Source organism: Microvirga tunisiensis (genome assembly GCF_009296175.1).
Classification (GTDB): Bacteria; Pseudomonadota; Alphaproteobacteria; order Rhizobiales; family Beijerinckiaceae; genus Microvirga; species Microvirga tunisiensis.
This window is the reverse complement of sequence record NZ_VOSK01000032.1, coordinates 1-44,706: the sequence shown is the minus strand read 5'-3', so window position 1 is coordinate 44,706 and position 44,706 is coordinate 1. Positions and strand designations below refer to the sequence as shown.

The window sequence follows — 44,706 nt, the reverse complement described above, 5'->3', positions numbered from 1 at the left end:
GCGCATCCGATCTTCGAGGCCGATCGGCATGCCAAGAAGGAACTCAAAAAGCAGGTGCGCGGCATCCGTCGGATCGAACGCACCGTGGAGGAGCGGGATGATGCCGAGGCAGTGCTCGTCCAGGGCTATTGTGCGGCGGTGCGCAGCGCGATCACCGATGATGGCCGGGCGCCGCTGGCCGCCTCAGGCCTCAAACTGAAGCAGCGACTGGAGAAGGTGGCCGGCAGCCTGGACCGGGTGCCGCAAAAGGGGGCTTCGCGCCGGCGCTCACGCGCTTGCACCAGATGATCGCTCGTGCGCTGGAGCGCACGGCCGCCTTGTGGCCGGATGTGGAGTACGCCTACCGGTTTGTTCACGCCGTGGCGCATGGGCTCGGCAACCCGCAAGAGGAGAGTGCCGTCATGGTGCGGCGGCGGGTGAACGGGGTGCTGGGCGCGATGCAGCGGCATCGCCTCAAAGCTGGGTCGCTGGCCGGTGCACTTGATCATTTCCAGAAGGTCACGCGCAGCTATCGCCCCGGCTTGTTCCACACCTACGCGGTGCCAGACCTGCCGCGCACCAACAACGATCTTGAACAGCTCTTCGGCTCGCAGCGCTATCACGAGCGGCGTGCCACCGGCCGCAAGACAGCGGCCCCTGGTGCGGTTCTGCGCGGCTCGGTCCGGCTGCTCGCCGCCACTGCGACCCGCGTGCAGGCGCCCACGGCGCGAGATCTGGGCGCCGCGAACCGGGAGCACTGGAGGAGTTTGCGCCAGCGTCTGGAGAGAGGCCGCCGCGCGCGAACCCTGCGCACCCGCTTCCGGCATGATCCCGCCGCCTATCTGGCAGCTCTCGAGCAGCAGTCCCGCCAGCTAGCTTTGCCGTCCTAGTTTTTTTGGATCAACATCTCCACTGCCATTCGGGGGCGGCTCGTTAGAGCCGGGCCCGGAATGACAGTGGTAGGACGCCCACGATGACGAAGCCGGCAAAATCTGCTTTAACGCGAGCCCCGATGCGCTTTGCCCGGACCCTGTCATGTCGCCGATTACTCTTCGCACCGCCCTTCCTACCAACCGGGATGCCGTCATCGAGCTGATCCACCAGCTCAACGTCTTCGAGGCCGATCTGATCGGCGACCGACGGCGCGATTATGGTGCGGCGACTGAGTATTACGACGAGCTGATGCAGCGCCTGTCCCGGCGCAACGGCCGCATCATTCTTGCGGAGGCAGACGGGATCGCTGTCGGCGCCATGGGCTTTTCGCTCGATCAGGATGCGGCCTATGTGGCCGACGGGTTTCGCAATCATGGCACGGTGACGGATCTGATCGTCCACAACGACTGGCGTGGTCGGGGCATCGGCCAGATGCTCCTGAAGGAGGCCGAGCGTTTGACCAAGGAGGCCGGCCTGAAGCGCCTCTTTATCGGCGTTCTCGTCGCCAATGAACGGGCTGAGCGCACCTACCGCGCCTTCGGCTTTGAGCCTTACGTCTCGATCCTGTCGAAGGAACTGTGAGGGGCCGGATAAGCCTCGCCCCATGTCATGAGCAACGTCAGTTTCGGCCAGCGAGCCGACCAATGCTTGCTCAGAACTCGTTCGCGATAGACTGCCATCTTTCGTTCGAAGGCCGGTGCCGGCCGTACGATCAGGTTCAGAAGATCCTTCACCCCATGGGGAGCCACCACGTCGATCTTCCCGCGGAGTGATCGCGCCGCGATTGCGGTGGCGGTTTCCGCCCAGTGAGCGACGGCCTCGAACGTGTCGCGATACGGCGCATCACCATTGCGACGATGCATGCGCGCCTGGTTCTTGACCGACCAGATCACGCCGGGAGCGGTTTCGCGGAGTCGGTCTTCAAGGTCGCTTTCCCGCTCCCTTCGAGTGTCGCTCGCATCGAAGAGGATCACGTCCACGTCGTTGAGACGGGACACATCGATCTCCCGTTCGTGCAGCACGTCCCAGACGGTATTGCGGATGAAACCGGCCCCAATCCAGCAATCGGGAAGCCCAAGGCTCTCCACATGCAGAAGAAGCGCATGCAGGTCCGCATGCGCTTCCAGAAGTCTTTCGATATCGGCGATGGTCCGCAGGGGAGGGGCGGGGTTCATGTCCCTTCCTCCAACAGCTCTCTTACGAGCGGAACAGGCCTGCGACGCCGCCCTGGAGCCTGGAGCTGCCCTGGCGGGCGACGCTGTTGCCGTTGTCGAGGGCCAGAGCGCGGGAATAGCTTTCGAGGGCTTGGCTCCGGTCGCCCTTGCGCTCGAGGGCCACGCCACGCCACGCCCAGGAATCGGCATCCTTGTTGTTGACGTTCAGCGCCGCGTTGAAATCCTCGATGGCCTTGTCGAACTGGTTTGTCGCCACGAAGCTCTGGCCGCGGGCGGCGTAGGGAGCGCCGACGAAGGGGTTGCGGTCGATGGTGGCGTCGAAGTCGAGGATCGCCTGCGGATGCATCCCTTGGCGCTGATAGAGCAAGCCGCGCGAGTGAAGCGCCTCGGCCGATTCGGGCAGGAGGCGGGTCGCCATGTTCAAGTCGCTGAGGGCTTCCTGGTACTGGTTCTGGGCGCGATAGAGATTGGCGCGGCCGATATAGGCCGGACCGTAATTCGGATCCGCCTGGATCGAGCGGGTGAAGTCGGCGAGCGCCTGGTCGTTGCGGTTCGTCTGCCGCAGCGCCAGTGCGCGGTTGGTATAGGCCGGCGCGTAGTTCGGATCGAGCTGCACCGCCTTGGTGAAGTCCGAGATCGCGCTGCTGTAGTTCCCCACGCGGGCATAGGCCGCTCCGCGGGTGTTATAGGCGCTCGGATCGTTCGGATTGCGCTGGATCACGTCCGACAGGGAAGAGATGTTGACCGTGCTCGTGCCCTGCGTGTCTTCTTCCACAACGGCGATGCGCTGGGCGGGGCCGCCGCCGGTGGTGCTGCAGGCGGCGAGGCCGAGGGCAACGAGGGTTAGGCTCAAGGGGGCCAAATGGCGAATCGATGGGGCGAACACCTTCGTCTCCAGCTTATTTACTCACGGATACCAGGGAGCGGCACTGTGGCGGGAAATCCTTAACAGCCGTGAAACAAGGCATCAAAAAGGCATCGGCGCAATAGAAATTGCAACTTAGTTACCTAATTGATTAGAGAAGTGAGACCCCAGACATGCAAACAGCGCCCCGCTTGCGCGACGGGCGCTGGTTCACAACCGAGAGGCTAGCCTTTTCAGGCCTGCTCAGAAGAGCTTAGCGGGTCGGACGGGGCTTCGAAGGCAGCAGGCCTTCGCGCTGCATGCGCTTGCGGATCAGCTTGCGGGCGCGGCGAACGGCCTCAGCCTTCTCGCGGGCCTTCTTCTCGGACGGCTTCTCGTAGTGGCCGCGAAGCTTCATTTCGCGGAAGATGCCTTCACGCTGCATCTTCTTCTTGAGAGCGCGGAGCGCCTGATCGACGTTGTTATCCCGGACAAGAACCTGCACGCGAATTCCTCGTATTTGAACCGTTTCGATTGTGATAAAAAACAACGAGGCGCGCCATGCGCACCTCTATCTGGGCGGCGTCGATATCAGAAGAAGCCTGGCCTGTCCAGGGTTGCTTCTCAAGAAATGCGTCGGCCCAGGGAGACAACGGCTCCGGTTTTAAAAGGTTCAGCTCGCCTCCGGGAAAACACGCGTGACGTGTCCCATCTTGCGGCCCGCCCGCGCTTCCGTTTTGCCGTAGAGGTGCAGGTGCGCGCCCGGCTCGGCCAGGATCTCCTCCCAGGCATCGGCATCGTGCCCGATCAGGTTCTTCATCTCGACCCGGCCGAGACGAGCGGTGTCGCCCAATGGCCAGCCGCAGACTGCCCTCACATGCTGCTCGAATTGCGAGGTCGTGGCGCCGCCGAGCGTCCAATGGCCGGAATTGTGTACCCGAGGGGCGATCTCGTTGACCACGAGACGCTCGGTGCCGTCCTCGGTGACCAGAAACAGCTCGACCGCGATCACGCCCACATAATCCAAAGCCTCGGCGATGGAGCGGGCGATCCGGAAGGCCTGCTCCTCCGTTTCGGGGGAGACGCCGGCTGGAACCCGGGTGGTATCCAGGATGTGATAGCGGTGCTCGTTGGCGCACAGATCAAAGGCCGCGAAGGCTCCCGCGGCGGTGCGGGCGGCGACCACCGAGACCTCCCGCTCGAAGGGCACGAAGCCCTCCAGGATGGAGGCGGCGCGTCCGATCTCCTCCCAGGCCGCGGCGGGATCGGTCTCGGGCGTGATCTTCACCTGCCCCTTGCCGTCATAGCCGAAGCGGCGGGTCTTGAGCACGGCGGGCCTGCCGATGCGCTCGAGAGCCTCGGCCAGTTCGGCCTCGGTGGAAACGGGCGCGAAGGGCGCGACCGCGATGCCCAGGCCCGCGATGAAGCTCTTTTCGAGGAAGCGGTCCTGCGACACAGCCAGCGCCTGCGCATTGGGAGCCAGCAGCGCATGGGCGCTCAAGGTGGCGGCCGTCTCGCTCGGCACGTTCTCGAACTCGTAGGTCACCACATCCACGGCCTTGGCGAAACGCACCAGGTTCGCTTCGTCCTCGTAAGCCGCGATGGTAAATTCGGTCGCCACTTCGAAGGCCGGGCTGTTCTCGTCGGGCGCGTAGATATGCGTCCTCAGGCCCAGCTGCGCCGCCGCCATGGCGATCATGCGGCCAAGCTGGCCGCCGCCGAGGATACCGAGGGTGCAGCCGGGACGGATCATGAGGTTCTCTAGCTTTCGTTGGAGGGGCGCTCGGCCACGCTTTCGCTCTGGCGCTGGCGCCATGCGTCGAGGCGATCGCTCAAGGCAGGATCGTGCAGGGCCAGCACGGCGGCCGCGAGCAGGGCCGCATTCACCGCGCCTGGACGGCCGATGGCAAGCGTGCCCACCGGAATGCCGGCTGGCATCTGGACGATGGAGAGCAGGCTGTCCTGGCCCGACAGTGCCTTGGATTCCACCGGTACGCCGAAAACGGGCAGGGGAGTCATGGCGGCGGTCATGCCGGGCAGGTGGGCGGCCCCGCCGGCACCGGCGATGATGACCTGAAAGCCTTCCGCCTTGGCGCCCTTGGCGAAGGCCACCAGCCGGTCCGGAGTGCGGTGGGCCGAGACGATGCGGGAGTCATACGCAACGCCCAGCGCGTCGAGCGTCTCGGCGGCATGACGCATGGTGGCCCAGTCGGACTGGCTGCCCATGATGATGGCAATAGGGGGACGCGCCATGGCGTGGCTCCGGCTTGAAGGCCTTAACTGTCCAGCGGGAATAACGAAGCTGTCCTAAGCAGGCAAGGCCGTTCCCGAAAAAGCCAAGCTTTCTCAGGCAATAATGTCGGGAGTCAGCTGATCTTCGAGCCGGATGATCTGGTCCTTGAGAAAAAGCTTGCGCTTCTTCAGGCGCTGGACCTGCAACTGGTCCCCGGCGACCATGCTTTCCAGGGCATCGATGGCCATGTCGAGATCACGGTGTTCCTGCTTGAGACGGGCCAATTCCGTTTCCAGTTCAGCCAATTCGTTCATTGAAAATACCTAAGATGCCAAGCTGCCTTCGGCCGCCGGGCCAAGAGGGGCGGAAGTATGCTCTTAGGCCCTGTGGAGAGCAAGATCGCTCAAGCATCTTCTACTCTCGATTCTTTGAATTTGGCCTTCGACTCGCCACACTCTGTCTGCCACAATCGGCCGGTCAGTAGATCGAATAGGAGGAACTGACATGCCGCTGCAGAATCACCTGACGGAACTGGAACGGAAGCATCGGGCTCTCGAGCGCGAAATCCAGGATACCCTCAATAGACCGTCGGCAGATGACATGAGGCTGGCAGAACTCAAGCGAAGGAAGCTTCAACTCAAGGACGAGATCACACGGCTGAGAAGCTCCGAAACGGCGGTGCACTAGCCGCTCGGCTCGTCAACATTCCCCACCTGAAGAAGCCGTCGCTTCATCCAAGGAGCGGCGGCTTTTTCTTGGACGTTTCAGAAAAGCGCAGTCACGCCGTCATAGATGAGCTTGGCGCCGACGAGGACCAGCAGGATATAGACCGCCGTATAAAATCTCTGGCCCGAGACGCGCCGCACGAGCAGGACGCCGGCCCAGGTGGAGGCGATCGCCACCGGGAACAGGGCTCCCGCCGTGGCCATGTTCTCGGAGGTCATCTGGCCGAGCGCCAGATAGGGCGGAACCTTGATCCAGTTGATGAGTGCGAAGAGCACGGCGCCCGTGCCGACGAAGATATCCCGCGGCAGCCGCTGGGGCATGACATAGATCTGGAAGGGCGGGCCGCCGGCATGGGCGACCATGCTGGTGAAGCCGGTCACCCAGCCCCAGAAGATGCCGCGCGGCACGTCGGCCGGCGCAGGCTTCGGCTGCCGCCCGCCGCGTTCCACCACCATGCGGCGAAGCGCGAAGGCCACGGAAATGATCCCGACCGCCAGCTTGACGGCCGCATCGGAGACCTGAGCCGCGAGGAGATAGCCCGTCACGATACCGGAGACGGCTCCCAGGAGCAGGATGACCACGTTGCGGCGGTCCCAGGCATGCCGGTAGGCCCAGACCGACACCACATCCTGGACGATCAGGATCGGCAGCGTGATGGCGGCCGCCTGCACGGGCGAGACCACCAGCGCCATCATGGGCAGCGAGAGCATGCCGAGCCCCGAGAAGCCGCCCTTGGCAAGCCCCAGAAGGATCACGGCGGGAATGGCGACGGCATAGAAGACAGGATCGGTAATCACGAAAACACTCGCCGAAAGTCGACTCGCCGAAAGTCGCCCCTGACCACGGCTTGGTGGCCTGCTACCACAGCAGGCGCTTGAAGTCTCATGCAGAGAACGCAACGGGGAACACCATGCCATCCGCTCAGAGCCGCTATCATGAGGTCTATGCTGGCTGGCAATCCGATCCTGTGCGCTTTTGGGAAGAGGCGGCGCGGGAGATCGACTGGATCAAGCCTGCCGAGAAGGTGTTCGATCCGCAGGCCGGCATCTACGGTCGCTGGTTCGTCGGCGCGGAATGCAACACCTGCTACAACGTCGTCGACCGGCACGTCGCCACGCGCGGCGATCAGGCGGCGATCATCTACGACAGCCCCGTCACGAACACGAAACGCAGCATCACCTATGCGGAACTGCAGGACGAGGTGGCGACGCTCGCCGCCGTGCTCCAGGACATGGGCGTCGCCAAGGGGGACCGCGTCGTCATCTACATGCCGATGATCCCGGAGACGAGTTTCGCGATGCTGGCCTGCGCCCGGATCGGGGCAATCCATTCCGTGGTCTTCGGCGGCTTCGCGGCGAAGGAACTGGCGACGCGCATCGACGATGCCAAACCGAAGATCATCCTCTCCGCCTCCTGCGGCATCGAAGGCGCCCGCGTCATTCCCTACAAGCCGCTTCTGGACGAGGCGATTGCACTCTCCTCATCCAAGCCGGAAGCCTGCCTCGTCTTCCAGCGGCCGCAACTTGCCTGCGCTCTTAACGAAGGCTGCGACCGGGATTGGACGAGCGCGGTCGAGGCAGCGAGAGCCGAGGGCCGCAAGGCCGAATGCGTGCCGGTTGCGGCGACCGATCCGCTCTACGTGCTCTACACGTCGGGCACCACCGGCATCCCCAAGGGCGTGGTGCGCGACAATGGCGGCCATATGGTCGCGCTCAAATGGTCCATAGGCCATTTCTTCGGCGTGAAGCCGGGCGAGGTGTTCTGGGCCGCGTCCGACGTGGGCTGGGTCGTCGGCCATTCCTACATCGTCTACGGGCTGCTGCTTCACGGCTGCACCGCCATTCTCTACGAGGGCAAGCCGGTGGGAACACCGGACGCTGGCGTCTATTGGCGGGTGATTTCGGACCACGGGGTCGTGACCCTCTTCACCGCGCCGACCGCCTTCCGCGCTATCAAGAAGGAGGATCCGAAGGCGGAACTCCTGAAGAAATACGATCTCTCGTCATTCCGCGCCCTGTTCCTGGCGGGCGAGAGGGCCGACCCCGATACGGTCAAATGGGCCGAGGACATTCTGCAGGTGCCCGTCATCGACCATTGGTGGCAGACGGAGACCGGCTGGCCCGTGGCCGGCAACCCGCTCGGGCTCGGAGCCCTGCCGGTGAAGCACGGGTCGCCCACGGTGCCGATGCCGGGCTATACCCTCGACGTGCTGGACGAGGGTGGCAGATCGGTCGGGCCCAACACCATGGGCGCCATCGTCATCAAGCTGCCTCTGCCGCCCGGCGCCCTGCCGACCCTGTGGCAGGCGGACCAGCGGTTCAGGCAATCCTATCTCTCGGTCTATCCCGGCTATTACAACACCTCGGATGCGGGCTATCTCGACGAGGACGGCTATATCTGGGTCATGGGCCGCACCGACGACATCATCAACGTTGCGGGCCATCGCCTCTCGACGGGCGGCATGGAGGAGGTGCTGGCCTCCCATCCCGCGGTGGCGGAATGCGCCGTGATCGGTGTGAAGGATGCGCTCAAAGGCGAGGTGCCGTGCGGCTTCGTGGTGCTCAAATCCGGCATCGACCGGTTGCCGGAGGAGATCGAGGCGGAACTCGTGGGCCTGGTGCGCGAGAAGATCGGGCCCGTCGCCGCCTTCAAGCTGGCGATCACCGTCGCTCGCCTGCCCAAGACCCGCTCGGGCAAGATTCTGCGCGGGACCATGAAGAAGATCGCCGATGGCGACGCATGGTCGACGCCCGCAACCATCGACGATCCCATGATCCTGACCGAGATCGGGGACGCGCTGAAGGCGAGGGGGCTTGCCGGTTGAAAAGGTTCACGGATGACAAAGCCGACCGGGGATGAGCAGGCGCTCTTCGAAGCTTTGCTAACGCAAGCCCTCGGAGATGATGAAAAGGCATTGGTCCATCAGGCTGCCAAGGATCTGCACAACGCGGCTCGGCTTGACGCCGTCGGAGCGAAGATACGCTTTGAGCGGAGCCGTGACAGACCATCAAAGCCGCGCCGGCGGCAGCCCAGGCGCCAAGGGCAGGCGGACGGGACCAAATAAAAAGGCCCGGATCGCTCCGGGCCTTTCGCGTAAACCTTATTCCTCGTCTTCGTCGTCGCGCTTGAGCTGCTTGAGCTTGGCGAAGACCGAGTTGACGTCGATGTGCTCTTCCGGGGCCGGCTTCGGACGGCTCATGTCCGCGAAGGGATCGACCCGCTCGGGAGCCGTGGAGATTTCCGCCGGCATCAGGGTGCCGCCCTGCTCCTGGGGCTCGACCTGCGGACGGTCCTTGGCGGCACGCTGCACCTCGAAATCGAGATCGATCTGCGAGCACAGGCCCAGCGTCACAGGGTCCATCGGCGAAAGGCTCGCCGAGTTCCAGTGGGTGCGCTCGCGGACCTGCTGGATCGTGGTCTTGGTGGTGCCCACCAGACGCATGATCTGCGCGTCCTTCAACTCGGGATGGTTGCGCACGAGCCAGAGGATCGCGTTCGGGCGGTCGTGACGGCGGGACACGGGGGTGTAGCGCGGTCCCTTCTTGACCCGCTTCTGCTCCGGCAGCTTCACCCGCGACTCGGCGAGCCGGAGGCGATGGTTCGGATCCTTCTGGGCCTTCTCGATCTCGTCACGGGTCAGCTGGCCCGTGGTGATGGGATCCGAGCCCTTGATGCCGGCCGCGACTTCGCCATCGGCAATGCCCTTCACCTCGAGCGGGTGCAGCTTGCAGAAATCGGCGATCTGGTCGAACGACAGCGATGTATTTTCGACGAGCCAAACGGCTGTCGCCTTCGGCATCAACGGTCCCTGGGACATGGATGTGAACCTCCTTCAGGCCGGGCGCCGGATGTCGGCGCCGCACGGCAAAACTCTCTCGCGCTCCGAACCGGTCCGGACCGGAGCATCTCGTCTCACGATGTGAGGGAAACGAGATGATTATAGGGATCGTGCCGGGATGTTGCAAATTTTAAAGCCGCAACACGATCTTGCCGATATGCTCGCCTCCGTCCATGCGGGCATGGGCCCTGGCCACATCCTCAATGGCAAAGGTTGAGTCCATCACCGGCCTGCACCGGCCCTGCGCCAAAAGCGGCCAGACCTTGTCCTCGAGCGCCTGTGCAATGCCGGCCTTTTCTGCCGGCGAGCGAGGGCGCAGGGTCGAACCCGTATGGGTGAGCCGCTTGACCATCAGGCGGCGGAAGTCGACCTCGGCTTTAGGGCTCTGGAGGAAGGCAATCTGCACGATCCGGCCATCCTGCGCCGCAGCCTCGTAATTGCGGGGGATGTAGTCGCCGCCGACCATGTCGAGGATCACGTCCGCGCCCCGGCCGCCTGTCGCCTCCTTGGTGGCCGTCACGAAGTCCCGATCCCGGTAATTGACCGCGACATCGGCGCCGAGCCGCAGGCAGGCGTCGCATTTTTCCTGCGATCCCGCGGTCGCGATGACCGTGGCGCCGAAGGCCTTCGCGAGCTGAATCGCTGTGGTGCCGATGCCTGAGGTCCCGCCATGCACGAGGAGCGTCTCGCCCGGTTGCAGGCGTCCCCGATCGAACACGTTGGTCCAGACGGTGAAATAGGTTTCCGGGACGGCGCCTGCTTCCTCGAAGGACAGGCTGGCGGGAATGGGAAGGGCGTTGCTCTCATGGACGACGGCGTAATCCGCATAGCCTCCGCCGGGCACCAGGGCCATGACCGGGGTGCCGACGGCAAAGCGAGCGGCGTTGGGGCCGGTGGCCGCCACCTCGCCTGCGATCTCGAGCCCGAGGATATCCGGCGCTCCGGGAGGAGGGGGATAGCCGCCCTGCCGCTGGATCACGTCCGGGCGGTTCACGCCTGCCGCCTTCACCTTGACCAGGATCTCGCTCTCCCTGGGCTTGGGAACCGGGCGCTGGACCACCTTGAGAACCTCCGGCCCGCCGCTCCCTTCGGCGATGACGGCGCGCATCATGTCCGGGGTCTGCCGCATTTTTCCCTCCTTTGGTCAACAAGCTCACGGGATATAGGCCCCGTTGGCAAGGAATACATGCCGGACTACGTTGATGACCAACCGTTGAAGAGGAGAATGCCATGGCCCTCGATCCCTTCGCCGATGAACCGCGCCAGATCATGAGCGGGCACGAGATCGGCCAGGATCTCTCGATGCTCTCCATCGACGAGCTCGACGAGCGCGTCGAGATGCTCGAGCAGGAGATCGCGCGCATCAAGGAGGCGAGGGCCCGAAAGGAAAATTCCCGCGCCGCCGCGAGCGCCTTCTTCAAGCTCGGCCAGGGTTGAGGCGGCTGTAACGAAGAAACGTCCTTAACGGTGCATTAACCATTCCCGGATAGGAGTGAAGGCATCCGGGTCTCTCCCTGGATGCCGAGTGGCTTCATAGCCCACTCTGTTCGACGCTTCCCTGTTAGACTTGAAGAGCCGCCTTGAGCGGCTCTATTTTTATGGGCTTTCAGAGCATCGGCCCAAAAATTCATTCCACTTTCGGAGGCGATCCGGTCGTCATCTTCTGAGCTGGCGCATCGGTGAAGGCGGAGAACCGGTGCGACTTTTCGCTGACGCGGACCTTCGGTTCCGCACGATTCCCCGGCTTAACCTTAAGAAGAGGTTACCGAGGCAAGCCCGGCCAGTCCGTCCTATAATCAGCCCATGAATTGCAGAACCTCCGCCCTTCGAGGCGACGGATAGGCTTTTGGGAGATGTGCGTGAACGAACCCGACGTGATCCAGCTCGACGTCGATCCTGTCCGATTCGGGCAGAGCTTCGTGGGTTCCGAGGCCTTCAAGTCCCTCTTCCAGGAGGGCATGGAGCTCATCGAGGAAACGGCCGCCTATCTCGACGGGCCGGGCCGTGAGGAATCCCGCAACCTGCCGCGCCAGGCAAGCCTTGTCTATGCCAGCGAGAGCATGCGGCTCACCACCCGCCTGATGCAGGTCGCCTCCTGGCTGCTGCTGCAGCGGGCCGTGGCGGAAGGGGAGATCTCGTCCGATCAGGCCCAGACCGAGAAGAACCGCGTCCGCCTGAACGCGCACGACACAGCCACGACCATGGCCGAATACGAGGCGCTGCCCGTCCGCCTGCGGGAGCTGATAGGCCTCGCAACAAGACTCCACGCCCGGATCCTCCATCTCGAGCGCCTCATCTCGGAGGGGGGATCGGCCCCCCGGCTCTCGGCTCCCAACCCGGTCGCTACCCAGCTCGGCATGCTGCAGCGGGCCTTCGGGGCGACGGAGTAAGGGCCATCCCTTGGCACCCCCTGCTTCTGAGAGGCTGGGGCATCCGCCTCTGACCTCCTCAGGATGACGGCTTGGGGATGTGTCAGTTGAGGACCAAATCGGCGGTGGAGAATTGAGCAACAAAAAAGCCCCGCCGAAGCGGGGCTTTTTGCATTCCGGTCTGAAACAATCCGAGCAGGGCGCCGGATTACTTCTTGCCGCCGAGGCCCAGGCCGCCGAACCTCGAGTTGAAGCGCGACACACGGCCGCCGCGGTCGAGCAGCTGCTGCGAACCGCCGGTCCAGGCCGGGTGGGTGTTCGGGTCGATGTCGAGGTTGAGGGTGTCGCCCTCTTTGCCGTAGGTCGAGCGGGTGGTGTACTCGGTGCCGTTGGTCATGACCACTTTGATGAAGTGGTAGTCGGGATGATCGGTTTCTTTGCGCGCCATTGCCATAGTCCTTCTTGCGGCCAGCCGGATCTGGTCAGCCCGCAACGTAAGATCGAGCCTGAATTGATGAATGCGCGCCTATACCTCACTTAAGACCTTGAAACAAGCCGGGGCAAAGGTGCTAAACCGCCCGATGTCGCGATTCCGGAAAAACGAAGGTGTCATGGCCGACCATTTCCAAGGGCAGAATCGCCCCAAGGCTGCGCTCAGCGCTCTGAAGCCGCTCATTCCCTACGGCCTGGCTTACAGGGGACGGATTGCGGCGGCGCTGGTCGCCTTGGCCATGGCCTCTGCGGCTACGCTCGTCGTGCCCATCGCCGTACGTCGGGTCATCGATTTCGGCTTTTCGGAGCAGGGCCGCGCCTACATCAATGCGTATTTCGTCCTCCTGATCGTGGTGGTGGGCGTGTTGGCCCTGGCCAGTGCGCTACGCTACTATTGCGTCATCACGCTCGGCGAGCGGGTGGTGGCGGATCTGCGGTCCGCCGTGTTTCGGCACCTGACATCCCTCGATCCGGCCTTCTTCGACCAGACCAAGAGCGGCGAGATCGTCTCGCGACTCACGGCCGACACCACCCAGGTCAAGGCGGCCTTCGGGGTCAGCATCTCGATTGCGCTGCGCAATCTCTTCCTCTTCCTGGGCGCGACCGTGCTCATGATCATCACGAGCCCGAAGCTCTCGGCGCTCGTGCTTCTCGCCATCCCGGTCATCGTCTTGCCCCTGGTCTTTTCCGGCCGTGCCGTGCGGCGGCGCTCGCGTGCGGCACAGGATCGCCTGGCCGATGCCTCGGCCTATGCGGCGGAGGCCATCGGCGCGGTGCGGACCATGCAGGCCTTCGGCATGGAAAGCCTCACCGCCTCCCGTTTCGCTGCGGCTGCCGAGGAAGCTTTCGACGCGGCAAGGCTCTCCACCACCATGCGGGCCTTCCTGACCGGCGCTGGCATCTTCCTGGTCTCGGCGAGCGTGGTCGGGGTGCTTTGGTACGGCGCGCAGGACGTCCTGGCGGGAGAGATGACCGGCGGGCGCCTGTCGCAGTTCGTGCTCTACGCGGTCTTTGCCGCAAGCTCTTTAGGCCAGCTCTCGGAGGTCTATGGCGAACTCGCCCAGGCCGCCGGCGCTGCGGAGCGCTTAGGCGAAATCCTCGCCACCAAGCCTGCCATCGAGCGGCCGCGCGATCCCCGGCCCCTGCCGGAGCCGCCGCTCGGCACGGTGGCCTTCGAGGACGTGCATTTCTCCTATCCGACCCGGGCCGACCAGCGTGCGGTCCACGGCCTGAACTTTGCGGTGAGATCCGGCGAGCGGGTCGCCATCGTCGGTCCCTCGGGGGCCGGCAAGAGCACGATCCTGCAGCTGCTGCTGCGCTTCTACGATCCTCAGGATGGAATGATCCGGGTCGACGGGGTGGCGATCCAAGAAGCCGATCCTTTCGCCTTGCGCGCCCGCATGGCCCTCGTGCCGCAGGAGCCGACGATCTTTGCCGCGAGCGTTCTCGACAACATCCGCTACGGGCGTCCGGAGGCCACGGAGGAGGAGGTGCGCCGTGCCGCCGAACTCGCCTCCGCCGACGGCTTCATCCAGGCCCTGCCGGAGGGCTATCGGACGATGATCGGCGAGCGCGGCGTGACCCTGTCGGGCGGCCAGCGCCAGCGTCTGGCTATTGCCCGCGCCATCCTGAAGGATGCCCCGATCCTGCTCCTCGACGAGGCCACCTCGGCCCTCGATGCCGAGAGCGAGCGCAAGGTCCAGACGGCCCTCGACCGGCTGATGGAAGGCCGCACCACCCTCGTCATCGCCCACCGCCTCGCCACCGTGCGCTCCGCCGACCGCATCCTGGTCATGGACAAGGGCGTGATCGTGGAGGAGGGCACGCACGAAACCCTGCTTGCCCAGGGCGGCCTCTATGCCCGCCTCGCCCGGCTCCAGTTCACGAGCGCGCACGAACGCATCGCGGCGGCGGAGTAGGACGGTGCCTTAAAAAGATGCAGGTCGGCGGGCTGACTTCCCCCGCGCCGGTCCCATCTGATTTGAAGAGTGGCGTCGGATCGAAGACAGCTTTTGGGACTGGCCGGGAGCTCAGCCATGGGCGTCAGCAGGAGACATCCCCAGGACTCGACCCGCATCAACGTCCTTGAGCCATGGGATCTCCAGTACTGGTCCGACCGGTGGAACGTGCCGCGCCAGCACGTGGTGGACGCCATCCGCCGCGTCGGCGATCAGGTCCACGATGTCGCGCAGGCTTTGGGGAAGGAGTAGGCCGAACTCCTGTAGCGTATCGTCTGGTCGGATCTGGCGCGACAGTCCGGGCGTGATAAACAGGGCCCATGCCCGATCTTTACCCTCCTATTGAGCCCTACGATTCCGGCATGCTCGATGTGGGAGACGGGCATCGCGTCTATTGGGAGACCTGCGGGAACCCGGCCGGAAAGCCCGCCCTCGTTCTCCATGGCGGTCCCGGTTCCGGCTGCACCGCGAATGCGCGGCGCTATTTCGATCCGAGCGCTTACCGCATCGTGCTGTTCGATCAGCGCGGTAGAGGACGGAGCGTACCACATGCCAGCTCTCCGGACGTCGACCTCTCCACCAACACGACCGCCCATCTCATCGCCGATATGGAGCGTCTGCGGCGGCATCTCGGGATCGGGCAATGGCTGGTGCTGGGCGGATCGTGGGGCTCGACCTTGGCACTGACTTATGCCGAACAGTATCCCGAGCGGGTCAGCGAAATGGTGCTGTTCAGCATCGCCACCAACACGGCCTCGGAAATCGAGTGGATCACCCGCGGTGTCGGAACGTTCTTCCCCGAGGCATGGAGCCGGTTTCGGGCGGCCATCCCGGAGGCGGATCGGGACGGAAGCTTCGTCGAGGCCTATCATCGCCTCCTCATGCATCCCGATCCCGTCGTTCACGAGAAGGCGGCGCGGGACTGGTGCGAGTGGGAAACGGCCATCGTCGCGGTTCATCCCGGACACAAGCCCCATCCCCGATACGAGGACCCGGCCTTCCGGCTGGGCTTCGCGCGCCTGGTGACCCATTACTGGCGCCACCAGGCCTGGCTTGAGGATGGCGCTCTGGTGCGGGATGCGCACCACCTTGCCGGCATCCCCGGCATCCTGATTCATGGCCGCCTGGATCTTGGCGGGCCTCTCGCCACTCCCTGGAATCTTCAGCGGCATTGGCCGGGCAGCGAGCTGATTGTCGTCGGCGAGGCCGGGCACGATGCGCGCGATCCCGGCATGACGGAGAGCATCGTCGCCGCAACGGATCGGTTCGCGTGAACTCAGCCTCTCAAATTTAACGCTCCGTCAGCTTCAGCTCGATGCGTCGGTTGCGGGCAAAGGCTTCTTCCGTGGTGCCGTTGTCGAGCGGCTGGAACTCGCCGAAGCCGGCAGCGACGAGATGCTGGGGCTGGACGCCGCGGGCGATCAGGGCTTGCACGACGGCGATGGCGCGGGCGGAGGACAGGGCCCAGTTCGACGGGAATTGCGGCGTGTTGATGGGGCGCTGGTCGGTGTGGCCGTCGACGCGAATCACCCAGGGGATGTCCGGCGGGACCTGGCGCTCCAGCTCGACCAGGGCAGAGGCGATGCGATCGATCTCGCCGGAGGCTTCCGGACGCAGGAAGGCCTGGCCTGCCGGGAAGAGCACTTCGGACTGGAACACGAAACGGTCGCCCACGATGCGCATGTCGGGGCGGTTGCCGAGGATCTGCCTCAGGCGCCCGAAGAAATCGGACCGGTAGCGGGCGAGCTCCTGCACCCTTTGGGCCAACGCCACGTTGAGGCGGCTGCCGAGATCGGCGACGCGGGCCTGGCTTTCCTTGTCCCGGTTTTCGGAGGCGGAAAGCGCTTCCTCCAAGGCCGCGAGCTGGCGGCGCATGGCGGCGATCTGCTGGTTGAGGATCTCGACCTGGCTGAGAGCCCGCCCGGTAGCCTGACGCTCGGTTTCGAGTTGCGTGCCCAGCTCCTGCGCCTGGACCTGCGCCGCGCCCCCGCTGTCCAGGAGTCCCTGCAGGCGCGCCCGCTCGGCCTCGTTGGCCCGCAGTGTCGTTTGCAAAGAGGCCACGGTATCCTCGGTATTGCGCCGGTTCGAGCGCTCGAGCGAGAGAAGATCGGTCAGTTCGGAGATTTGGCGGTTCAGACGGTCGAGCACGGTGTCGCGGCCCGAGAGTTCGCGGGACAGGAAGAACTGGCCGACGGTGAAGACTGAAATCAGGAAGATGATGGCGAGCAGCAGCGTCGATAGGGCGTCCACGAAGCCCGGCCAGTAATTGATCTGGCCCCCGCGTCCGCGCCGCCGTCCGCCCGCGCTCGAGACCGGCATCAGGGCAGCCTTTCATGGGCAATGCGATCGAGGACCTGTTTCAGCTCCTTTTCGCGGGCGGCCTGGGCCTCGACCCAGTCGCGGATCATCTGCTGCTCCGCCCGCATATGCTGGACGAGGCCCTGGACGCCCTCGGCCAGGTTGGCCATGGCCTGGGTCGCGGCCCGGCCGCCTGCACCGTCATTGACGGCGGCGGTCAGCCGGTTGAGCGCCACCGTCAGGTCATGCTGGGTGGCGCCGGTGCGCAGGGTCGTATCGGCGGGCGTGTCCATGGTGGAGATGGCCAGCCAGTCCTCCAGCTCCGTGTAGAAGCGGCTCTGGGCCTGGCCGGCCTGAAGGTCGAGGAAGCCGAGAACGAGGGAACCCGCCAGACCGAAAAGGGAGGCGGAGAAGGACAGACCCATGCCCTGCAGTGGTCCGGCAAGCGAGTTCTTCAACTCGTCGAAGAGAACGGCGGAATCCTGGCCGGTGCGGAGCGAGGAGATGATGCGCCCGACCGAGCCCACGGTATCGATGAGGCCCCAGAAGGTGCCGAGCAGGCCCAGGAAGACCAGGAGGCCGGCGAGATAGCGGACGATCTCGCGGCTTTCGTCGAGGCGCGCGCCGATGGAGTCCAGGACAGACCGTGTCGCCGCGACGGAAAAGCCGGACTGGCCTGGTCGATTGCCGAGGAGAGCCGCCAGAGGCGCCAGCAGGACCGGCGGGGAGGGGGCGATAAGCCCTTCTTCGGTCTGCCGCAGGGTGCTGACCCAGCGCACCTCGGGAAAGAGCCGCCAGACCTGCCGGATCGCGAGCACGATGCCGATGAACATCACGCCCAGAATCAGGGCGTTGAGACCGGGATTGGCCTGGAAGGCTTCCCAGATCTGCCGATAGAGGATGAAGGCGACAAACCCTGCCAGAACCAGGAAGACCGCCATGCGGATCAAATAAATCCGCGGTGGGGTAAGGGGTTGGTCCGCCATTGTTATCCTGTGCATTCGTGCTTCGGGCCTGAACCAATGTGACCGCGCCTGTCCGAAGGATCAAGCGCGACCATGGCCGTCTTCAACCTGCACGAACAGAAATCTCACCCCTTGGCTTTTTTCAGGAGCTTGAGCAGCTCGCGGTGCATGACCTCGTTCCCGCAGGCGATCGAGCCCTTGGCGAGCGGATCGCTGCCGCCGTCCGCGTCGGAAACGAAGCCGCCTGCTTCGCGGATCATCAGGATGCCGGCGGCGATATCCCAGGAGTTCAGGCCTCGCTCCCAATAAGCGTCGAAGCGTCCGCAGGCCACATAGGCGAGGTCGAGGGAGGCAGCGCCCCAGCGGCGCATGCCGCCCACGTTGCCCATCACGGAGGCGCATTCGCGCAGGAAGAGGCCGTGATCGCCCTTGCCGATATGGGGCAGGCCGCAGGCCACAACGGCGTCCGGCACCTCGGTTCGGGCCGCCACGCGGATGCGGCGGTTGTTGAGATAGGCGCCCTTGCCGCGCTCGGCGATGAAGAGCTCGTCCTTGGCCGGATCGTAGATCACGCCGGCGACGATCTGGCCGTCACGCTCCAGGCCGACGGAGATCGCGAATTGCGGCAGGCCGTGCAGGAAGTTCGTGGTGCCGTCGAGCGGGTCGATATGCCAGCGATGGCTCGGGTCGGTGCCTACGACAACGCCTTCCTCCTCCATGATGAAGCCGTATCCGGGACGCGCCTTTTCGAGCGCCTCGCGCAGGATCTTCTCCGCCTTGCGGTCGGCGGCCGAGACGAAATCGCCCGGGCCCTTTCGAGAGACCTGCAGGTTCTCGACCTCGCCGAAATCGCGCTTGAGCGAGCGCGAGGCCTTCATCACGGCATCGGTCATGACGGTCATGAGGGGCGAACGGATCATGGGGCAGGTCCTGGCAAAGAGCAATTTTCAAAGAGAAGTGTGGTCGATGGACCACGGGACGGTTTGCGTCAAGCGGTGGTCAACCGAGCAGCCGCGCGAATGATCCCGCGGCTCTCCGGTTTTCATGCGCTCAGCGCATGCCGAGGCGCTCCGCCGCCAGTTTCTCGGCGCGCTTGCGATCCTCGGCGCTCATGTCCTTGAGCGCGTCGTCGAGCCAGGGGTCCGCGAGGCCCTGAGCGGCGGCCAGAATATGCCAGGCCGCCGCATCGACCTTGTTGGCGGGCACGCCGCGTCCGGCGACGAGAAGGCGGGCCAGGCGGTTCTGGGCGATGGCGTTGCCCTTGGCGGCGGCGCGGCGGAAATAGCGCGCGGCCTGGGACTCGCTGGCCGGAACCCCATCTCCGTTGAAGAGCAGGATCGCGTATTCCACCTCACCGACCGAACTGCCGTTGCGGGCCGCACGCTCGAAAAGGCGCGCGGCTTCGGATGCATCCCGGGTAACGCCCCGGCCCTTGAGGTAGAGCACGCCGAGGGCATGCTGCGCGTCCGGGATCTCCGCCGCGGCCGCCTTCTTCAACAGCTCGACGGCCTTCTGCAGGTCCGCGTCGTTGCCGCTGGTCAGCAGGAGCAGGGCAAGGTTGTGAGAGGCCAGCGGGTTGCCCTTCGCGGCCGCCTGTTCCAGCCAAGCCCGGCCCTGCGCGGCGTTCTTGACCATGCCGCGTCCGTCGAGGGCCATGAGGCCGAGGGAGGCGAGCGCATTGGCGTCGCCGCGCCCTGCTGCCAGCCGGTACCATTCCGAGGCCTTCTTGGGGTCCATGGCGACGCCCAGGCCCTGATTGTAGAGCTCGCCCAGGAGGGTCATGGCGGCGGCATCGTTGGTGTTCTTTTCCAGCCGCAGGTTCGCCTCGCGGAAGGCCGTCTGATAGAGGCCGCGCTGATAGGCGCCATAGGCGAGATCGGGTCCCGCCGCATGGCTCGACGTTGCGGACGCCGCCAGAAGAGCGCCGCCGATGATCCAGGACAATCGCATCAGCGCGATGCCTCCTGCCGCTCCAGGATCTCCGCTGCTGCCTTCAACGCGGCAGCGGGACCGTCCGGATGGGACCAGACCGCATTGCCCAGGGCGACGAACTCCGCGTTCGTGGCCGCCAGGGCCTCGACCGTGTCGAGGCTCGGGGCATAGGCGACGCAGGGTGTCTCGAAGATCTCGGCCCACCAGGAGGCCCGCTCCACCACGCTCTCCAGGGAGGGAAGAGATCCGTCGGGACGGGGTTCGCCGAACAGCAGGTAATCGGCTCCGGCTTCCCCCAACATCATGGCGTCGTCCTTGGTGCGGATCGCGCCGACCCCGATGGCGCGCTCGGATTTCAGACGGTCGCGCAGGTCGCGCACGCGGGCCGGATCGCCCGGAACATGGACGCCGTCGGCTCCGCCCCGGGTGGCGACATTCGCGAGATCCGCCTTGCCCTCGACCGAGACGAGCACGGCTGCCCCATGCTCCTGCGCCAAGGGAGCCAGAGCCTTCACCTGATTGGTGAGGCCGCGCTCGTCGGCGAAGGCGAGCCGTAGCAGGACGGCCGCGATAGTGCCGGTTCCGCAGGCCTCGGCGAGGCGGGGTGCGAAGGAAGCATCCTCCAGGACGGGGGTGATGAGGTAGAGGCGGGCAGCGGTATCGGCCATGGATCACGGGTCACGAAAAAGGAAAGACAGAGTTCCCATAACGAAAACGGGGCCATCTTGCGAGGCCCCGCTTGTCGATCATGATTGAGGCGAAAGCCTGATCGATGAATGGCGCCCCCGCTTTCGTCATGGCCGTCCCCGGACTTGATCCGGGGATCAGTCCCCGGCCATCCCGATCAGGAAAAACGCGGCGCCTCTCGAAACGAGATCACCGGCACAGGGCCGGTGATGACGTGGCGGGTTTATCGAGGGTCGGAACCACCTTTACTCAGCCGCCTGACGGCTCGCGCCGAAGGTCGGGTCGAGCTCGCCGGAGGCGTAGCGCTTGGCCATCTCGGCCGGCGTGAACACGCGCTTGATCTTGGAGGCCTGGCCGGCGGTGTTGAATTCCTGCAGGCGCTGCTTGCAGAGCTTCGTCATCGCCTCCATGGCGGGCTTCAGATACTTGCGCGGGTCGAACTCGCCCGGGTTCTCGGTCAGCACCTTGCGGATCTGGCCGGTCATCGCCATGCGGTTGTCGGTGTCGATGTTGATCTTGCGCACGCCGTGCTTGATGCCGCGCTGGATCTCTTCCACCGGCACACCCCAGGTCGGCTTCATCTGGCCGCCGTACTGGTTGATGATGTCCTGCAGGTCCTGCGGCACCGAGGAGGAGCCGTGCATCACCAGGTGGGTGTTCGGGAGCTTCTTGTGGATCTCCTCGATCACGTGCATGGCGAGGATCGCGCCGTCGGGCTTGCGGGTGAACTTGTAGGCGCCGTGCGAAGTGCCCATGGCGATGGCGAGTGCATCGACCTTGGTCTCGGCCACGAACTTCACGGCCTCGTCGGGGTTCGTCAGCAGCTGGTCGTGCGAGAGCTTGCCCTCGGCGCCGTGGCCGTCCTCGGCCTCGCCTTCGCCGCTCTCCAGCGAGCCGAGCACGCCGAGCTCGCCTTCCACCGAGATGCCGCCGAGATGGGCCATCTCAACCACCTTCCTGGTGACGCCGACATTGTAGTCCCAATCGCCCGGGGTCTTGCCGTCGGCCTTGAGCGATCCGTCCATCATCACCGAGGTGAAGCCGGCCTGGATCGCCGTCATGCAGGTGGCGGGCTCGTTGCCGTGATCGAGATGCACGCAGACCGGAATATGCGGATAGATCTCGGTGACCGCGTCCATCATGTGCTTGAGCATGACGTCGTTGGCATAGGAGCGCGCACCGCGGCTCGCCTGGATGATCACCGGCGCATCGACCTCGCCGGCCGCTGCCATGATCGCGAGCGCCTGCTCCATGTTGTTGATGTTGAAGGCAGGCACGCCATAGCCTTGCTCGGCTGCGTGATCCAGAAGCTGCCTCATGGTGATGCGAGCCATTTCGTCCTCCTTATTGGGCGCGTTCTTTTAAGCGCGCCGAAACTGAACCGTAGCTTAAGCGAACTTGGGAGCGCGTTTCCCCTACGAGGAGGGGTTAACCCCCTCGCCGGAGAACGGTCCTTCAAGCTCTCAGCGCTTCCACGCCGGGCAGCGACTTGCCCTCGAGCCATTCGAGGAAGGCGCCGCCTGCAGTCGATACATAGGTAAAGTCGTCCGCAACGCCAGCGTGGTTGAGGGCCGCCACCGTATCGCCGCCGCCGGCGACGGAGACGAGCTTGCCTTCCTTGGTGCGCTGGGCCGCATGGCGTGCTGCCGCCACAGTGCCCTGATCGAAGGGTGTGATCTCGAAGGCGCCGAGGGGACCGTTCCACACCAGCGTCGCGGCGTCATTGATCGCAGCCGAAATGCGCTCGACCGATTGAGAGCCCACGTCCAGGATCATCTGATCCTCGGGGATCGCATCGATGCCGTAGGTGTGGTTGTGCGCGCCGGCCTTGAACTCGTAGGCGCAGACGCCGTCGACGGGCAGGATGATGGCGCAGTTGGCTTCCCGGGCCTTGTCGATGATGCGCATGGCTGTCGCCGCCAGATCCTTCTCAGCCAGCGACTTGCCGATGCCGAGACCCGTGGCGTGGACGAAGGTGTTGGCCATGCCGCCGCCGATGACGAGGGCATCGACCCTGGTCACGAGGTTTTCGAGCAGGTCGATCTTGGTCGAAACCTTCGCGCCGCCGACGATGGCGACGAGTGGGCGCTTGGGTGCCTCGAGGCCCTTGGTCAAGGCATCGAGCTCCGCCTGCATGGCGCGGCCGGCATAAGCGGGCAGCACACGGGCGAGGCCTTCGGTCGAGGCATGGGCCCGGTGCGCCGCCGAGAAGGCGTCGTTGACATAGAGATCGCCGAGCTTCGCCAACTCCTGAACGAAGGCCGGATCGTTCTTCTCCTCACCCGCGTGGAAGCGGGTGTTTTCGAGAAGAAGCACATCGCCGTCCTTGAGAGAGCGGACGGTCTGGGCGGCGGCTTCGCCGATGCAGTCATCGACGAAGGCCACGGGCTTGTCGAGATGCTTCGAAACCGCTTCCGCGACAGGCTTCAGGGATTCCTTGGGATCGCGTCCCTTCGGGCGTCCGAAATGGGCGAGAAGGATCACCTTTCCGCCCTTGTCGGCGATTTCCTGGATGGTGGGAAGCACGCGCTCGATGCGCGTCGCGTCCGTCACCCTGCCGTTCTCCATCGGGACGTTGAGGTCCACCCGGACGAGAACGCGTTTTCCCTTGACCTCTGCCTGGTCGAGCGTGCGGAAGGCGGTCATGAAGCGGCCTCCCTTAGATGAGCTTCGCCATGGCGACGGCGGTGTCCGCCATGCGGTTCGAGAAGCCCCACTCGTTGTCGTACCAGGACAGCACACGCACGAAGTTGCCCTCCATCACCTTGGTCTGATCCAGGTGGAACACGGAGGAATGCGGATCGTGGTTGAAGTCGGACGAGACGTTCGGCTGGTTCGTGTAGCCGAGGATGCCCTTCAGCGGGCCATCGGCAGCAGCCTTGATCGCGTCGTTGATCTCTTCCTTCGTGGTGTTCTTCTTGGCGACGAACTTGAAGTCGACCACGGAGACGTTCGGGGTCGGCACGCGGATCGACGAGCCGTCGAGCTTGCCGTTGAGGTCGGGCAGGACGAGGCCCACCGCCTTGGCGGCGCCGGTCGAGGTCGGGATCATGTTCAGGGCCGCCGCGCGGGCGCGGTAGAGGTCCTTGTGCATCTGATCGAGGGTCGGCTGGTCGTTGGTGTACGAGTGGATCGTCGTCATGAAGCCCTTCTCGATGCCGACCGCATCATGAAGCACCTTCGCCACGGGGGCGAGGCAGTTCGTGGTGCAGGAGGCATTCGAGATGACGACGTGATCCTTCGTCAGCTTGTCGTGGTTGACGCCGTAGACGACCGTGAGATCGGCGCCATCCGCGGGAGCCGAGACGATGACGCGCTTGGCGCCGGCGGTCAGATGCGCCGAGGCCTTCTCCCTCGAGGTGAAGATGCCGGTGCATTCCATCGCGATATCGACGCCGAGTTCCCGATGCGGCAGGGTCGCCGGATCCTTGATGGCCGTGACCCTGATCTTCTGGCCGTTGATGACGAGGAACTCGCCGTCGACCGCGACGTCGGCCGGGAAGCGGCCATGGACGGAGTCGAAGCGGAGCAGGTGAGCGTTCGTCTCGACTGGACCGAGATCGTTGATGGCAACCACCTCGATGTCCTTGCGGCCACTCTCCACGATGCCGCGGAGGATGTTGCGTCCGATGCGACCGAACCCGTTGATCGCGACCTTCACCGTCATAGTCGTACCTCCCTTGTGTAACGAGGCCTAAGGTCTTCTCGAGCCTCAGAGATTATGTGTCCGGAGAACCTTTTCCGCCACGGCCTCGGGGGTGATGCCGAAGTGCTTGTAAAGGTCCTTGTAGGGCGCACTGGCGCCAAACCCATGCATGCCGACGAAAATTCCGTCAGGGCCGATGACCGAATCCCAGCCGAAGCGCACGGCCGCCTCGACCGCAACCTTGATCGGCGCATCGCCGATGATGCGGGCGCGGACTTTCTCGGGCTGGGCCAGGAAAAGGTCGAGCGAGGGCACCGACACAACGCGTACGGCGAAGCTTTGTTCATCGAGAAGCTTCTGAGCCGCGAGCGCGATCTCGACCTCGGAGCCCGAGGCGAAGATGGTCGCGCGGGCCTTGCCGTTGGCGGGCGAGAGCTCGTAGGCGCCCGTGGCCGAGAGGTTGGCGATGCCGCCATCCCGGCGGACCTGCGGCAGGTTCTGGCGGGTGAGTGCCAGGGTGCTCGGTCCATCCGTACGCTCAAGGGCGAGCTGCCAAGCTTCCGCCGTCTCGATGGCGTCCGCCGGGCGGAACACACGCATCTTCGGCATGGAGCGAAGAGCCGCCAGATGTTCCACCGGCTGGTGGGTCGGGCCGTCCTCGCCGAGGCCGATCGAGTCGTGAGTCATCACGTAGATCGCCGGAATGCCGGCGAGCGCCGCGATGCGCATGGCGGGACGGGCATAATCGGTGAAGACCAGGAAGGTCGCGCCCGCCGGCACGTAGCCGCCATGGAGCGCGATGCCGTTCATGGCCGCAGCCATGCCATGCTCACGAATGCCGTAATGGATGTAGCGGCCGGCGTAGTTGCCGGGCGAGATGGCGTTGAGGTTCTTGGTCTTGGTATTGTTGGAAGGGGTCAGGTCCGCCGAGCCCAGCACCAGTTCCGGCACGGCCTCGGTAATGACCTCGAGCGCGATCTCGCTCGCCTTGCGGGTGGCGACGTTCTGCGGCTCGGCCACCAGCCTGTCCTTCAGCTTGGCGATGGCATCGGCCAACCCTTGCGGACGCACGCCCGTCGCACGGCGCTCGAATTCCGCGCGCTTGTCGGCGGGAAGAGCCTTGAGACGGTCCGCCCAGGCCTTGCGCAGGCGGCGGCCCTTCTTGCCGGCTTTCGCCCAGGCATCGCGGATATTGTCAGGGATCTCGAAGGGCGTGTGGCTCCAGCCGAGCGCAGTCTTGGCGCCGGCGAGTTCCTCGGCACCGAGCGGCTCGCCATGAGCCTTGGAGGTGCCGGCCTTCTTCGGGGCGCCGTAGCCGATGGTGGTCTTGCAGGCGATCAGGGTCGGCTTGTCCGACTTCTGGGCGCGGGCAATGGCGCGCTGGATCGCCTTCGGGTCATGGCCGTCGATACGCACCGCATTCCAGCCGCAGGCCTGGAAGCGCTTCACCTGGTCGACGGAGTCGGAGAGCGTCAGGGGGCCGTCGATAGAGATGCCGTTGTCATCCCAGAGGACGATCATGCGGTTGAGCTTCAGATGGCCGGCGAGCGCGATCGCCTCATGGCTGATGCCCTCCATCAGGTCGCCGTCGGAGGCGAGCACATAGGTGTGGTGGTCGACGAGATCGTCGCCGTATTCGGCGTTCAGCATGCGCTCGGCGAGGGCGAAGCCCACGGCGGTGGCGATGCCCTGGCCGAGCGGGCCCGTGGTGGTCTCGACGCCGGGGGTCATGAAGTTCTCAGGATGGCCCGGGGTCTTGGAATCGAGCTTGCGGAAGTTCTTGAGCTCGTCGATGGTCACACCCTTCACGCCCGTCAGGTGCAGGAGCGAGTAGAGCAGCATCGAGCCGTGACCGGCCGAGAGAATGAAGCGGTCGCGGTCGGGCCAGGTCGGGTCCGTGGCGTCGTATTTCAGGAACTTGGTGAACAGCACGGTCGCCACGTCGGCGGCGCCCATGGGCAGGCCCGGATGGCCGGACTTGGCTTGTTCGACGGCGTCCATGGCGAGGACGCGCACGGCGTTCGCCAGATCGGAATGGGTGACGCGATCGGCGGAGACGGTATCTTGCACGGCGAGATCCACAAGTCTTGAGGGCCCCGCAACGGGGCGGTCTGTCCGGAAAAGGCGTGGGCTCCTTAACACGCAGGCGGGGCGAGTCAAAGACTGGAAGGGCGTAATCCCCTTAGGACCGCCGGCCGCGACGCCTGCGAATTCCGACGTCCACTCCCTTAAAAGCGTATCGTCGATGCGGAAAACCGGGTCCACTTTTCCGCACGATGCGCTAGTGTCATCCGCGATTCAGGAGGCATGATGGCGCCCACACTCGAGGAAGCAATGAAGCGGCTGGACATGGCCTTGGGGCTTCTCGAGGCATCCGTCTCCCGTCGTCTGGAGGCCGAGAAGCGGCGCGGCGGCCTGGAAACCGAGCTCCAGCTCATGCAGGACGACCGGGCTCGCCTCGCCGTGGAGCTCGACGGCGCACTGACCCGGCTTCACCGCTTCGAGGCGGCGGCCGATGATGTCGGCCGGCGGGTCCGCCAGGCCATCGGCGCCGTCCAGACCGTTCTCGCTCAGGCCGGCCAGCTCGAGCCGGAGGAGGGATAGGCGATGCCCCAGGTGAGCGTGACGATTGCCGGAAAAACATACCGCATGGCCTGCGCCGAAGGCGAGGAGGGGCATCTCGAAGGTCTGGCCGCCGCCTATGACACCCGGATCGAGCAGATGCGCACTTCCTTCGGCGAGATCGGCGACCTGCGCCTCCACGTGATGGCGGCCATCGCCCAGGCGGACGAACTGCATGAGACGAAAAGGCGGATCGCCGCGCTGGAATCGGAAGTGGCGATGCTCAACAGCGTCAACGCCTCCAGGGACGAACGCCTCGAACGGATCGAAGCCCGGCTCGCCGAGGGCGTCCAGATGGCGGCCGAGCGGATCGAGGAGCTGGCGCGCAGCCTGAACAGTGCCGGGCAGGGGTGAGCGGCCGCGATACGAAATGAACGCCACGCATCATCTTGCCGGACGTGTCGAGGAAGCCTCCCTGAACGGCTGGCCTGCCCTGCGGGACGTCTTCTTCGACGGTTGGCTGATCCGGCTCGCCGACGGATATACCCGGCGCACGAACTCGGTGAACCTGCTTTTCCCCGGGATGCTGCCGCTGGATCGGAAGATCCGCTATTGCGAGGCCGTTTACGCCGCTCAGGGCCTCCCGACGATCTTCTGCATTTCGTCCAGCGCGGATCCTGCCCTCGATCGCCTGCTCGACGAGCGGGGATACAACCCCGCCGAGGACGAAAGCTGCGTTCTGCTCATGGATTTTGCAGAAACACCGCCACAATCGGTGCCCGGTGCCGTCCTGGAGGAGGTCCTCCCCGGCGAGCTTTGGCTCGCAAGTCTCGCCCAGCTCCATGGCCAGAATGATCACGCGCGGCGCACCCATCGGAGGATCCTCGAAAACCTGGCGGTTCCTGCCGTATTTGCGGCGGCGCCTCTGGATGACGGGAGCCCGGCTGCCCTTGCTTATGGCGCTGTCCACGACGGGATCGTCTGCGTGAACTCCGTCGTCACTCACCCGGACTTCAGGCGGCAGGGACAGGCGCGAAAGGCCGTCGCCGCCGTCCTCTCCTGGGCGCAGGAGCTTCGCGGGGCCACAGGTGCGTGCCTGTCGGTCGTTGCCGAGAACGCCCCGGCGCGAGCCCTCTACGAGAGTATGGGCTTCACACGCGAGATGTACCGCTACCACTACCGCCGTCGATCGGCCCCGACGTGATCGGGATTCAGTGGCGCAGCGACAGGCGAAGCTGGCGCAGCCGGAGCTGGGCCAACAGCTCCACATAGGGCTCTCGCCTCTCGCGATGGGCGGTCTCGATCTTCTTCCTGATGGAACTCTTCAGCTCCTGGTCGGTCAGGTTCCTCTCGACCTTGTCCAGTTCGACTTCATGTTCAAAGTCGATGTTGCCGAGCATGTGCAGCACCTCCCGCATCATGGAATCGACACTGGGAGAGGTTTCGCAATCTTTACGATGGAGTTCGTTGTATTTGTTGTGTTTCAGATGAACCATGTTTCCTCCGCTGATGGATGGCGCATCCCCTACCGGAGCAGTGGAGAATATTTCTGCGGCCAAGACCAGCCCGTAATTTCCCTAAGGGAAGAACTGCTTCGTCTGTTGGATAACAAAGATTTCAGGATGCCCGGCTTTTCCCCTTCCAACCGGCCCCCATTCTCCCTACATAGAGAAGGCGGGGCTGCGGGGCGCGTTAGGAGTTCATATTCCCCGGGGCCTTATCGATCCTGAAGGGAGCTGTCCCTGACCCGGTCCCTGGACCGGGATATACGGCGCCCACCTACTTTGTAGGTTCCCGGGATCGCTTCTCCGACGGCTACTGTGGCTCCGCACCTTATGCAATCTCCTCCCCCTCCCGTATTGAAAGAGCGCCTACGCGGCGAGGTTTTCGCGCGTCGTGACGCCCTCGACGGCTCTTTTCGCGAGGACGCCGCGCACCGCATTGCCAGGCGCGCCCTCGACCTTTCCGAATTTCGCGACATCACGCCGGTCGGGGCCTATTGGCCGATCCGCAGCGAGGTCGATCCGCGTCCGCTCATGGAGGGGCTGATCGCGCGCGGACAGGATGTCGCCCTCTCCCAGATCCTCCATCCTCACTTGAGCTGGCGCCTGTGGCAGCCCGGCGACGTGCTGATCAAGGGCGGCTTCGGCGTGCGCGAGCCCGGCCCGGACGCACCGGAGGTCTTCCCCAAGGCGCTGCTCGTTCCCCTGGTGGCCTTCGACCGCCGGGGTGGGCGCATCGGCTACGGCAAGGGGCACTTCGACCGGGCCATCGCGGCGCTGGAAGCGCAGCACCCGGTCTTGACCATCGGGCTCGCCTATGCGGTTCAGGAGATCGACGAAGTGCCGGTCGAGCCCCATGATCGGCTCCTCGATGTTATCATCACCGAAGCCGAACTCGTTCGGACGACTTCCTAGTTAAGGACCCATCATGCGTCTTCTCTTTCTCGGCGACATCGTCGGGCGCCCCGGCCGTAGCGCCGTGATCGAGCGCCTGCCCGGGCTTCGCGACCGCTGGCAGCTCGACTGCGTGGTCATCAACGGCGAGAATTCCGCCGGCGGCTTCGGGATCACCGAGGCGATCTGCGACGAGATCCTCAATGCGGGCGCCGATGCCATCACGCTCGGCAATCATTCCTGGGACCAACGCGAGACCCTCGTGTTCATCGAGCGTCAGCCGCGGCTGCTTCGCCCCGTGAACTACCCGGCGGGAACGCCGGGACGCGGCGCGAACCTCATCGACACCCGGTCCGGCCACAGGGTTCTCGTCGTCAACGTCATGGGCCGCCTCTACATGGACCCGCTCGACGATCCCTTCGCGGCCGTCGACCGGGAGCTCGAAACCTGTCCCCTGGGTCAGGTCGCAGACGCGATCATCGTCGACGTCCATGCCGAGGCGACGAGCGAGAAGGAGGCCATGGGCCATCATCTCGACGGGCGCGCGAGCCTCGTCGTCGGCACCCACACCCATGTGCCCACCGCCGATCACCGGGTGCTGCCGGGCGGCACGGCCTACATGTCGGATGCGGGCATGTGCGGCGATTACGATTCCGTGCTCGGCATGCAGAAGGAGGAGTCGATCCGCCGCTTTCTTCAGAAAACCCCGGGCACCCGTTTGGAGCCGGGCCTGGGCGAAGGCACGCTCTCCGGCATTGCCGTCGAGGCCGACGACCGTACCGGGCTCGCCAAACGGGTGGCTGCCGTACGGCTCGGTCCCAATCTGGAAGAAACCTGGCCCCGTTTCTGGGATTGAGCCGCGCCCTCCGACGTCATGGCCGGGCTCGTCCCGGCCATCCCGATATGGTGAGGCGCAGCGCTTTTCGGACTGAGATCACCGGCACAAGGCCGGTGATGACGTGGGGATGGGTGGAAGGGACGCCCTTGATTGCGCACGACTCTCTTGGCGTGGAGCGTCGCCGTTCCCATCTCTCCCGTCACGGAGGAGATCGGTGGACGCCAAGACAGACACGACCGGCGCGAGGAAAAGCCCCTATCGCGAGGAGAGCGAGTTCCATCGGGCGCACCAGCACCAGAGCGCCTCCGCGGTTCTGCGCGCCGTGATCGATGAGGCCGAGGGCGAGACGATCTCCATCGGGGCGATCATCGAAGCCTTCGGCGAGCGCGCCTTCGGGTTCGTGCTGATCCTGTTCTCCCTGCCCAATTGCGTTCCGGCCCCTCCCGGCATCGCCGGCATTGTGGGGACGCCGGTCCTGATCTTCGGCATCCAGATGATGCTCGGGCATACCCGGCCCTGGCTGCCCGGCTTTATCCTGCGGCGCACGGTTTCGCTGTCGAAGTTCAAGCGCCTCATCGATATCGCGGAGCCCAAGCTCCAGAAACTCGAGAGCTACTGCAAGCCCCGTCTGCTCCAGCTCTTCGGCCCCTTCGGGGATCGTGTGGCCGGGTTCTTCGCCTTCCTGGTCGCCGTCTCTGTCCTGATTCCGTTCCCCGGCACCAACTTCCCGCCCTCCATCGCCCTGGTCATTGCCTCCATCGCCATCATGGAGGAGGACGGGTATCTCCTGATCGTCGGCTACCTCATCGGCCTGGCGGGTCTCGCCTATACGGTCACGGTGCTGGGCGCCTCCTATCACCTCATCCTGGCGGCCATTCACAACCTGCCGTCCTGGTTCGGGTTTTAAGGGCTTTGCCTGAAGCCCTTCGCCGCCTTATAAGCCTGCCATCGTCAACTTTTCCGGCCTGACGGGCGCTTGAAATGCAAGCTGCCCTCGGCCGAACTTTCCGGAGGCCCCCATGGCCGGGCATTCACAGTTCAAGAATATCATGCACCGCAAGGGCAAGGTGGACGCGGTGCGGTCCAAGGTGTTTTCCAAGCTCGCCCGAGAAATCACGGTGGCGGCCAAGATGGGCATGCCCGATCCCAACATGAACCCGCGCCTGCGTGCCGCGATCCTCGCCGCCCGCGCCGAGAACATGCCCAAGGACAACATCCAGCGCGCCATCAACAAGGCCTCCGGCGGCGACGCGGAGAACTACGACGAGATCCGCTACGAGGGTTACGGCCCCGGTGGCGCCGCCATCATCGTCGAGGCCATGACCGACAACCGCAACCGCACCGCCTCCGACATCCGCTCCTACTTCACCAAGAGCGGCGGCAACCTCGCCGAAACCGGCGCCGTCTCCTTCATGTTCGACCGGGTCGGTTATATCGAGTTCGGCCCTGAGGCGGCGGATGCCGACGCCGTGCTGGAGGCTGCCATCGATGCCGGTGCGGACGACGTGGTCTCCTCCGAGAACGGTCACGAGATCTATTGCGACCAGGGCTCCCTCAACGAGGTGACCAAGGCGCTCGAGGACAAGTTCGGCGAGCCGAAGGCCTCGAAGCTCGTCTGGAAGCCCCAGACCCCGGTCGCCGTCGACGACGAGACCGGCGAGAAGCTCATGAAGCTGATGGAGTCGCTGGAGGAGCACGACGACGTCCAGAGCGTCTACGGCAACTTCGAGCTCTCGGAGGCCCTTATGCAGAAGATGGCCGAGTAATAAACCGTTCGTCATGGCCGGACTTGATCCGGCCATCCACGCCCTTGCATGGTAAGAAGACAGGGATGCCCGGGGCAAGCCCGGGCATGACTGTGGAGAATAGTCTTTGAGCGAACGCGTCCGGATCCTCGGCCTCGACCCTGGCCTGCGCAACACGGGCTGGGGCGTCATCACCATCGAGGGGACGAAGCTCTCGTTCGTGGCTTGCGGGGTCGTGACCTCGGACGGGGACCTCGACCTGGCCTTGCGGCTCAAGCAACTCCACGATCGCATCACGGACGTGATCAGGACCTGGACGCCCGACGAAGTGTCCGTCGAGGAGACTTTCGTCAACAAGGACGCCCAGGCGACCCTGAAGCTCGGCCAAGCCCGCGCCATGTCCCTGCTGGTCCCGGCCCTCCACGGCCTGCCGGTGGCGGAATACGGCGCCAACCAGGTCAAGAAGACCGTGGTGGGCGTGGGACACGCCGACAAGGATCAGGTTCAGGCCATGGTGAAGATCCTGCTGCCCAAAGCCGACTTCAAGAAAGCCGACGCGGCCGATGCCCTCGCCATCGCCATCGCCCACGCTCATCACCGCAAGGCCCGCGCTTTGGCAGCGAGCTACTAATTTGTTACAGAAATACCTATGTCATTCCGGGGCGGCGGAGCCGAGCCCGGAGCCCATGAACATTGGCGTGGCAGAATGAAGAGCCGTCAGCGGTTATGGATCCCGCCTTCGCGGGGATGACGGTGGAGGGGGTAAGAAACGTGATCGGCAAACTCAAAGGCGTGGTGGATTCCTACGGCGAGGATTTCGTGATCCTCGACGTGCACGGGGTCGGCTATGTGGTCCATTGTTCCTCCCGCACGCTCCAGAACCTGCCGCCCACCGGCGAGGCGGCGACCCTGTCCATCGAGACCCACGTGCGCGAGGACATGATCCGCCTGTTCGGCTTCCGCTCGGATTCGGAGCGCGAGTGGTTCCGCCTGCTCCAGTCGGTGCAGGGTGTGGGCTCCAAGGTGGCGCTCGGCATCCTCTCGGTGCTCGATCCCGGCAGCCTCGCCACGGCGATTGCCACCGGCGACAAGGCTTCCGTCGCGCGGGGCCCCGGCGTCGGGCCCAAGCTCGCCCAGCGCATCGTTTCCGAACTCAAGGACAAGGCACCGGCGTTCGCGGCCGTCGATCCGGCCCTCATCCGCCTTACCGGCGCGGTGGAGGACAGGAGCGCGCCTGCGCCGGTGACGGACGCCATCTCGGCCCTGGTCAATCTTGGCTATCCCCAGGTCCAGGCCTCTGCCGCCGTGGCCGCCGCCATGAAGCAGGCCGGTGACGAGGCGGAGGCTAAGACGCTCATCCGGCTGGGCCTGCGGGAGTTGGCGCGGTAAGCGTTACGCAGCGCACACGTTCCTGTTTTGATCTTGTTAAGAATGGCGTAATAGAGCCTGATCGCTTATATGAAGCCTCTGGAAGGTAAGCCTCTTTGACCGATTCCCGCCGCCTGCTCAGCCCTGAAAAGCGCGAGGACGATGCTGATGCGTCGATCCGGCCGCTCTCGCTCGAAGATTTCACGGGTCAGAAGGCCGCGCGGGCCAATCTCCAGGTCTTCATCGATGCGGCGAAGGCGCGCGGCGACGCCTTGGATCACGTGCTCTTCGTCGGCCCTCCCGGCCTCGGCAAGACGACGCTCGCCCAGATCGTCGCGCGCGAACTCGGCGTCAATTTCCGCTCGACCTCCGGCCCTGTGATCGCGAAAGCCGGCGACCTCGCGGCCCAGCTCACCAATTTGGAAGAGCGCGACGTGCTCTTCATCGACGAGATCCACCGCCTCAACCCGGCCGTGGAGGAAATCCTCTATCCGGCCATGGAGGATTACCAGCTCGATCTGATCATTGGCGAAGGCCCGGCCGCGCGTTCGGTGAAGATCGAGTTACCGAAATTCACCCTGGTGGGCGCCACCACCCGTGCAGGCCTGCTTACGACCCCGTTGCGCGACCGCTTCGGCATTCCGATCCGCCTCGAATTCTACACCGTCGACGAGCTGGAGCTGATCGTGCGCCGCGGCGCCCGCGTGCTCGGCCTCGGCATGAGCGAGGAGGGGGCCAACGAGATCGCCCGCCGCTCCCGCGGCACACCCCGCATTGCCGGGCGTCTTCTGCGCCGGGTGCGCGATTTCGCCATCGTCGATGGCGTCCAGACGGTGTCCCGCGACCTCGCCGACCGGTCGCTTCGCCTCCTCGACGTCGACCCCATCGGCCTCGACCTCATGGATCGCAAGTACCTGACCATGATCGCCAATTCCTTCGGCGGCGGCCCTGTCGGCATCGAGACGATCGCGGCGGCGCTCTCCGAGCCGCGCGACGCCATCGAGGACATCATCGAGCCGTATCTCATCCAGAAAGGCTTCGTGCAGCGCACCCCGCGTGGGCGCATTCTCACCCCGCACGCCTTCAAGCACCTGGGCATTCCCGAGCCGACCCGCGAGACCGCGGCGCAGTTCGGGCTGTTCAACGGGGACGGGGATGAGTGAGGCCAACCTCTCTGGTTATATGAAAGACGGCGCGCATCATCTTCCCCTTCGCGTCTACTACGAGGACACGGATTTTTCGGCCCGCGTCTATCACGCGAGCTATCTCCGCTTCATGGAGCGCGGACGCACGGAACTCCTGCGGGCGGTCGAGGTGGCGCAGTCGGATCTGCATGCCGATATGAATGGGCTCGCCTTCGTGGTCCGCAAAATGAATATCGATTTCCTCGGCGGGGCCGTCATGGACGACGTGCTCACCATCGTGACACGGCCGAAAGAGATGCGCGGTGCCTCAATGACGCTCGCCCAGGAGGTCCGGCGCGGCGACGAGGTGCTGGTGACGGCCGACGCGATGGTAGCGGCCGTCCGGGGAGGGCGGGCCGTGCGGATCCCGGACGAGCTTCGGGCAGCACTGACGGTCAACCCATAAGCTTAGGCCGTGCCGTATGGGCAGGGCGCGCATGAGCCCTGCCTCAAGTGCATGCCAGCCAGAATTTCATATTAATTTCAGGGGATTCCGCCCTTCGTGGTCCTTCGGCGGTCCTCCTTAAACCAGACCTTAACCTTACTCTGTGCCTAACAGGTAACGGTCTGAGACGATCTCGCGTCTTGTTACCCTGTGCCCTTACTTTCGACAGATTCAGGGGCGAACGAGCAGTAATACAAGAACAGATTTTCCTAGACCATTCTGCGGTGGGCCTTGGACCGCTTCCCAAGGCTGCTCGAAGAGCGAGGACGAGAATTATGAACCCGGCTGATGTGGCCCAGGCCGCTCCTGTGGCCCACGACCTGTCCTTCTTTGGCCTGTTCTGGCAGGCCCATTTCATCGTCAAGCTCGTGATGCTGGGTCTGCTCGCGGCCTCCGTCTGGTGCTGGGCCATTATCATCGACAAGACCCTGCTCTACGCCCGCACCAAGCGCGCCATGGACCGCTTCGAGGACGTGTTCTGGTCTGGCCAGTCGCTCGAGGAGCTGTTCCGGTCCCTCCAGAGCCGCCCGGCCACCGGGCTCGCGGCCGTGTTCGTGGCCGCCATGCGCGAGTGGAAGCGCTCCTTCGAGGGCTCGGGCCGCTCGTTCCAGAGCCTGCCCCAGCGCATCGACAAGGTGCTCGACGTGACCATCCAGCGCGAGGTGGAGCGGCTCAATTCCCGCCTGACGGTCCTGGCCTCCATCGGCTCGGCTGGCCCCTATATCGGCCTCTTCGGCACGGTCGTGGGCATCATGAATTCGTTCACGTCCATCGCGGCCTCCAAGAACACGAGCCTTGCGGTCGTGGCGCCCGGCATCGCGGAGGCGCTGTTCGCCACCGCGATCGGCCTGTTCGCGGCGATCCCGGCGGTGCTCGCCTACAACAAGCTGCAATCGGAAGTCGGCAAGCTGCAGACGCGGCTCGAAGGCTTCGCCGACGAGTTCTCTGCCATCCTGTCGCGCCAGATCGACGAGCGCATCGGCCATGCGGGTCACCACCCCGCCAATGCGGCGTAAGGGGAGCTCGGCATGGCCATGATGGCAGGGGCAGCAGGAGGCGGGGGACGCCGCCGCAGGCGCTTCCGGACACCGGGCGCGATCAACGAGATCAACATGACGCCGTTCATCGACGTCATGCTGGTGCTGCTCATCATCTTCATGGTGGCGGCACCCATGATGACGGCCGGCGTGCCGCTCGACCTGCCGCAGACCAAGGCCGCGCCGCTGAATTCCGATGCGACGCCGGTGACGCTCTCCATCAAGGCGACGGGCCAGGTGTTCCTCGGCGAGACCGAGCTTACGGACGAGGCCATCGTCGGCAAGCTCTCGGAAGCGGCGAAATCGGGCTTCGACGAGCGCATTTTCGTGCGTGGGGACAAGAAAGTGGATTACGGCCGCGTCGCGCAGGTGATGTCGATCGTGACCACGGCGGGCTACAAGCGCGTCGCCCTCGTGACCGAGGTCGATCAGCGCTGAGTGGAATGAGGACAAGGGGCAAACAGACGTGGCGTTGAAGCTGAAATTCAACACCTCCGAGCCGGGCCTTTGGGTCTCGGGCGTCACGCATGTGTCGCTGCTGGCGGCCGCCTTGATCGGCCTGTCGGTCGGTGTCGAATTCCCCGAGGCCCAGGAAGGCATCCCGGTCGAGATCATCACCGACAACCAGCTCTCGCAGATCACCAAGGGCGAGACGAACGCCAAGTCCGTGCAGCAAAAGCCCCGCGCCGAGCGTGTCGCCGACAAGACCGAGCTGAAGGATCCGGGCGAGGACAAGCGCGATGCGCCGGCTCCTCCCAAGCGTCCGGCCGAGATGAAGGTCGCCGAAAAGGAAGAGCCGGTGGCCGCCCAGCCTCCGCCGCCCGCGCCGCCGACCCGCTCGCAGGAAGAGAAGGCTGCCGCCGAGGCCAAGGCCGAGGAAGAAAAGAAGCTGGTCGAGAAGGCTGAAGCCGAGGCCATCGAGAAGGCGAAGGCAGCCGAGCAGGCTAAGATCGAGGCCGAAGCCAAGGCGAAGGCGGAAGCGCAGGCCAAAGCCAAGGCTGAAGCCGAAGCGAAAAAGATCGCCGAGGCCAAAGCGAAGGCCGAGGCGGAAGCCAAGGCGAAAGCGGACGCCGAGAAGAAGCTTGCCGAAGCGAAGGCCAAGGAAGAAGCCGAGGCCAAGGCGCGCAAGGAAGCCCAGATCGCCAAGAAGCTCGACATGGGCGACCTGAAGCAGTTCCTCGACAGCAAGGAAAAGAACCAGTCCACTGGGGCGACCGGGGCGGAGGTCCAGAGGACTGCCGCGCTCGGCACCGCGACGGGATCGGCGGCGAAGCTCTCCCCGAGCCTGCGCGATGCGCTCATCGGTCTCTTGGTCTCGCAGATCGAGCGATGCTACAGCGCTCCGATTGCGGCTTCGGGCGGCCAAGTCACGGCTCCCATTCTCGATATCCGTCTGAACCAGGACGGGTCGCTCAGCACTGAGCCCAGGATTCTCCAATCGGGGAGCAGCTCGACCGATCGTGCGGTTGCCGATGCGGCTGTTCGAGCCATTCGCAAGTGCCGCCAGTTCGAGATCCCTGCGAAGTTCGTCCCGTATTACGCGGACTGGAAAGTATTGAACGTCCAGTTCGATCCTCCTCTCTCTTAAAGCCATCAAGCTTGAGACATCACCTCATGATCACTCGCTTCGTTTCCCGTCTTCTCGTCGCGCTGGCCGTTGTCCTGCCCATCGTGGCGCTGGCACCTGCAGCCCAGGCGCAGCTCTCGTTCCGCGTCGGACCGGGCGGACAGTTCCAACCCATGCCGATCGCTATTGCCGATTTCTCCGGCGAGGGCGATCTCGGGCAGCGCGTGTCCGGCATCATCACCAACAACCTGCAGCGCTCGGGCTATTTCGCGCCGCTCGACAAGTCGCGTTTCCCGGAGCGCCCGTCCTTCGACGCCGCGCCGCGTTTCGACGCCTGGAAGATGGCGGGCGCCCAGGCACTCGTGACGGGCCGCGTCTCGCGCGATCCGTCGGGCCGTCTTCGCGCGGAGTTCCGCCTGTGGGACATCGAGTCGGGCCAGCAGCTCACCGGCCAGCAATATGTTACCGACGCCAATTTCTGGCGCCGCGTCGGCCACATCATTTCTGACGCGGTCTACACGAAGGTGACCGGCTTCGGCGGCTTCTTCGACACGCGCATCGTGTTCGTCGATGAATCGGGACCGAAGGAGAACCGCCGCAAGAAGCTCGCGATCATGGATCAGGATGGTGCGAATGTGCGCTACCTGACGCAAGGCGACACGTCCGTCGTGACGCCGCGCTATTCGCCCGCGACGCAGGACATCACCTACTCGGCTCAGGTCGAAGGCCAGCAGCCGCGCGTCCAGGTGATCAACCTGGAGACCGGCTCGCGCCAGGTCCTCGGCAACTTCCCCGACATGGCCTCCTCGCCGCGCTTCGCGCCGGACGGGCAGCGCATCGTCCTGAGCCTGCAGCAGGGCGGCAACGCCAACATCTTCATGATGGATCTGGGCTCGCGCGCTACCACGCGCCTGACCTCGACTGCCGCCATCGACACCTCGCCGTCGTTCTCGCCGGACGGCAGCCAGATCGTGTTCGAGAGCGATCGCGGCGGCAAGCAGCAGATCTACGCCATGAACGCGGACGGCTCGAACCAGCGCCGCATCTCCTTCGGCGACGGCTCCTACTCGCAGCCGGCCTGGTCGCCGCGCGGCGACTACATCGCCTTCACGAAGCAGCGCGCGGGCGGCTTCGCCATCGGCATCATGAAGCCAGACGGGTCGGGCGAGCGCATCCTGACGGAAGGCTTTCACAACGAGAGCCCGACCTGGGCGCCCAACGGCCAATACATCCTGTTCTTCCGCGATCCGGGCGGACAGGCCGGCGGCAAGCTCTACATGGTCGACATCACCGGCCGCGTGGAACAGCCCGTGCCGACCCCGTCCTTCGCGTCCGACCCCACCTGGTCGCCGCTGTTGAGCGAGGCGCGGTAGCACGCATCGTATCCCGATCAGGATAGGCGCGCCGCTTCATTCCATCGGGATCACCGGCACAAGGCCGGTGACGACGTTGCGGGTGCAGGCACGCCAACCAAAGCCGCCCGGAATGACAAAGGGCGCTTCAGGCGCCCTTTTCTTTGATCAGGCCCTCATCGGCGCTGCGCTGCCGGTTTCGTCCTTGTGGCCCTTCAGCTTGAAGGCGAGCACCAGAAGGGAGATGCCGAAGACGAGCGCATAGGCGCCCAGCCACCACGTCAGCACCACGGCGCCGACGAGCGGGGCAAGCAGGAGCGCGACACCGAACAGCACCGAGACGATTCCGCTGAAGATCAGCCAGCCGCGGCCGTAGGTCGGATTCAGCTTGAAGGCGGCGACGATCATCAGGACCCCGGTGATCAGCGACCACACGGCCATCAGGGTGACGAAGAACAGAACCGTCAATCCCGGCATCAGGAAGGCGATGATGCCGACCAGGATGTTCAGGATGCCTTCGAGAATCAGAAGGCCCCAGCGCTGGTTGTTGGAGGCAGCCCTGATGCCTGAGACGATGCCGAACACGCCGTCGACCAGCATGTAGGCCGCAAAGACCCAGACCAGGGACAGGAGCGTGGCTCCGGGCGAGAAGAAGGCGATGAGCGCGAAGATGATCGCGAAGGCGCCGCGGAGCGCCAGGGCCCACCAGTTCTGCGCCAGAAGCTGGCTCATGGCGTGGGTGCGATCAAGGGTGTCGAAAGATCCGGTTGTGCCTGTAGCCATAGGAGCCCTCCTCGAAAAGGGACGCACTGCCTCGCTCGAGGTCAACGCCAAGCTTGACCGTTGGTTTCCTTTTATTCTTCGCGGGTCCTACTCTCCTGGCGAAGCCTCGCTCTCCTTGATCTTGGTCAGCCTGCGCCGCAGGGCAAGCTTTCGCCGTCTCAGACGCACACGCCGCTTGAGGCGGAAGGCGCGGATGAGGAGTGCGATGCCGAGCCAGGCAAGGGCGATGACGATCGGCGATACGATCAGAACCGGGAAGAACGTGATCAGCGCGGCAAGGGCCAGGACCGCGAAGCCGATAATGGCGATGCTGCTGGCCTCCGTCGCCGTCAGCGAGCGGGAGCCGACCGCCTTGCCGACCGTGCTCGACAGCGCCAGGGCGCCGGCCGCGAGCCTGCGGACGCCGCCCTTCGCGAAGCGGTGGCCGCGGCGCGAGCGCATGTTTCTGGCCTGACGGCGCCGGGATTGCCAGCCGGGAACGATCTCGGTCGCGTTGGCGAGATCCTCCAGATACATCGCCTCCATGGCCTCGGCGAAGCCCGTATCCTCGACCACCACGTCGAGCTCCCAATTGGTCGCCCAGCTCGCGATATTGAGATTGGTGGAGCCGACCCGGGCCCAGCGTCCGTCCGCCACGGCAGTCTTGGCGTGGAGCATCGAGCCGTTCCACTCATAGACCCTGATGCCGGCCTCGATCAGCGAGCGGTAGCCGGCCCGCACCACCGGCTGCAGCGCAGGCACGTCGCTCGACCCTGGAACGAGGATGCGCACGTCCACCCCGTCACGCGCCGCTTCGCCCAAGGCCTGCACATAGGAGGTGGTGGCGACGAAATAGGCGTCGGTGAGCCAGAGATTGCGCTGGGCCGTCGCGGCGATGAACTGGTCGACCCGGTAGGTGCGGAACATGCCGGGCTCGCCGCTGATGACCCGCGCCGGTACAGAGCCGGCATGTGGGATCAGGTCGGCGTTGGGCAGCTCGGATTTCGGGATCGCCTTCATGCCCGCGAGCACCCAGCTTTCCGCAAAGGTGGCATCGAGATCGGCGACGACCGGTCCTTGCAGGGACAGGCCAGTGTCCCGCCACGGCTCCGTGCCGTTCTTGCCCACCCAGCTGTCGGAGATGCAAAGTCCGGACACGAAGGCGATGCGTCCATCGACGGTGATCAGCTTGCGATGGTTGCGGCGAACCCAAAATGGATCCGTGAGCCGGGGCGGATTGAAGACCCGGGCCTCGACACCCGCCTCGCGCAGCCGCCTCCAGTAATGGGGCAGGGCGCGCATGGACGAGCCGAGCCAGTCGTAGAGCACCCGCACCCGCACACCGGCGCGCGCCCGCTCCATCAGGGCTTCCGCGAATTGGCGGCCCGTGTCGTCATCGGCAATGATGAAATTCTCGAAATGGACGACGGTTTGCGCCGACCGGATCGCCTCCAGCCAGGCCGGGTAGTTTTCCCGCGAGTCCCGCAGCAGGGCAACGGCGTTGCCGTGGCGCAGGTCGCTGTCGGCGATGCGTGCGAAACCCCTCTCCAGGCGGAGATCGTCCAGGGCTTTGCGATAGGGATGTCCGAGGCTTCCGGGCTGGGTCGTCACGATATTCATGACCTCTCAACGCTTGAAACCGACAATCGGCAGCAGCCCAGCTTCATTTGCATTCCCTTGCGGTAGGAATATACGACGCAGCACGATGCCGTTTACTGCCGGTTAACCGTAATCCCAACTTCCTCAACTTGGCCATAATTCACCTTAATCCCGCGTGTGTCCTCACGGTTGACGGAACCCTCCTTTAACCATCCTCCCGATATGAAAGACACAACGTTCGGCAAACGTATGTGTAAGGAGTACTGCCAATGATGACGCTGCGCGCCGTCAAGTTCGCCGCTGCTATTGTCCTCGCCCTCGGGGCGGCGGCGTGTTCTTCCAACAAAGATGGTATGGCCGATGGGGCCGGAGGCTTCGGAGCCGGGGGTGCAGCAACCCCGGGCAGCGCCCAGGATTTCGTCGTCAATGTGGGCGACCGTGTGTTCTTCGAAACCGATTCGACCGACCTGACCCCCACGGCCGCTGCGACCCTCGACAAGCAGGCGCAGTGGCTGCAGCGTTACCCGCAATACACCTTCATCCTCGAAGGCCATGCGGACGAGCGCGGCACCCGCGAGTACAACTACTCGCTCTCCGCCCGTCGCGCGCAGATCGTCCGAGATTACCTGATCTCCCGCGGCATCCCGGGCAACCGCTTCCGCACCGTGTCCTACGGCAAGGAACGTCCGGTTGCGGTCTGCAACGACATCTCCTGCTGGTCGCAGAACCGCCGTGCGGTCACCGTGCTCGGCGGCGGCGCCGGGGCATAAAGCCTCACCTAGCCCGTCGTGAGGAAAAGTGGATCCGGTTTTCCGCCCGAACGATGCGCCAGCCAAGAGGGAGAGCATCGGATTTGCCCCCAGAAGTGGGTCCACTTTGGGTCCGATGCTCGAGCTCAAGCCCTCGTGAAATCGCAAAGCGCCGCCACATTCTCGCCGTGGCGGCGCTTTTGTGTTATCGGCCTCCTCATTCGAGGACCTTCACGGTATCCCAGCATGTTTCGACGCCTGTTTGTCTTTTTCGCCTTTGCCCTGGCTCTGGCTGCATCTCTGGCTGCCCCTGCCGCCGCGCAGGATGCCGCCGATGCGATCGTGCGCCTGAACCGGCTCGAGAGCCAGTTTCGGCAGATCTCCGGCCAGATGGAGCAGCTTCAGTATGAGAACCGCCAGCTCAAGGAGCAGCTTCGCAAGTTCCAGGAGGACGTGGAGTTCCGCTTCCAGGAGGGCCGCGGGGGCTCCCGGCCGTCGTCGCCCACGACCACGCCCTCGCGCCCCGCGCAGCCGCCGGCCCAGTCCGCGCCGGCCCAGCCGCAGCGCCGCAGCGACCTCTTCGACCCCTCCGAAGCGCCGGATGCTCCCGGCGCTCCTCGGCCGCTCGGCACCACGGCGCCGTCGGCACCTCTGGCGGCGGACGCGAACCGTCCCATGCCGCTGCCCGGCGGGCAGCTCGCGGGGATCGGTGATCTGATCGAGCAGGATGAGCAGGACGACCTCGACGGTGCTCCGATGGATGGTGGCGGGCATGATCGCATGGCTGCTCTGCCGCAAGGCGCCATGGCCGAGCGCCCGGGCCCGAGCGTCGCGGCGACGAGCGTCGGCAATCCCCGGTCCGATTTCGACGCCGCCTATGCCTCTTTCAGCCAGAAGCAGTACGATCAGGCCGAGATGGGCTTTCGCCGCTTCCTCCAGTCCAATCCCCGCGACAAGCTGGTGCCCGAGGCGACCTTCTGGCTGGGCGAGACCTATCTCCAGCGCAGCCGCTATCGCGAGGCCGCGGAGCAGTTCCTGAACGTCTCGGCCGAGCATCCCGATACCGCCAAGGCGCCCGATGCCCTGCTGCGGCTCGGTATCTCGCTGAACGGTCTCGGCGCCAAGGATCGCGCCTGCGCGGTCCTTGCCGAACTCGACCGCAAGTATCCCCAGGCCTCGGCCCCCGTTCGCCAGGCATCCGACCGCGAGCAGAAGCGCATCAAGTGCAGCTGAGCTGCTGACGAATTTTATAAAGAGCCAAGCAATGGCCACCCCTCCGCCTCCCGACGATGTGCTCTCGGATGAAAGGCTGGGGCACCTTTTCGAAACCTTGAACCAAGCCTCGGGCATCGTCGCCGCCGTCTCGGGCGGGCCGGATTCGATGGCCCTGATGCATCTCCTCGCCCGCTGGCGCGCCGTCGGGTCGCGACCTCCCGTTCATATTGCCACCGTTGACCATGGCCTGCGGCCCGAAGCCGCCGAGGAGGCCGCCCTCGTCGCGCGGGAGGCCGCCGCTCTCGGCCTGCCGCATCGGATTCTGGCCTGGACGGGGGACAAGCCACGAACCGGCATCCAGGAGGCCGCGCGCGAGGCGCGCTACCGGCTTCTCGTCGATTATGCCGGCAACGCAGGCGCGTCGCATTTGGTCACCGCCCATACCCTCGACGATCAGGCCGAGACGGTGATGATGCGCCTTGCCCGGGGCTCGGGCCTCTCCGGGCTCGCAGGCATGCGCCGGGAGGCGGACAAGCGCGGCATCCTGCATGCGAGGCCGCTGCTCGATCGGCCGAAGTCGATTCTTCTCGATCTGTGCCAGGGTCAGGGCTGGCGCTTCGTCAGCGATCCGTCCAACAGCGACGAAGCCTATGCCCGCGTCCGCTGGCGCAAGCTCATGCCGCTCCTGGCCGCGGAAGGGCTCGATGCCGAGCGCCTGGCGCGCTTCGCCGAGCGTGCCGCCCAGGCCGACGAGGCCCTCGACCACAAGGCGCGGGAAGCGCTGGAACGTGCCGAACCCGTTCTCGAGGGCGGCAATCTCTCGTTCCAGGCCGGCATCCTTGCAAACGAGCCTTTCGAAATTGCCCTGCGGGTGCTGGAGCAGGCCGTGGCCAGGACAGGGCTCGAAAACAGCCGCCTCCGACGTCTCGAAGCCTGCACGGAGCGCCTGCGGGAGGCCGCCAGGGCAGGCGAGGCGTTACGCCTCACCATCGCCGGTGCGCTCGTCCGGCTGGAGCGCTCCGGACGAGTATCCGTTGGCCCGGAACCGCCACGCCGCCGGGGCCGTTAGCCAAATCTCTTAGCCAACGTTATTGGATCGCGCCGCATGGGCGCCGCATTCCCTTGGCAAGGCGGGACGGTGTGCCTACATTGAGTTTAACCGCACGGGGAGATCTCCTCGCGCTTCATCTCCCTTTGGGGCAGAACCTGATCCGATGAATTCAAATTTCCGCAACTTCGCCTTGTGGGTCGTCATCTTCCTCCTGGTGCTGGCGCTCGTGACCCTTTTCCAGAGCCCAGGCCAACGGGGCGGCGGCAGCGATATCGCTTACAGCCAGCTCCTCAGCGAGGCCGATGCCGGGCGCATCACCAGCGTGGTCATCTCCGGACCGGAGATCAGCGGCACCTATACGGACGGTCGCACCTTCACGACCTATTCGCCGAGCGATCCCATGCTGGTCACGAAGCTGCAGCAGAAGGGCGTGCAGATCACGGCCCGTCCGCAGTCGGATTCGACCCCCTGGTTCATCGCGGTCCTCATGAACATCCTGCCCATCGCGCTCTTCATCGGCGCCTGGGTGTTTCTGTCGCGCCAGATGCAGAGCGGCGCCGGCCGGGCCATGGGCTTTGGCAAATCCAAGGCGAAGCTGCTGACGGAGGCGCATGGCCGTGTCACCTTCGACGACGTGGCCGGCATCGACGAGGCCAAGGAAGACCTGCAGGAGGTGGTGGAGTTCCTGCGCGACCCGCAGAAGTTCCAGCGCCTGGGCGGCCGCATTCCCCGCGGCGTGCTGCTCGTCGGCCCTCCCGGCA

At 65.0% G+C, this 44,706-nt stretch carries 49 protein-coding genes, 1 other RNA gene and 1 pseudogene; 29 read left to right on the top strand and 22 right to left on the bottom strand.

Going from position 1 to position 44,706, the window contains the following annotated elements; translation table 11 throughout:
- Both FS320_RS11540 and FS320_RS11535 read left to right on the top strand, forming a co-directional pair.
- A pseudogene (locus tag FS320_RS11540) lies at window positions 1-869 on the top strand (ISNCY family transposase); the annotation flags it as partial.
- A 145-nt stretch (window positions 870-1,014) separates the two neighbouring features.
- Window positions 1,015-1,494, top strand: a complete 480-nt coding sequence (locus tag FS320_RS11535; RefSeq protein ID WP_152711595.1) for a GNAT family N-acetyltransferase — start codon at window positions 1,015-1,017, stop codon at window positions 1,492-1,494.
- Here FS320_RS11535 and FS320_RS11530 read toward each other — a convergent pair.
- The 6 genes from FS320_RS11530 to FS320_RS11505 form a co-directional block, all read right to left on the bottom strand.
- Entirely contained in the window at window positions 1,464-2,087 is a 624-nt protein-coding gene (locus FS320_RS11530; RefSeq protein ID WP_152711594.1) for a nucleotidyltransferase family protein, read from the bottom strand. The two genes, FS320_RS11535 and FS320_RS11530, sit on opposite strands and share 31 nt — an antisense overlap.
- Window positions 2,088-2,109: 22 nt before the next feature.
- Window positions 2,110-2,973 (bottom strand): tetratricopeptide repeat protein, encoded by an 864-nt coding sequence (locus FS320_RS11525; RefSeq protein WP_162003549.1) that lies wholly within the window; start codon window positions 2,971-2,973, stop codon window positions 2,110-2,112.
- 232 nt (window positions 2,974-3,205) lie between these two features.
- Window positions 3,206-3,436, bottom strand: a complete 231-nt coding sequence (gene rpsU / locus FS320_RS49735) for a 30S ribosomal protein S21 (protein WP_009763401.1) — start codon at window positions 3,434-3,436, stop codon at window positions 3,206-3,208.
- Window positions 3,437-3,604: 168 nt separating this feature from the next.
- On the bottom strand, window positions 3,605-4,684 hold the full coding sequence (locus FS320_RS11515; protein WP_152711591.1) for a 5-(carboxyamino)imidazole ribonucleotide synthase: 1,080 nt from the start codon (window positions 4,682-4,684) through the stop codon (window positions 3,605-3,607).
- An 8-nt stretch (window positions 4,685-4,692) separates the two neighbouring features.
- Complete coding sequence (purE, locus tag FS320_RS11510) at window positions 4,693-5,184, bottom strand: 5-(carboxyamino)imidazole ribonucleotide mutase (protein ID WP_152711590.1); 492 nt, start codon at window positions 5,182-5,184, stop codon at window positions 4,693-4,695.
- A 93-nt stretch (window positions 5,185-5,277) separates the two neighbouring features.
- Window positions 5,278-5,478 (bottom strand): YdcH family protein, encoded by a 201-nt coding sequence (locus tag FS320_RS11505; protein ID WP_152711589.1) that lies wholly within the window; start codon window positions 5,476-5,478, stop codon window positions 5,278-5,280.
- 190 nt (window positions 5,479-5,668) lie between these two features.
- Between FS320_RS11505 and FS320_RS11500 the strand changes: the two genes are divergently transcribed.
- Window positions 5,669-5,851, top strand: a complete 183-nt coding sequence (locus tag FS320_RS11500; protein ID WP_152711588.1) for a YdcH family protein — start codon at window positions 5,669-5,671, stop codon at window positions 5,849-5,851.
- A gap of 77 nt (window positions 5,852-5,928) precedes the next feature.
- On the opposite strand, the gene FS320_RS11495 is transcribed toward FS320_RS11500, so the two are convergent.
- Complete coding sequence (locus tag FS320_RS11495) at window positions 5,929-6,687, bottom strand: TSUP family transporter (protein ID WP_162002972.1); 759 nt, start codon at window positions 6,685-6,687, stop codon at window positions 5,929-5,931.
- 113 nt (window positions 6,688-6,800) lie between these two features.
- On the opposite strand from FS320_RS11495, the gene FS320_RS11490 reads away from it, so the two are divergent.
- Window positions 6,801-8,714 (top strand): propionyl-CoA synthetase, encoded by a 1,914-nt coding sequence (locus FS320_RS11490; RefSeq protein WP_152711587.1) that lies wholly within the window; start codon window positions 6,801-6,803, stop codon window positions 8,712-8,714.
- A 276-nt stretch (window positions 8,715-8,990) separates the two neighbouring features.
- Here the strand turns inward: FS320_RS11490 and FS320_RS11485 are convergent, their stop codons facing one another.
- Entirely contained in the window at window positions 8,991-9,707 is a 717-nt protein-coding gene (locus tag FS320_RS11485) for a DUF1013 domain-containing protein (protein WP_152711586.1), read from the bottom strand.
- Window positions 9,708-9,858: 151 nt separating this feature from the next.
- Window positions 9,859-10,857, bottom strand: a complete 999-nt coding sequence (locus FS320_RS11480) for an NAD(P)H-quinone oxidoreductase (RefSeq protein ID WP_152711585.1) — start codon at window positions 10,855-10,857, stop codon at window positions 9,859-9,861.
- A 101-nt stretch (window positions 10,858-10,958) separates the two neighbouring features.
- On the opposite strand from FS320_RS11480, the gene FS320_RS11475 reads away from it, so the two are divergent.
- Window positions 10,959-11,165, top strand: coding sequence for a DUF1192 domain-containing protein (locus FS320_RS11475; RefSeq protein WP_152711584.1), 207 nt, complete (start codon window positions 10,959-10,961; stop codon window positions 11,163-11,165).
- Window positions 11,166-11,587: 422 nt separating this feature from the next.
- The gene (gene rcdA / locus FS320_RS11470) at window positions 11,588-12,118 is read left to right on the top strand and encodes a protease adaptor protein RcdA (RefSeq protein WP_162002971.1); all 531 of its coding nucleotides are present in this window, start codon (window positions 11,588-11,590) and stop codon (window positions 12,116-12,118) included.
- 187 nt (window positions 12,119-12,305) lie between these two features.
- Here rcdA and rpmE read toward each other — a convergent pair whose 3' ends face one another.
- On the bottom strand, window positions 12,306-12,545 hold the full coding sequence (gene rpmE / locus FS320_RS11465; RefSeq protein WP_192926275.1) for a 50S ribosomal protein L31: 240 nt from the start codon (window positions 12,543-12,545) through the stop codon (window positions 12,306-12,308).
- A 163-nt stretch (window positions 12,546-12,708) separates the two neighbouring features.
- Here rpmE and FS320_RS11460 point away from each other — a divergent pair, with 163 nt between their 5' ends.
- The 3 genes from FS320_RS11460 (at window position 12,709) to pip (ending at window position 15,821) form a co-directional block, all read left to right on the top strand.
- Window positions 12,709-14,508: an ABC transporter transmembrane domain-containing protein gene (locus FS320_RS11460; RefSeq protein WP_152711581.1), complete on the top strand. Its 1,800-nt coding sequence runs from the start codon at window positions 12,709-12,711 to the stop codon at window positions 14,506-14,508.
- A 117-nt stretch (window positions 14,509-14,625) separates the two neighbouring features.
- On the top strand, window positions 14,626-14,799 hold the full coding sequence (locus FS320_RS11455) for a DUF3606 domain-containing protein (RefSeq protein WP_152711580.1): 174 nt from the start codon (window positions 14,626-14,628) through the stop codon (window positions 14,797-14,799).
- Window positions 14,800-14,867: 68 nt separating this feature from the next.
- Complete coding sequence (pip, locus tag FS320_RS11450) at window positions 14,868-15,821, top strand: prolyl aminopeptidase (RefSeq protein WP_152711579.1); 954 nt, start codon at window positions 14,868-14,870, stop codon at window positions 15,819-15,821.
- A gap of 16 nt (window positions 15,822-15,837) precedes the next feature.
- On the opposite strand, the gene FS320_RS11445 is transcribed toward pip, so the two are convergent.
- The 9 genes from FS320_RS11445 to tkt all read right to left on the bottom strand — a co-directional run bounded on the left by FS320_RS11445 (window position 15,838) and on the right by tkt (window position 26,076).
- Window positions 15,838-16,866, bottom strand: a complete 1,029-nt coding sequence (locus FS320_RS11445) for a peptidoglycan -binding protein (RefSeq protein WP_152711578.1) — start codon at window positions 16,864-16,866, stop codon at window positions 15,838-15,840.
- The gene (locus FS320_RS11440) at window positions 16,866-17,831 is read right to left on the bottom strand and encodes a flagellar motor protein MotA (RefSeq protein WP_152711577.1); all 966 of its coding nucleotides are present in this window, start codon (window positions 17,829-17,831) and stop codon (window positions 16,866-16,868) included. The genes FS320_RS11445 and FS320_RS11440 overlap by 1 nt, the downstream gene beginning before the upstream one ends.
- Before the next feature lie 104 nt (window positions 17,832-17,935).
- Window positions 17,936-18,730, bottom strand: coding sequence for an inositol monophosphatase family protein (locus FS320_RS11435; RefSeq protein WP_152711576.1), 795 nt, complete (start codon window positions 18,728-18,730; stop codon window positions 17,936-17,938).
- Between the two features lie 130 nt (window positions 18,731-18,860).
- Window positions 18,861-19,760, bottom strand: coding sequence for a tetratricopeptide repeat protein (locus tag FS320_RS11430; RefSeq protein ID WP_152711575.1), 900 nt, complete (start codon window positions 19,758-19,760; stop codon window positions 18,861-18,863).
- Entirely contained in the window at window positions 19,760-20,410 is a 651-nt protein-coding gene (locus FS320_RS11425) for a thiamine phosphate synthase (protein ID WP_152711574.1), read from the bottom strand. Before FS320_RS11425 ends, FS320_RS11430 begins: the two co-directional genes overlap by 1 nt.
- Before the next feature lie 264 nt (window positions 20,411-20,674).
- Entirely contained in the window at window positions 20,675-21,763 is a 1,089-nt protein-coding gene (gene fba, locus FS320_RS11420) for a class II fructose-bisphosphate aldolase (protein ID WP_152711573.1), read from the bottom strand.
- Between the two features lie 121 nt (window positions 21,764-21,884).
- A complete protein-coding gene (locus FS320_RS11415; RefSeq protein WP_152711572.1) occupies window positions 21,885-23,075 on the bottom strand; it encodes a phosphoglycerate kinase in 1,191 nt (396 codons plus the stop codon).
- A 13-nt stretch (window positions 23,076-23,088) separates the two neighbouring features.
- On the bottom strand, window positions 23,089-24,096 hold the full coding sequence (gene gap / locus FS320_RS11410) for a type I glyceraldehyde-3-phosphate dehydrogenase (protein WP_152711571.1): 1,008 nt from the start codon (window positions 24,094-24,096) through the stop codon (window positions 23,089-23,091).
- 45 nt (window positions 24,097-24,141) lie between these two features.
- Complete coding sequence (gene tkt, locus FS320_RS11405) at window positions 24,142-26,076, bottom strand: transketolase (RefSeq protein WP_244627094.1); 1,935 nt, start codon at window positions 26,074-26,076, stop codon at window positions 24,142-24,144.
- A gap of 306 nt (window positions 26,077-26,382) precedes the next feature.
- Between tkt and FS320_RS11400 the strand changes: the two genes are divergently transcribed.
- From FS320_RS11400 to FS320_RS11390, 3 genes are read left to right on the top strand one after another with little or no spacing between them, the layout of a single operon-like run.
- Window positions 26,383-26,679, top strand: coding sequence for a DUF4164 domain-containing protein (locus FS320_RS11400; protein WP_404289599.1), 297 nt, complete (start codon window positions 26,383-26,385; stop codon window positions 26,677-26,679).
- 3 nt (window positions 26,680-26,682) lie between these two features.
- On the top strand, window positions 26,683-27,051 hold the full coding sequence (locus tag FS320_RS11395) for a cell division protein ZapA (RefSeq protein WP_152711570.1): 369 nt from the start codon (window positions 26,683-26,685) through the stop codon (window positions 27,049-27,051).
- Between the two features lie 16 nt (window positions 27,052-27,067).
- Window positions 27,068-27,841: a GNAT family N-acetyltransferase gene (locus tag FS320_RS11390; protein WP_152711569.1), complete on the top strand. Its 774-nt coding sequence runs from the start codon at window positions 27,068-27,070 to the stop codon at window positions 27,839-27,841.
- A gap of 7 nt (window positions 27,842-27,848) precedes the next feature.
- Here the strand turns inward: FS320_RS11390 and FS320_RS11385 are convergent, their stop codons facing one another.
- Window positions 27,849-28,133: a hypothetical protein gene (locus FS320_RS11385; protein ID WP_152711568.1), complete on the bottom strand. Its 285-nt coding sequence runs from the start codon at window positions 28,131-28,133 to the stop codon at window positions 27,849-27,851.
- A gap of 178 nt (window positions 28,134-28,311) precedes the next feature.
- Between FS320_RS11385 and ssrS the strand changes: the two genes are divergently transcribed.
- The 13 genes from ssrS to tolB all read left to right on the top strand — a co-directional run bounded on the left by ssrS (window position 28,312) and on the right by tolB (window position 38,590).
- A non-coding RNA gene (gene ssrS, locus FS320_RS11380) (6S RNA) lies at window positions 28,312-28,468 on the top strand.
- A 4-nt stretch (window positions 28,469-28,472) separates the two neighbouring features.
- Complete coding sequence (locus FS320_RS11375) at window positions 28,473-29,054, top strand: 5-formyltetrahydrofolate cyclo-ligase (RefSeq protein ID WP_152711567.1); 582 nt, start codon at window positions 28,473-28,475, stop codon at window positions 29,052-29,054.
- A gap of 13 nt (window positions 29,055-29,067) precedes the next feature.
- Window positions 29,068-29,889 (top strand): TIGR00282 family metallophosphoesterase, encoded by an 822-nt coding sequence (locus FS320_RS11370; protein WP_152711566.1) that lies wholly within the window; start codon window positions 29,068-29,070, stop codon window positions 29,887-29,889.
- A 196-nt stretch (window positions 29,890-30,085) separates the two neighbouring features.
- Entirely contained in the window at window positions 30,086-30,778 is a 693-nt protein-coding gene (locus tag FS320_RS11365; RefSeq protein WP_162002969.1) for an exopolysaccharide biosynthesis protein, read from the top strand.
- Between the two features lie 112 nt (window positions 30,779-30,890).
- Window positions 30,891-31,637, top strand: coding sequence for a YebC/PmpR family DNA-binding transcriptional regulator (locus tag FS320_RS11360; protein WP_152711564.1), 747 nt, complete (start codon window positions 30,891-30,893; stop codon window positions 31,635-31,637).
- Between the two features lie 106 nt (window positions 31,638-31,743).
- On the top strand, window positions 31,744-32,247 hold the full coding sequence (ruvC, locus tag FS320_RS11355) for a crossover junction endodeoxyribonuclease RuvC (RefSeq protein WP_152711563.1): 504 nt from the start codon (window positions 31,744-31,746) through the stop codon (window positions 32,245-32,247).
- 140 nt (window positions 32,248-32,387) lie between these two features.
- Window positions 32,388-33,005: a Holliday junction branch migration protein RuvA gene (gene ruvA / locus FS320_RS11350; protein WP_162002973.1), complete on the top strand. Its 618-nt coding sequence runs from the start codon at window positions 32,388-32,390 to the stop codon at window positions 33,003-33,005.
- A 95-nt stretch (window positions 33,006-33,100) separates the two neighbouring features.
- Window positions 33,101-34,147, top strand: a complete 1,047-nt coding sequence (gene ruvB / locus FS320_RS11345) for a Holliday junction branch migration DNA helicase RuvB (protein WP_152711562.1) — start codon at window positions 33,101-33,103, stop codon at window positions 34,145-34,147.
- Window positions 34,140-34,574: a tol-pal system-associated acyl-CoA thioesterase gene (gene ybgC / locus FS320_RS11340; RefSeq protein ID WP_192926274.1), complete on the top strand. Its 435-nt coding sequence runs from the start codon at window positions 34,140-34,142 to the stop codon at window positions 34,572-34,574. Before ruvB ends, ybgC begins: the two co-directional genes overlap by 8 nt.
- A 314-nt stretch (window positions 34,575-34,888) precedes the next feature.
- On the top strand, window positions 34,889-35,629 hold the full coding sequence (gene tolQ / locus FS320_RS11335) for a protein TolQ (protein WP_152711561.1): 741 nt from the start codon (window positions 34,889-34,891) through the stop codon (window positions 35,627-35,629).
- Between the two features lie 12 nt (window positions 35,630-35,641).
- Entirely contained in the window at window positions 35,642-36,088 is a 447-nt protein-coding gene (locus FS320_RS11330) for an ExbD/TolR family protein (RefSeq protein WP_152711560.1), read from the top strand.
- A gap of 34 nt (window positions 36,089-36,122) precedes the next feature.
- Complete coding sequence (gene tolA, locus FS320_RS11325; RefSeq protein WP_152711597.1) at window positions 36,123-37,238, top strand: cell envelope integrity protein TolA; 1,116 nt, start codon at window positions 36,123-36,125, stop codon at window positions 37,236-37,238.
- Window positions 37,239-37,264: 26 nt separating this feature from the next.
- Complete coding sequence (gene tolB / locus FS320_RS11320) at window positions 37,265-38,590, top strand: Tol-Pal system beta propeller repeat protein TolB (RefSeq protein ID WP_152711559.1); 1,326 nt, start codon at window positions 37,265-37,267, stop codon at window positions 38,588-38,590.
- A gap of 147 nt (window positions 38,591-38,737) precedes the next feature.
- Here the strand turns inward: tolB and FS320_RS11315 are convergent, their stop codons facing one another.
- A complete protein-coding gene (locus FS320_RS11315; RefSeq protein ID WP_152711558.1) occupies window positions 38,738-39,352 on the bottom strand; it encodes an HdeD family acid-resistance protein in 615 nt (204 codons plus the stop codon).
- An 87-nt stretch (window positions 39,353-39,439) separates the two neighbouring features.
- Window positions 39,440-40,951 carry a phospholipase D-like domain-containing protein gene (locus FS320_RS11310; RefSeq protein WP_152711557.1) on the bottom strand — a complete coding sequence of 504 codons (1,512 nt, stop codon included), beginning with the start codon at window positions 40,949-40,951 and terminating at the stop codon, window positions 39,440-39,442.
- Between the two features lie 248 nt (window positions 40,952-41,199).
- Between FS320_RS11310 and pal the strand changes: the two genes are divergently transcribed.
- From pal to FS320_RS11290, 4 genes are all read left to right on the top strand, one after another.
- Window positions 41,200-41,700, top strand: a complete 501-nt coding sequence (gene pal, locus FS320_RS11305) for a peptidoglycan-associated lipoprotein Pal (protein ID WP_152711556.1) — start codon at window positions 41,200-41,202, stop codon at window positions 41,698-41,700.
- Between the two features lie 225 nt (window positions 41,701-41,925).
- On the top strand, window positions 41,926-42,912 hold the full coding sequence (gene ybgF / locus FS320_RS11300) for a tol-pal system protein YbgF (RefSeq protein ID WP_152711555.1): 987 nt from the start codon (window positions 41,926-41,928) through the stop codon (window positions 42,910-42,912).
- Between the two features lie 31 nt (window positions 42,913-42,943).
- On the top strand, window positions 42,944-43,963 hold the full coding sequence (gene tilS / locus FS320_RS11295) for a tRNA lysidine(34) synthetase TilS (RefSeq protein ID WP_152711554.1): 1,020 nt from the start codon (window positions 42,944-42,946) through the stop codon (window positions 43,961-43,963).
- A gap of 145 nt (window positions 43,964-44,108) precedes the next feature.
- Window positions 44,109-44,706 (top strand): ATP-dependent metallopeptidase FtsH/Yme1/Tma family protein (locus FS320_RS11290; RefSeq protein ID WP_192926273.1); only part of this gene is annotated, 598 nt, incomplete at its 3' end.

What these genes read in the sequence shown, in the direction of transcription:
- FS320_RS11535 (WP_152711595.1), top strand. Translation starts at nt 1,015, where the DNA reads ATGTCGCCGATTACTCTTCGCACCGCCCTTCCTACCAACCGGGATGCC.
- FS320_RS11530 (WP_152711594.1), bottom strand. Translation starts at nt 2,087, where the DNA reads ATGAACCCCGCCCCTCCCCTGCGGACCATCGCCGATATCGAAAGACTT.
- FS320_RS11515 (WP_152711591.1), bottom strand. Translation starts at nt 4,684, where the DNA reads ATGATCCGTCCCGGCTGCACCCTCGGTATCCTCGGCGGCGGCCAGCTT.
- purE (WP_152711590.1), bottom strand. Translation starts at nt 5,184, where the DNA reads ATGGCGCGTCCCCCTATTGCCATCATCATGGGCAGCCAGTCCGACTGG.
- FS320_RS11505 (WP_152711589.1), bottom strand. Translation starts at nt 5,478, where the DNA reads ATGAACGAATTGGCTGAACTGGAAACGGAATTGGCCCGTCTCAAGCAG.
- FS320_RS11500 (WP_152711588.1), top strand. Translation starts at nt 5,669, where the DNA reads ATGCCGCTGCAGAATCACCTGACGGAACTGGAACGGAAGCATCGGGCT.
- FS320_RS11490 (WP_152711587.1), top strand. Translation starts at nt 6,801, where the DNA reads ATGCCATCCGCTCAGAGCCGCTATCATGAGGTCTATGCTGGCTGGCAA.
- FS320_RS11485 (WP_152711586.1), bottom strand. Translation starts at nt 9,707, where the DNA reads ATGTCCCAGGGACCGTTGATGCCGAAGGCGACAGCCGTTTGGCTCGTC.
- FS320_RS11480 (WP_152711585.1), bottom strand. Translation starts at nt 10,857, where the DNA reads ATGCGGCAGACCCCGGACATGATGCGCGCCGTCATCGCCGAAGGGAGC.
- FS320_RS11475 (WP_152711584.1), top strand. Translation starts at nt 10,959, where the DNA reads ATGGCCCTCGATCCCTTCGCCGATGAACCGCGCCAGATCATGAGCGGG.
- rpmE (WP_192926275.1), bottom strand. Translation starts at nt 12,545, where the DNA reads ATGGCGCGCAAAGAAACCGATCATCCCGACTACCACTTCATCAAAGTG.
- FS320_RS11460 (WP_152711581.1), top strand. Translation starts at nt 12,709, where the DNA reads ATGGCCGACCATTTCCAAGGGCAGAATCGCCCCAAGGCTGCGCTCAGC.
- FS320_RS11455 (WP_152711580.1), top strand. Translation starts at nt 14,626, where the DNA reads ATGGGCGTCAGCAGGAGACATCCCCAGGACTCGACCCGCATCAACGTC.
- pip (WP_152711579.1), top strand. Translation starts at nt 14,868, where the DNA reads ATGCCCGATCTTTACCCTCCTATTGAGCCCTACGATTCCGGCATGCTC.
- FS320_RS11445 (WP_152711578.1), bottom strand. Translation starts at nt 16,866, where the DNA reads ATGCCGGTCTCGAGCGCGGGCGGACGGCGGCGCGGACGCGGGGGCCAG.
- FS320_RS11440 (WP_152711577.1), bottom strand. Translation starts at nt 17,831, where the DNA reads ATGGCGGACCAACCCCTTACCCCACCGCGGATTTATTTGATCCGCATG.
- FS320_RS11435 (WP_152711576.1), bottom strand. Translation starts at nt 18,730, where the DNA reads ATGATCCGTTCGCCCCTCATGACCGTCATGACCGATGCCGTGATGAAG.
- FS320_RS11430 (WP_152711575.1), bottom strand. Translation starts at nt 19,760, where the DNA reads ATGCGATTGTCCTGGATCATCGGCGGCGCTCTTCTGGCGGCGTCCGCA.
- FS320_RS11425 (WP_152711574.1), bottom strand. Translation starts at nt 20,410, where the DNA reads ATGGCCGATACCGCTGCCCGCCTCTACCTCATCACCCCCGTCCTGGAG.
- fba (WP_152711573.1), bottom strand. Translation starts at nt 21,763, where the DNA reads ATGGCTCGCATCACCATGAGGCAGCTTCTGGATCACGCAGCCGAGCAA.
- FS320_RS11415 (WP_152711572.1), bottom strand. Translation starts at nt 23,075, where the DNA reads ATGACCGCCTTCCGCACGCTCGACCAGGCAGAGGTCAAGGGAAAACGC.
- gap (WP_152711571.1), bottom strand. Translation starts at nt 24,096, where the DNA reads ATGACGGTGAAGGTCGCGATCAACGGGTTCGGTCGCATCGGACGCAAC.
- tkt (WP_244627094.1), bottom strand. Translation starts at nt 26,076, where the DNA reads ATGGACGCCGTCGAACAAGCCAAGTCCGGCCATCCGGGCCTGCCCATG.
- FS320_RS11400 (WP_404289599.1), top strand. Translation starts at nt 26,383, where the DNA reads ATGATGGCGCCCACACTCGAGGAAGCAATGAAGCGGCTGGACATGGCC.
- FS320_RS11395 (WP_152711570.1), top strand. Translation starts at nt 26,683, where the DNA reads ATGCCCCAGGTGAGCGTGACGATTGCCGGAAAAACATACCGCATGGCC.
- FS320_RS11390 (WP_152711569.1), top strand. Translation starts at nt 27,068, where the DNA reads ATGAACGCCACGCATCATCTTGCCGGACGTGTCGAGGAAGCCTCCCTG.
- FS320_RS11385 (WP_152711568.1), bottom strand. Translation starts at nt 28,133, where the DNA reads ATGGTTCATCTGAAACACAACAAATACAACGAACTCCATCGTAAAGAT.
- FS320_RS11375 (WP_152711567.1), top strand. Translation starts at nt 28,473, where the DNA reads ATGCAATCTCCTCCCCCTCCCGTATTGAAAGAGCGCCTACGCGGCGAG.
- FS320_RS11370 (WP_152711566.1), top strand. Translation starts at nt 29,068, where the DNA reads ATGCGTCTTCTCTTTCTCGGCGACATCGTCGGGCGCCCCGGCCGTAGC.
- FS320_RS11360 (WP_152711564.1), top strand. Translation starts at nt 30,891, where the DNA reads ATGGCCGGGCATTCACAGTTCAAGAATATCATGCACCGCAAGGGCAAG.
- ybgC (WP_192926274.1), top strand. Translation starts at nt 34,140, where the DNA reads ATGAGTGAGGCCAACCTCTCTGGTTATATGAAAGACGGCGCGCATCAT.
- tolQ (WP_152711561.1), top strand. Translation starts at nt 34,889, where the DNA reads ATGAACCCGGCTGATGTGGCCCAGGCCGCTCCTGTGGCCCACGACCTG.
- FS320_RS11330 (WP_152711560.1), top strand. Translation starts at nt 35,642, where the DNA reads ATGGCCATGATGGCAGGGGCAGCAGGAGGCGGGGGACGCCGCCGCAGG.
- tolB (WP_152711559.1), top strand. Translation starts at nt 37,265, where the DNA reads ATGATCACTCGCTTCGTTTCCCGTCTTCTCGTCGCGCTGGCCGTTGTC.
- FS320_RS11315 (WP_152711558.1), bottom strand. Translation starts at nt 39,352, where the DNA reads ATGGCTACAGGCACAACCGGATCTTTCGACACCCTTGATCGCACCCAC.
- FS320_RS11310 (WP_152711557.1), bottom strand. Translation starts at nt 40,951, where the DNA reads ATGAATATCGTGACGACCCAGCCCGGAAGCCTCGGACATCCCTATCGC.
- pal (WP_152711556.1), top strand. Translation starts at nt 41,200, where the DNA reads ATGATGACGCTGCGCGCCGTCAAGTTCGCCGCTGCTATTGTCCTCGCC.
- ybgF (WP_152711555.1), top strand. Translation starts at nt 41,926, where the DNA reads ATGTTTCGACGCCTGTTTGTCTTTTTCGCCTTTGCCCTGGCTCTGGCT.
- tilS (WP_152711554.1), top strand. Translation starts at nt 42,944, where the DNA reads ATGGCCACCCCTCCGCCTCCCGACGATGTGCTCTCGGATGAAAGGCTG.